We start from the raw sequence: 48,632 nt of genomic DNA, 5'->3' as shown, positions 1-48,632 counted from the left end.
AGATTCCTTAGAAAGGAGGTGATCCAGCCGCACCTTCCGATACGGCTACCTTGTTACGACTTCACCCCAATCATCTGTCCCACCTTCGGCGGCTGGCTCCAAAAGGTTACCCCACCGACTTCGGGTGTTACAAACTCTCGTGGTGTGACGGGCGGTGTGTACAAGGCCCGGGAACGTATTCACCGCGGCATGCTGATCCGCGATTACTAGCGATTCCGGCTTCATGCAGGCGAGTTGCAGCCTGCAATCCGAACTGAGAATGGTTTTATGGGATTGGCTCGACCTCGCGGTTTTGCTGCCCTTTGTACCATCCATTGTAGCACGTGTGTAGCCCAGGTCATAAGGGGCATGATGATTTGACGTCATCCCCACCTTCCTCCGGTTTGTCACCGGCAGTCACCTTAGAGTGCCCAACTGAATGCTGGCAACTAAGGTCAAGGGTTGCGCTCGTTGCGGGACTTAACCCAACATCTCACGACACGAGCTGACGACAACCATGCACCACCTGTCACTCTGTCCCCCGAAGGGGAACGCCCTATCTCTAGGGGTGGCAGAGGATGTCAAGACCTGGTAAGGTTCTTCGCGTTGCTTCGAATTAAACCACATGCTCCACCGCTTGTGCGGGCCCCCGTCAATTCCTTTGAGTTTCAGCCTTGCGGCCGTACTCCCCAGGCGGAGTGCTTAATGCGTTAGCTGCAGCACTAAAGGGCGGAAACCCTCTAACACTTAGCACTCATCGTTTACGGCGTGGACTACCAGGGTATCTAATCCTGTTCGCTCCCCACGCTTTCGCGCCTCAGCGTCAGTTACAGACCAAAGAGCCGCCTTCGCCACTGGTGTTCCTCCACATCTCTACGCATTTCACCGCTACACGTGGAATTCCGCTCTTCTCTTCTGCACTCAAGTTTCCCAGTTTCCAATGACCGCTCACGGTTGAGCCGCGAGATTTCACATCAGACTTAAGAAACCGCCTGCGCGCGCTTTACGCCCAATAATTCCGGACAACGCTTGCCACCTACGTATTACCGCGGCTGCTGGCACGTAGTTAGCCGTGGCTTTCTGGTCAGGTACCGTCAAGGTACCGTTAGTTAGACGGTACTTGTTCTTCCCTGATAACAGAGTTTTACGATCCGAAAACCTTCTTCACTCACGCGGCGTTGCTCCGTCAGACTTTCGTCCATTGCGGAAGATTCCCTACTGCTGCCTCCCGTAGGAGTCTGGGCCGTGTCTCAGTCCCAGTGTGGCCGATCACCCTCTCAGGTCGGCTACGCATCGTCGCCTTGGTGAGCCGTTACCTCACCAACTAGCTAATGCGCCGCGGGCCCATCTGTAAGTGACAGCAGAACCGTCTTTCAACCTCTCCTCATGCGAGAAAAGAAGTTATCCGGTATTAGCTCCGGTTTCCCGAAGTTATCCCAGTCTTACAGGCAGGTTGCCCACGTGTTACTCACCCGTCCGCCGCTAACCTTTGGGAGTAAGCTCCCTCAGGTCCGCTCGACTTGCATGTATTAGGCACGCCGCCAGCGTTCGTCCTGAGCCAGGATCAAACTCTCATAAAAGTAGTTTGTTAGCTCATTGCTGGCAATGGTATAAAACCATTGTTTAAAATAAATAATTTAACGTTCGTTTCGTTCAGTTTTCAAAGATCAAACTCTCATTAGCTTTTTAAGCAACTTTTATATATTAACATCTTTATTTATTCATGTCAATATATTCTCGAAATATTTTTTTGTGCTCACAAGCACATTTACTAATATAACAACTTTCGACAAAGTATGCAAGAGTTTTTTTAGATATTTTTTAAATACATTAAATGCTAAATTAATCTAACTAATAATCGCATCAATATAAGTAGATCTATTTTTCTCCAGATCGATAATTTCACCGGTATCTAAGATCTTTACTAAAGGTCTTAACAAGGCATCTTGTTTTATAAAAATAATTTTTCCATACTGCCCATCAGAAAGTTTAACCGTGGTTCCAACTGGAAGAGAGGCAATTGCCGAGATTAAAATCTTTAAAATGGAGATATCTAATTTACCGAATTGGTCTTCCTCCATCACCTGTAATGTCTTAAAAGGTGACTGCATGCTTTTATACGGTCGTTCTGCTGTCATCGCATGATAAATGTCTGCAATGGCAACTATTTGCGAGTGCATGTGCACCCGATTTCCTACTTCTCCAAGCGGATATCCAGAACCATCTAATCGTTCATGATGCTGTAAGATGGCCAACTTTGTTTCCGATTTTAATAATGAAATATTTTTTATCATTTGATAACCATAAATTGGATGTTTCTTCATCTCATTCCAAGCTTGCTCGTTTAGGGATCTTTCATTCATAAACATAGATTCGTTTATTTTTGCCATACCACAATCTGCAAGGCAGCCTGCTAAAGCAATTTGTAAACATTGACCATTGTCAAAGCCTAATCCCTTCGCTACGAAGCTTGCAATCAAAGCAACAGCAATAGGATGATGATAAAAATACTCTTCCTTTTTTGAATAGCGATGAATGCGGCGCATCCAGTCTTTATTTTCCTGAGCTTTTTCAAAAAGTGGAATTAACAACGATCTTATATTGGAAATATTAATTCCTACTCCCGATTGCCAAGATAGAAATTCTTTTTTATACTGTTCAACTGCTTGTCCATAGTAGTCCAGAAAAGTACCAGAAGAGGAAATCTCTTTAGGAGAACTTCCTGAATCTTCAATTCCTGATTCTCTAAATAACTCGCCATTCGCAAGTTTATTTTCTATTTCAACTTCTTTTATAAGAAATAATTTTAATACTCCTAAATGATTTTCTTCTAATATCGTCTCGGCAGGTATGATAGGATTATTTGTTTTTCCCATTACATCCTTCTGTAAAATACATCCTGCAGTTAATCCATCTACTTTTACTTTCATAATCACACCTCCGGTAAAGCTGGTTTTCCTACTTATATTGTACCAAATTTTTGCTAAAGTGTGGCAATTTTTAGGCAAATACAAGACTTTTGATATACCTCAGCAAAATTAAAAAAATCCCATAAGGATTGATATCCAATATTTCTTTCCATACTCTCACCGTCCTATTTTCGATTGAGCCGTAACAAAGTTCTTTGCGGAAATTACTTTTTGGAACCATTCCATTCTCTACTTAAATCAATAAAGGATTTCTACAATGTTTTCGAATTCATGAATGTAACCTATCACCAGCATCATAAGATGAAATAGCATGCCCTAAAGTGGCTGGGGGTGAAAGTATCATGAGCATCATCGGGAAAAGTGTTTACCGGAAAGAGTCCTTAGATAAGGTAACCGGAAAAGCTAAATATACGAATGATTTTGAATCAAAAGAAATGCTATATGGGAAACTTGTGACAAGTCCATACGGTCATGCAAAAATTATACAAATAGATGACACGAAAACCCGCGCAATGAGAGGAATCCGCGCGATTATAACGGGTGGAAATTTCCCGCTCACTGGTGAAGAACTTCGTGACCGGCCGCCAATTGCCTACGATCGGGTACGTTATTTCGGGGAAGTGGTCGCGATTGTTGTAGCGGACACCATGCAATTAGCAGAAATGGGGGCAAATAATCTTGATATTACATACGAACCTCTACCAGTCGTGAATTCTCCAAGTGAAGCACTTCAGCCGGATGCTCCATTAATTCATGAAAATCTAGGAGAGTATAAAAAAACTGCTGGGGTATCTCCTGAACCTGGTACGAATATCGCTTCGAAAATAAAAATTCGTAAAGGAGATATTGAACAAGGATGGTTAGAAAGTAGCGTAACGGTGGAGGCAGCTTTTTCATTTCATCCATCCGACCATGCAGCTATGGAAACCCGCTGTTCATTTGCCCAAATTCATGAGGATGGGAGGGTAGAAATAACGTCCTCTTCACAGGCTCCCTTTATGATTAAAAAGCTAATCTCATTATATTTTGACATACCTACAGGGAATGTTGTCGTAAATACTCCTTTAGTCGGCGGAGCTTACGGCGGAAAGGCATCCACTCAATTAGAAATCCTAGCTTATATCGCAACGAAGGCCGTAGACGGCAAACTCGTTAAGATTGTAAATACGCGGGAAGATGATATGGTCACTTCTCCAGGACATATCGGGCTTACGGCAAAGGTCAAACTCGGGTGTACAAAAGAGGGATTTTTAAAGGTTGCTGAACTCATTTATTTATGGGATAGCGGTGCTTATTCGGATAAAGGGATTGATTTAGCGAGAGCTGGTGCAGTCGATTGCACAGGGCCGTATCATGTTGAGAATATTTATTGTGATTCATATTGTATGTATACGAATCATCCTTACCCAGCCCCTTTTAGAGGCTTCAGTCACTCAGAAGTTCATTTTGCTTTCGAAAGAACGATGGATATTTTAGCAAAAGAGTTGAACATTGACCCACTACAATTACGATATATCAATGCGATTAAACCAGGAGATACGTCACCTACCCAAGTTAAACTAAATTACAGTAATATCGGCAACTTACAAGAATGTCTTTCCAAGCTAAGAGAATTAATGGATTGGGATAACGGACAGATGATCACAGTCGATCAGCATAAAATAAGGGCTAAAGGGATTAGTTGTATTTGGAAAAACTCTACGATCGATTCTAATGCAAGTTCAGGTGTAATTTTAACTTTCAATCCTGATGGAAGTATCAATTTAATAACCGGTGTTGTAGAAATTGGAACTGGGACAAAGACAGTTTTGGCCCAGATTTTAGCTGAAAGAATGAAAATGCCGATTGAACAAATCTATGTTCAAATGCCAGTGAACACCCAAAGTACGCCGGAACATTGGAAAACAGTCGCAAGCAGGGGAACCTTTATGGCAGGAAGGGCTGTGTTAAAAGCCGCGGACGATATTATTTGTCAATTAAAAGAAAGGGCTGCTTGTGTTTTACGTGCACCAATCGAAGATCTGGAAGTGGGATTTGAAAAAGTATATATAAGAGATGATCCCTCGATCAATATTGCTGTTAAAGATATTGCTTACGGCTTTGTATTTCCAAATGGCAATGCGATTGGCGGACAAATCATCGGAAGCGGAACATATACTCTTAGGCATATTACATCCGTGAATAAAGAAACTGGTGCAGGAAGACCTGGGCCTGAATGGACGGTTGGAGCTCAAGGAGTAGAGATAGAAATTGACACGAGAACCTATCGTTATCAATTACTTAAAGCTTTTTCGGTCATTGATATCGGGAAAGTTTTAAATGAAGCAGGGGCTAGAGGACAAGTAATGGGAGCCATGAGCATGGGTTTGTCTTTCGCGGGAAGGGAAACATTTATCTTTGATGAATACGCCAGGGTTCTAAATCCCCAGTTAAGAACATATCGCCCGCTTCGTTATGGTGAACATCCAAAATACATCGTAGAGTTTGTAGAAACCCCTCAAATAGATGCTGCATATGGGGCGAGGGGAGTTGGGGAACATGGTCTTATCGGGATGCCAGCAGCACTTGGTAATGCTTTATCAGCAGGACTACAAATAAATCTCAATCATTTGCCTCTCATTCCCGAATTACTCTGGAGAACGAAAGTGGGGAATAAGTAATATGTTGCCTGCATATGTGAAGTATTATAAGCCAACAGGTATTTCCGAGGCAGTACAATTGTTTTCGGAATTAAAAATTGCCGATAAACAACCTATGTACTATTCGGGTGGGACAGAGATTTTAACACTTGGCAGATTAAACATAGATACGCCCCGCTCCATCATTGATATTAAAGGGATTCCGGAATGTGCATTGTTGGAAAAAACAACCGAATTTTTTATCATTGGTGCTTCCATTCCTCTGACAGCAATCGAGGAAGATGACTCTTTCCCATTATTAACGAATGTTTCTAGTGAAATTGCCGATCGAACGGCTAGAAATAAGATTACCATTGGCGGGAATATTTGCGGGAAAATTTTTTATCAAGAAGCGGTCTTGCCTTTTCTTTTGGCAGAAAGTTATATCCTCATTGCTAGTTTACAAGGTATAAAACAAGTGCCAATTAGCGCGATTTTTAATAATGGCTTACGGTTGGAGGAAGGTCAGCTGCTCGTAAATATACGAACGGAGTCTCGCTTTTTAAATCTCCCTTTTATTTCAAAAAAAATAAGAAAACAATGGGAAACCGGTTATCCCCTCATAACCGCCGCAGCTATGAAAGTGAATGGTCTTCTTCGGATGGCGTTCAGCGGGATTTGCCCATTCCCGTTTCGCTCGTTCGAAATGGAAAAAGAAATCAATAATGCTGCTCTACCATTTGAGAGCAGAATTGAAAATGCTCTGCAAATATTACCTGAACCCATCCTTGATGACATAGAAGGTTCAAGAGAGTATCGACTGTTTGTTTTAAGAAACTTATTGATGGATTTTTTGTTGGAATTGGAGGGGGTATAATGGCTAAAAATGGCTTCAAAACATTTGAGGTGGAACTTGAAGTAAACGAGGAAATGGTGGATGTTGAGGTACAGGCTGGCGAAACCCTTCTACATCTCCTTCGAAATAAGCTTTCTTTAACCGGGGCAAAGCCTGGATGCCTAAATGGTGATTGCGGAGCTTGTACCGTCATGATTGACAATCTCCCTTTTAAATCGTGTATTATGCTGGCTATTGAGGCGCCAGGTCATAAAATCACAACGATTGAAGGTTTGCGTGATACTCCAATACAACAAGCCTTTATCCGGCATTTCGCTTTTCAATGTGGCTATTGCACACCTGGCTTCATCATCAATTGTCATTCCTTACTTCTAAACCATTCAAATCCCACAGCGGAAATGATTAAAAGCTGGCTCGCATCCAACATATGCAGATGTACAAGTTATCAAGAAATAGAAGAAGCAATCTGGTCTACGATTAATAGGGGCAAGTGAATTTGATTATATAAAAAAGAGCGCCTAAATAGGCGCTCACTTAATTAAGTTCATCCGCAATAGTTTCGTCAGATTCCGTAGTTTCCTCTTCTTCTTTCTCAACTTTTGCTACTGTGGCAACAAATTCATCTTCACCGAGGGTAATGAGTTTGACACCCTGAGTATTTCGACCGATCACGGAAATATCCTTTACATCCATACGAATCAAAATTCCACCGGCTGTAATGAGCATGACATCCTCATCGCCTCTTATTGTTTCTACAGCGACTACTGTACCTGTTCTATCGGTTACTTTACAAGTAATCAGACCTTTACCGCCACGGCTTTGAAGGCGATATTCTGAAGCAGGAGTTCTTTTTCCGTAACCATTTTTCGTTACGACGAGAACATCATGGTCTTCTTCAAGAATTTCCATTCCGACCGCTTCATCGTCATCGGAAAGTGTAATTCCTTTTACTCCAGTCGCCGATCTCCCCATAGAACGGACGTCTGTTTCAACGAAATGAATCAATAGCCCGCTCTTCGTTCCCATTACAATATTTTTATTTCCATCTGTTAATTTAACGGAAATAAGTTCATCGTTGTCTCGAAGGCCTAAAGCAATCAAGCCATTATTTCGAATGTTGGCGAATGCGGAAAGTGGTGTTCGCTTTACAACTCCTTGCTTCGTCGCAAAGAACAAATACCAATCGTCATGGAACTCTTCTACGCAAATGACCGTATTAATCGATTCGTCTTTTTCAATTCCGAGCAGATTAATAATCGGAAGCCCTTTTGCTGTCCTGCTATATTCTGGAATTTCATATCCTTTGGCGCGATATACCTTTCCTTTGTTCGTGAAAAATAGGATTGTATCGTGCGTGGATGTCGTGATCAAATGTTTAACAAAATCATCGTCGTTTGTCCCCATTCCTTGTACGCCACGGCCGCCACGGCGCTGACTGCGATATGTGGAAATTGGCAAACGTTTTATATATCCGTTATGTGTCAACGTGACGACGACGTTTTCTCTCGGAATCAAATCTTCGTCATCGATATTTTCAATGCCGCCCGCTACGATTTCAGTACGTCTTCCATCGCCAAAGCGCTCTTTTATTTCAAGTAATTCTTCTCTAATAATTTCAAGAACTTTTTCTTCATCTGCTAAAATAGCTTTTAATTCAGCTATCAATTTAACTAGACCTTGATATTCTTCCTCAATTTTTTCACGTTCTAATCCTGTTAGACGCTGCAAGCGCATATCAAGAATTGCTTGCGCTTGTTTTTCAGTAAGGTTAAATTGCTCCATTAACCCTGTTCTAGCAATATCAGTATTCGCCGATCCTCTAATTAAACTAATAATCGCATCGATATGATCAAGTGCAATTCTTAACCCTTCTAAAATATGGGCACGTGCTTCCGCTTTTCGTAGTTCAAATTCGGTTCTGCGTCGAATGATTTCTTTTTGATGTTCAAGATAATAGTATAGACATTGTTTTAACGTCAATACTTTTGGCTGTCCATCAACGAGCGCAAGCATATTGATACCGAAAGTAGTTTGCATCGCTGTCATCTTGTATAAATTATTTAAAATGACATTCGCGTTCGCATCTCTACGGACCTCCATAACGACGCGCATTCCATTCCGATCCGATTCATCTCTTAAATCGGTAATACCTTCAATTTTTTTCTCACGGACGAGCTCAGCAATTCGTTCAATCAGTTTTGCTTTATTCACTTGATATGGGAGCTCATGAACGAGGATGGTTTCTCTTCCATTTGCCTTCGTTTCAATCTCCACTTTTGCTCTTAATGTAATCGAACCACGACCAGTTTCATAAGCTCTTCTAATCCCGCTTCTTCCCAGAATAATTCCTGCAGTAGGGAAATCTGGTCCTTGAATATGCTCCATTAACTCTTGAGTAGTGAGCTCTGGGTCACGACTTAAAACAAGAATCGCATCAATAACCTCATCAAGAGAATGCGGAGGAATATTCGTCGCCATTCCAACCGCGATACCCGAGGAACCGTTTACTAATAGATTCGGAAAACGTGAAGGTAAAACAACCGGTTCTTTTTCAGAGCCATCATAATTATCTTTATAATCAATCGTATCTTTATTTAAGTCCCGCACGAGCTCCATAGAGATTTTAGACATTCTTGCTTCCGTATAACGCATCGCCGCTGCGGAATCACCATCAACTGACCCGAAGTTTCCGTGACCATCAACGAGCATATTACGGTAGCTAAAATCCTGCGCCATCCGAACCATTGTTTCATAAACGGCAGAGTCACCATGTGGATGGTATTTACCGATGACTTCCCCAACAATTCTCGCCGACTTTTTATAGGCTTTATCACTTGTCATACCGAGATCATTCATCGCATATAATATTCGACGATGCACGGGCTTCAAACCATCTCGTACGTCCGGCAATGCACGGGAAACGATGACACTCATCGCATAATCAAGAAAAGAAGATCGCATTTCCTGACTTAAATTAATTCCTTTTATATTTGAATTAGGTACATCTGCCATAATTGGCAACCTCCATTTCATTTAGAAAAGCGCAAGCACCTTGGTAATCGATTTATGAACTTTAATGCACAAGACTTGCGATATAGGACACACCTTACGCAAACGAAAAAGCAGAGAAGTTCACTAGTCGATAGGCGCTGAAGCAAAAGCGCCTTTCTATCAACGTTCGAAGAAACTTTTATATATCCAGATTCTTAACATACAACGCATTTTCTTCAATAAACACCCTGCGCGGTTCTACTTTTTCACCCATTAGCATATCAAATGTTTGGTCTGCTTCAATCGCATCTTCAAGGCTCACTTGAAGTAATGTTCGGTTCTCAGGATCCATCGTTGTTTCCCACAGTTGCTCTGGATTCATTTCCCCTAAACCTTTATAACGTTGGATGCCTGGCTTTGGAACTTGAGGCAATTCTGCTAATAAATCATCCAATTCTTTATCTGAATACACATAATGATCTTTTCTGTTTTGAGAAATTTTATATAGAGGTGGCTGTGCAATATACACAAAACCAGCTTCCACTAATGGCCTCATAAAACGGTAAAAGAACGTTAATAGCAATGTACGGATATGAGCTCCATCCACATCGGCATCAGTCATGATCACCATTTTATGATAACGTGCTTTTGCGATATCAAAATCTTCTCCAATACCTGTTCCAAGAGCTGTGATAATCGTTCTTATCTCATTATTAGATAGGATTTTATCAAGACGCGCTTTTTCAACATTCAGGATTTTACCTCTTAAAGGCAAAATCGCTTGGAAATGCCGATCACGTCCTTGCTTAGCGGAACCACCAGCGGAATCACCCTCAACGACAAATAATTCGCTAATTTGTGGATCTCGAGAGGAACAATCGGCCAACTTTCCAGGTAAACTTGAGATTTCAAGTGCACTTTTTCTACGAGTTAATTCACGAGCTTTCTTTGCTGCCATTCGAGCCCGAGCCGCCATTAAACCTTTATCGACAATTTTACGGGCAAGCACTGGATTCTCCAGCAATGTCTTTTCAAAATACTCGGAGAATAAAGAGTCAGTGATCGTGCGAGCTTCAGAATTTCCAAGTTTTGTTTTTGTTTGCCCTTCAAATTGTGGATCTGGGTGTTTAATGGAAACAATGGCAGTCAATCCTTCTCGTACATCTTCACCAGAAAGATTACTGTCATTATCTTTAAAAATATTGCTTCTTCGCGCGTAATCGTTAATGACCCTTGTTAACGCGGTTTTAAATCCTGCTTCATGTGTACCGCCTTCATACGTATGAATATTATTGGCGAAAGAGTACAAATTACTAGCATAGCCATCGTTATATTGAAGGGCGACCTCTACTTCAATCCCATCTCGTTCACCTTCAATATAGACTGGTTCCTCATGCAGAACTTCTTTCGATTGATTCAAATGCTCAACATATGACTTAATTCCGCCCTCATAATGAAACTCGCTAATTTTTGCTTGTTCTCCGCGTTTATCTTCAATCGTGAGTTTGAGACCTTTATTTAAAAAGGCAAGCTCGCGAATACGTGTTGCAAGCGTATCAAAATCATACTCAGTCGTTTCAGTGAAAATTTCTGGGTCCGGTTTAAAATGAATAATCGTTCCTGTATAATCCGTTTCACCAATAACTTTTAAATCAAAGCATGGAACACCACGCTCATATTTTTGGTAGTGAATTTGTCCGTTTAAATGGACATATACTTCCAATTCGGTCGAAAGGGCGTTTACAACTGAAGCACCAACGCCATGGAGCCCGCCCGATACTTTATATCCGCCGCCACCGAATTTCCCACCAGCGTGAAGGACAGTCAAAATAACTTCAACCGCAGGCCGTCCCATTTTTTCCTGTATCCCAACTGGAATTCCGCGCCCATTATCCTTAACCGTAATACTGTTATCTTTTTCAATTGCGATATTGATTTCATCACAATATCCCGCTAGCGCTTCATCGATACTATTATCGACTATTTCCCATACAAGGTGGTGAAGTCCTTTTGAGCTGGTTGAGCCAATATACATTCCAGGCCGTTTTCGAACTGCTTCCAAGCCTTCAAGCACCTGTATTTGATTTTCATCATATGATTGTCCTTGAATATCTTTTTGATCCATTGTCATAAAACTCACCCGCTCTTTCAATCATCTATTTCTACATCGCTTCCCGATTTCAATAAACGTTTTTTTAATGTTCCCGGAGCAATCGGAGATAAGTAAACATGAGGCTTCGTAATGATCATCGATTTAAAGTTTCCATTCGCTAAATGAACAACAGCATCTTGATGTTCTGATAAATACTGTTTAATATCCTCCGAAGAATGGACCGTATCTTTTTCAAGGATAGCAATGATTTCGCTTGAGCGAACCATCACATCTTCCCCTACGTGGATATACATCCCTTCACCTCATTTCACTCTTTCCATCACTCCACTTTTCACATGGAAGGTCGTAGCTTCTCTAAGTGTTTGATGGTCAATTCCATCGACCGTTGTTGTCGTGACAAACGTTTGGATTTTACCTTTAATCGTATTTAATAAATGCGACTGTCGATAATCATCAAGTTCAGATAAGACATCGTCCAGCAGTAAAATTGGATATTCATTAATTTCTGAATATATTAAATCTATTTCAGCCAATTTAACGGATAATGCGGTTGTTCGCTGCTGTCCTTGTGAACCGAACGTTTGCACATCCCTGCCATTGACAAAAAATATAATTTCATCACGATGCGGGCCAATCAAACTTACCCCGCGATCAATTTCCCTTTGCTTGAGTGAATATAATTTTTCTTCAAACATTGTTACCATTTTGGACCAATCCGTGTCTTCCGATACCTCAATCGACGGCTTATATTGAATTGAAAGTGTCTCTAAGCCTCGTGAAATTCCGGAATGAATCGGTTTCGCCCATTCTTCCAACATTTGGATAAATTCAAATCTCTTCTTAATGACTCTTACAGCTACTTCGATATATTGTTCCGTAAGAACTTCAAGAAAAGTAAAGTCATTTTGTTTCTTGATTTGCAGCTGTTTTAAATAATTATTTCTCTGCTGCAATATTTTTTGGAATTGGCTCATATCGTACAAATACACAGGCGATACTTGGCCGATTTCCATATCAATAAAACGACGCCTTACTTGAGGGCTCCCTTTTACAAGATGGAGATCTTCAGGCGCAAACATGACGACATTCATATTTCCTACATATTGGCTTAATTTTTGCTGCTCAATATGATTGAATTTTGCTTTTTTACCCTTTTTTGAAATAATGAGCTCCAATGGTACGGATCCATTTATTTTTTGCAGTCTACCCTTTATTTTAGCATATTCTGAGTCCCAGCGGATTAAATCTTTATCATTGGACGTTCTATGCGATTTGGCCATCCCTAAAACAAAAATCGATTCCATCACATTTGTTTTCCCTTGAGCATTTTCGCCTAATATGACGTTTACATTGTTTTCAAAGGATACATTCAACTCATGATAGTTTCGATAATCTTTCAACTCCAGCTCTTCAATATACATGAAGTCAACATCCTTTAGCGGACAATAACAAAGGTGCCGATTCCTTTTATGTCAATTTTATCATTGACCATAAGTTTTCGGCCTCTCCTTTGATCCTGTTCACCATTAATAAACACCTCGTGTTCGCTTAGAAACCACTTCGCCATTCCTCCAGATGAAATGACGTCAGCAAGTTTTAAAAACTGACCAAGTGTAATCGTATCCGTGTCTATTTTAATTTTATTATCCACGTTCTCACTCTTTTCATGAAAAAGTTCCTTTCTTTATTTTACTAAAGATTGAGGTTCATTACAAAAAAATGCGGAAATCCATGAAAACAATGAGAATAATTTAAAAATCCCGCCTTTTTCTTGGGCAGGATTTCTTAAACTTTACCGTTGATTTTTGCTTCTGGCACTCGCTTTCCGCGAGCATCGAAAAGCGGAAGGCTTGATCAAAAGAAGGAAGGCTAAGGGCGCAACGTCCTGTTGCAACGCCTTCCTGACCCGCATCCTGCGGGCCTCCGACAAGCAAATGTTCTGAGGCAAAAAAGTCGCTCTTTGACTTTTATTGACTCAGGTTATTTGACCTCGAGCCCCCTGTGGGGTCTCCATTACCCCGTATTCCCGTAGGAGTCTTCGCGCCTTCCGCTGCAATCAACTCTGTGGCATTAAGTTATTGGGTATTTTTTAGATTAACTTTTTCTTAATTAAAAAGTTCTCACTGGTAAAATCAGCTGCAAAATCGAATCGTCATCAACGGAGCGAATGATAAATGGTCTCATGGCTCCGGTAAAATGGATGACAACTTCTGTGCCTTCTAGGGCTCTTAGGGCATCCATCATGTATTTCGCACTGAAGGATATTTTTAATTCTTCTCCGCTCATTGATTCGCTTTGGATTTGTTCTACTACATTTCCGATTTCAGGAGTTGTCGAAGAAATTTCAATTGCTTTTTCATCTAAAGTGACTAGTTTTACAACATTATTTCTTTCTCCTCTGGCTAACAGTGAAGCACGGTCGATTGCATGAAGAAAATCTTTTGCCTGCAGTACGAGTTCTGTTTTGCTGTCTGTCGGAATAAGTCTAGATGTATCAGGGTAATTACCTTCTAAACGACGCGAGAAGAATAATAGATTTTTTGATTTAAACAGAAATTGACTTTCAGTCATGACGATTTCAACTGGAGTATTGGAGTCATCCAAAATTTTGCTTAACTCAATTAAACTTTTTCCTGGTATAACCGCGTTATATGTTTCACTTGGATCGATTTCAATTGGAGCTGTGCGCATTGCTAGCCTATGACTATCGGTAGCCGTGCAAGTTAGTTTCCCATTTTCAATATGCCAGTTTACACCTGTCAAGATTGGGCGTGTTTCTGAGGTGGACACTGCAAAAACAGTTTGGCGAATGATTGATTTCAATAAATCAGTCGGAATCGAAAAAACTTTATCCTCAGATATTTGTGGCAGATGCGGGTATTCATCTGGATCCAATCCGTTCAGATTAAACTCCGCTTTTCCTGATCTAATAATTGTTTGAAGATGGTTTTGCACTTCAAATTCAACAAAATCCATTGGCAGCTTCCGAACAATTTCACCAAAAAACTTAGCGTTTAATACGATGCCGCCCGTTTCTTTGATTTCAACAATTTCATCTCCATCTTCCTCTTTTGGGATAAAAGATTCGATAGAAATATCGGAATCACTACCTGTTAGTGTAATTCCTTCGTTCGAAGCGACAATTTTAATACCTGTTAATATCGGAATCGTTGTTCTGGATGATACGGCCTTCATTACATCTTGAACACTATCAATAAGGCGATTTCGCTGAATAACAAATTTCATGCTTATTCCCCCATTTTTCAAATTTAAACTTTACTGCATATATTATTATTTTTTATAAAAAAAATCGTAGTAATAGTAATAGTGCTTGTGAATATGTGGATAACTCTGTGTATGACTTGAAATTACAAACTATCCACATGTGGACATGCTGTGCATGAGTATGTGCAACTTATACACAAAATCCCCATTAGAAATTTTTAAGAGAATCACGAATGTCTTCTATTGTGCTTTTCAAGTCTTGATCAGTTTCCAATAGCTTCGATATTTTCTCATGAGCGTGAATGACCGTTGTATGATCACGCCCACCAAATTCTTCGCCTATTTTCGGAAGTGAGAAATCCGTCATTTCTCGTGATAGAAACATTGCGATCTGACGAGGGAATGCAATCGATTTTGTTCGCTTTTTAGCTTTAAAGTCATCCAGCTTTACGTTGTATTCAGCGCCAACCGCTTTTTGGATATCGAGGATGGTAACAACTTTCGGTTTTGAACTTGGAATGATATTTTTTAATGCTTCTGCAGCTAGATCTGCATTAATATCTTTATTAATGAGGGAGGAATAAGCTACAACTCTGATAAGAGCGCCCTCTAGTTCTCTAATATTCGAATCTATTTGATTAGCAATATAAAGCATGACTTCATTCGGAATATCCAGTCCATCCGCTTTCGCCTTTTTACGTAAAATGGCGATGCGTGTTTCTAAGTCTGGAGGTGTAATGTCAGTTATAAGTCCCCATTCAAATCGTGATCTCAAACGGTCTTCAAGTGTGGGAATTTCTTTTGGAGGACGATCACTTGCTATAATGATTTGCTTACTTTCTTGATGAAGAGTATTAAAAGTATGGAAAAATTCCTCTTGTGTTGATTCTTTTCCCGCTAAAAATTGAATATCATCAATAAGCAATACATCGACACTACGGTACTTATTTCGAAACTCCTCCGCTTTATTATCACGAATCGAATTGATGAATTCATTCGTGAATTTTTCAGATGATAGATAAACAACTTTTGCTGCAGGATTATGTTCAAGTACGTAATGACCAATTGCATGCATTAAATGAGTTTTTCCCATTCCCACTCCACCATAAATAAAGAGAGGATTGTAGGCATTTGCAGGTGCTTCTGCTACTGCGAGAGATGCAGCATGTGCGAAGCGGTTACCGGATCCGATAACGAACGTATCAAACGTATTTTTTGCATTTAGCATGTTTTGATATTCTGCCGGTTCTTCTCTCTTTTTGGGCGGTTCGCTTACAACGTCCTTTTTTTCCTCTTCTTGATCAGGAGGAATGATAAATTTAACATTTAATTCTTCACCGATAATCTCGTATAAAACTCCAGATATCAACTGAGAATATTGTCCTTCAAGCCAGTCTCTTGCAAATTCGTTAGGAGCACTTATCGTAATCGTATCTCCTTTTATCGCAAAAGCTTCCGTTGATTTGAGCCAAGTATCAAAACTAGGCTTACTGACCTTTTGTTTAATATTCATCAGGACTTGGGCCCAAAGATCAGCTATGTTATCCAATATTTAACCTCCTTTACAATTAATCGCAGCTGTACTATAACTGTTTTTCGTTTTCCTACATGAATTTTATAAATATACAAATCTATGAATGTGGAAAACTATATAATAAGGTAGAAAAGCAGATTTCGACATCATCCACCGATTGTGGACAAGTTTATCCAAACCCACTGAATAATTTATCCACATGATATTCACAATCTGTGGATAATGATTTGGGGAATAAATATTATTCATAATGAAAACACAATAATCATATCAAATAAAAGCATGATTAGCAATGCATTACAGAAATTATCCACAACACTAATAAGCTATGGAAAAAAATTACCCACAGGTCCTTAATTTGTGAAAAACTTGTCGATATATGCTGTGGATAAAAAAATAACGGAAAAAGTTATTCACAGTGGAAAAGTTCTAGTAGAATCTGAGCAGGGGATAAGTTTGATATAATAAAACCACTTGACATCGTCTTTTCGTCTCTCTATAATTATCTAGTATGTCTAATATTGAAATTTTTTCTTACCCTCGGGGAGGTGTCATACATGAAAAGAACATTTCAACCAAATAAACGTAAAAGAAGCAAAGTACACGGATTCCGTGCGCGCATGAGTACAAAAAATGGCCGCAGAGTATTGGCTGCACGTCGTCGCAAAGGAAGAAAAGTGTTATCAGCGTAGACCACTGAAACGTCTCAGTGGTCTTTTTTTTAGTGAGAATACAAGTGAAAGCGCCTGTACGTCGATGAAGAAAAGGTCTTCGACTGAGATAAACACGATGAGGTTAGACTAGCTTTAGGCGTCTTAAGCTATAAGCAAATGCCGAGATCTAAAAAAAGAATCCATAATGCGGGTGAAAGTATGAAGAAAGCGTTTAGGATCAAAAAAAATAACGATTTTCAAGATGTTTTTAAAAAGGGAAAATCCGTTGCGAACAGGCAATTTGTTATATATATATTGAAAAAAGAGGATCAAGAACATTTTAGAATTGGGTTGTCGGTCAGTAAAAAAATTGGAAATGCCGTAAAACGGAATCAAATTAAACGGTACATACGCCAAGTGTTTCATGAATTACAAGAACAATTGGATGATGGGAAAGATTACGTAATCATTGCTAGAAAACCTACAGCAGAAATGGATTTTCATGAAGTGAAAAGTAGTCTCGAACACGTTCTAAAGCTTGGTAAATGTTTAAAAAAAGCCAACCATTAAAAAATGTGCTGCCGCTCTAGCTATCCATGTAATGTTTTTTTGAAAATATAAGCTGAAATATACGTTTAAAGCAAACTATCTTAGCAAAAAAATGTTAAAATAGCCGAAAGACCGATTCGTTAATGTGATTTTGAGAAAGCAGGGAGGATAACGAGCTTGAAGAAAAGAATATTATTGTTATCGGCATTGATTTTGCTCGTGTTGGTAACAGCTGGCTGTTCAACAATTGATAATCCAAACTATATAACAGCAGAAAGTACAGGTTTTTGGAGTAAATATATTGTATATCCACTCTCCTGGTTAATGACGGAAGTCGCCCATTTGTTTGGAAATAGCTATGGGTTGTCCATTATCATTGTAACGATCTTAATTCGTTTAGCTATTTTGCCGCTTATGATTAAGCAAACCAAAAACTCAAAAGCGATGCAGGCAATCCAGCCGGAAATGCAAAAATTAAAAGAGAAATATAGCTCCAAAGATGCAAAAACACAGCAACAGCTTCAACAGGAAACGATGCAGCTCTTCCAAAAGCATAATGTCAATCCGTTGGCAGGTTGTTTTCCACTGTTAGTTCAAATGCCGATCTTGATAGGTTTTTATCAAGCGATTATTAGAACCGAAGGAATCGCAAAAGCGGGAGATTTTCTCTGGTTTGATTTAGGTGCACCGGATCCATATTATATTTTGCCGATTGTCGCAGGTCTGACAACTTTCCTACAGCAAAAAATTATGATGTCAGGGATGGAAAACGCAAATCCGCAAATGACGATGATGCTTTACTTAATGCCGGCAATGATTTTAATTTTTGCAATTAACTTCCCAGCAGCATTAGCGCTTTATTGGGTAGTTGGTAATATTTTTATGATTGTACAAACCTATTTTATCAAACCACCAGTCATGCAAAATGTAAAAGCAAAAGAAGGAGCGGGGGGAGCTAAAAAGTGAGAGAAATCACTGCTACAGGACAAACGGTCGAAGAAGCAGTAGAATCAGCACTTGCTCAACTTAAAACAACGAGAGAACATGCGGACATCACTATAGTAGATGAGGGGAAAAAGGGGCTGCTTGGACTGTTTGGCGCTAGGCCAGCTGTCGTGAAGGTGACGGTCAAGCCTGACGCTATTGAAACGGCAAAGGAATTTTTGCAATCGGTTTTGTCAAATATGGATATCGTATCGGAAATTGAAGTAGTAAAAGAAGATGAAAGAAACGTCATTTTCAATATTTCTGGAGAAAAGATGGGGCTTCTGATCGGAAAAAGAGGACAAACCATCAACTCATTGCAATATTTAACGCAGCTTGCTGCAAACCGCAATTCCAAGCATTATATTACGGTTATTTTAAACCCAGAAAATTATCGTGAGCGTCGCAAAGAAACACTAATCCAACTGGCAGGACGACTTGCATCAAAAGCACAGCACCTCAAAAAGCCAGTTTCTCTTGAACCGATGCCAAATTACGAAAGAAAAATTATTCATACTGCACTATCAGATAATAATAAAGTCCAAACTGTTTCAGAAGGCGAAGAACCAAATCGCTACGTAGTGATACAACCGATAGGAAGATAAATTAATAGTTGATAATAAGGCATTCCGAATCATTCAATTCGGGATGTTTTTTTGTCTAGGAAATTATAGATTGGAACCCTGTGGATAATTTTCAAGAAAGTAGTTCCCGTCTAGCTCTAGCGCCTATCGCCTAGCAAACTTTCGGTTTCTTCCTACGATAAGTCAACATCGATTCGCCTTTTAGGCTCATCGTGTTTCCTTTATCTCGTAAGAACCCTAAAAAGTTTGTACGTCGCTGAACAGGCGCTTGAGCATTTGTACTTTATGAAAAAAATTTCATTTTCAATTCAGAGTGATTTCATATTTGTTGTCTATTATCGATTTTGTAGAAAAAAAAACTATGAGGAGTGAGGAATTTGAATAAGAAAATTTTAGTCCCAGCTTTAGCTTTAACTATTATCGGAAGTGGAGCAGTTGGATCCATACTAATTAAAACTGCGTCAGCGTCTACTTCAGCAAATGCCACTCAAATCACAGAGGAGCAAAGTAAAGAAATTGCCCTAAAAGAAATCAACGGCAAAGTAACAGACGTGGAAGTAGAAAAAGAACATGGCACCTTAACGTATGATATTGAAGTAACAGATACGAATGGTGTAAAGCATGATGTTGTCATTGATGCAAATTCGGGTAAAGTCTTAAAAACCGAAACAGATAATGAAAAAGATGATAACGATGGTGAAGTGAGTGATGACGATGAACAAGCTCAATTGCAAAAAGAAGCTAAAATAACGAAAGAAGAAAGTTCATCTATTGCTCAAACAGAAGTAAAAGGTGAAGTAACCGACGTGCAGCTTGAAGATGAAGATGGAGTCATCGTTTATGGGGTTGAAATTAAAGATCAACAAGGGCAAAAAAATGATGTAAAAATCGATGCGAAGACTGGAAAAGTATTAAAAGTAGAAAAAGCGGATAACGAAACAAACGACGATGACAATGACGGGGAACAGAACGACGACTAATTTTTGTGAAAAATGGTGTAATTACACTTAAATAAGAATCCCATCTAGTAGATGGGATTCTTATAATTAAATTGACTTGTTTTTGATAGTTGTTTTGATTGCCACTGAAATCATATGTTAAAAAGGCAACTTACCAATGGTTAGGTTATACTATTTTTGAAATCCTTTAAAGAGGGTGCCATAGCTTTGAAAAAAATATTAATAATCGAAGATGAAGAAAGTTTGGCAGAATTTATCGAATTGGAATTGGAGCATGAAGGCTATGAAGTGCTGACTGCTTATGATGGGCGAAGCGGACTTGAAATCGCATTAGAAAAAGATATCGATGTCATATTGCTAGATTTAATGTTGCCTCGCTTAAATGGAATAGAAGTATGTAGGAGGCTAAAAAGTAGTAAAGAAACGCCTATTATCATGCTCACGGCAAGGGATAGCGTGATGGACCGGGTATTGGGTTTAGATAGTGGGGCGGATGATTACTTGCCAAAGCCATTTGCCATAGAAGAATTGCTAGCACGAATCCGGGTTATTTTACGGCGTGAAGAAAAAATGTTAATGGATTCTTCTACTATTACCTTAACCTTTAAAGATTTGGAATTGGATCAGTATTCCAGGACGTTAAAAAAAGATGGTCACATGATCGAACTGACTAAAAAGGAATATGAACTCCTATTAATGTTCATGAAAAACATTAATCGCGTTTTGACGAGAGACATGTTATTGGACAAAATTTGGGGTTATGACACGATGGTTGAAACGAATGTAGTCGATGTTTATGTTAGACATCTTCGCAATAAAATAGATATACATGATAAAGAAAGCTATATCCAGACATTACGGGGTACAGGGTATGTGATGAGAGAATGAATCAATCCATACGAAAATTAACTGAAATTAGTATAAAGTGGAAACTGACTTTATGGTCTGCATGTCTAATGATTTTGTTATTTTTTTCTTTTAATGTCATTCAATATTTTTTTATCCACCACTGGCTAATAAATCAGGAAAAAGAAGCCATCCAAACAAAAATGGATGAAGTATTGGCTTATTTAAATGCAGCCAATCACGCTCAAAATAACTTTGATTTAGAAGGAGCAAAAGATTTCCTAGATAAGATTAATCAAGAATCGCAAATGATTCGGATTATAAATCAAAATGAACAGGTGTTATTCACAACGTCCGAAGACTTCCCTGAAGATAATATTATTCCGAAAAATGTGAAGCATGCTGAATTAATAGAATTAAAAAGCGATGATGAACCATTACTTCTACTAAGGAGCCCTTTTAAAAACAGCGATTTTTCAGGGAGCATTGAAATAGGTCACAGTATAGAAAAATCGGATGAATTGATGAAATACTTCTTAATCGTGATGATTACAGGAGGAATTGGAGCAATTGGGTTAAGTTTATTAGGTGGAAGGCTGCTTAGCCATCAATTGCTCAAGCCAGTCAATAATATGGTTGATACCATGAGAAAAATCAAGCGGAACGGTTTGCAGGAGAGAGTTCCGATTGGAGCCCATCATGATGAAATAACGGACTTAGGCATGATGTTCAATGATTTGATGGATGATGTAGAGCGTTCTTTCAATCAGCAAAAACAATTTATCGAAGATGCGTCGCATGAATTAAAAACCCCGCTTACGATTATTCATGGCCATCTATCGTTGATTAAGCGCTGGGGAAAAGAAGATCCGAAAGTATTAGAAAGATCAATCGGGTTGAGTTTAAGAGAAGTGGATAGACTAATTAATCTAGTTGCTGAACTCCTTGAACTTTCAAAAGCTGAAGAACATCCTGCAGATACAATCCTACATGAAGCCATTAATCCGAATGAAGTGATAGATAGGGTTTTAGAAAACTTTAAATTAATTCATAGTGATTTTGATATTAGAACATACCAGCATGCAGATGAACATATCCTCATTGAAATGCCGAGCCGTTATGTAGAACAAATTCTTCTCATCGTATTGGATAATGCTGTGAAATTTTCTTATAAGGATAAATTAATTGAGGTAAAAACAGCTGTTGAAAATCAATTTTTCTTGATTGAAATTAAAGATTACGGTATTGGGATTCCGAAGCAAGATCTCCCGTTTGTCCTAAATCGTTTTTACCGGGTAGATAAAGCACGCACCCGTAAGAGCGGAGGAAGTGGATTAGGACTTTCCATTGCAAAACGTTTAGTCGAGAATTTCGGTGGAAAAGTGTACTTGGAAAGTTCTGAAGAAAAATGGACAAAAGTAACCATCAAACTACTCATAAAAACATGATCTGAAGATACAGCTAGAAGGCGGTGAAAAAATGGAAACAATGCTATCCTATGTAGACCAATACGGATATATCGTCCTTTTCATCGCCTTGATGCTTGAATTGATTGCGCTGCCCATACCGGGAGAAATTTTGATGAGTTATGCAGGTTATCTTGTGTTTCAAGGTCATATGAATTGGGTTCTTTGTATTTTGGCAGCGGCTCTTGGAAGTAGTGTTGGCATGACGATTGCTTATGGAATAGGGTACAAACTAGGACACCCTTTTATCGAAAAACATGGACATCGATTTCATATGGGTCCCGATCGTTTAAATCGCATATCACAATGGTTTACTAATCATGGAAATAAGATGTTGATTTTTGGCTTTTTTATTCCCGGCGTCAGACATATAACCGGTTATTTCTCAGGTGTTACAAGACTCCCTATCAAAGTCTATATGATTTATGCTTATACAGGTGCCTTTGTCTGGACTGCTATTTTTATTTCGATTGGAAAATTATTAGGGCCGCAATGGGATCAATTCCATACCTCAATTAAAAAGTACTTGATAATAGGCGTGTTATTAGCTGCAGTGATTTTCATTATGATTTATGTATATCGAAAAAATAAGCAAAAGATTAAATCTTGGCTGATATACTTTATAAAAAATATGATGGAAAAAAGAAAAAGAAAGGCGAAACTTTTCATCGTCTTTTCTATGTTTGTTACACTTGCTTTGATCAGTTTGATGATGGGGTTAATACAAGATTTTCTTGGTAATGAATTTGCTGATTTTAATGAAATTACCATCCTTCTTATCGATTCTATTTTTGAAGGAAAATGGATTTCTGCAGTGAGTGCTTTTGAATTGGCAATTTCAAATCCCACTCTCATATGCATTGCCTCACTAACCTTCCTTTGGATTGTATGGAGGGGCAGGGAGAGATTGTATGAGATCGTATTTCTATTTATCGCAGGAATAGGCGGAGAAGTGTATGAAGAAGGATTAAGGGCACTTTTCCAGAAAATCGCGCCAAAAATGTCATCTTCATTTCCAGGAGAACAGACTTTACTAGCCACTGTCATCTATGGTTTTTGTTTATACCTGTTCGTCCTTCATTTACGCAATCACTGGATCCGTATAGGAGCAATGGTTGTAGTAGTAATAATCTTATTCTTTTCTGGCAGTGCACAAATTTATATTGAAAATGAATGGCCGAGTGATGTGGCGGCAGGATATGTGTTCGGAGGAGTATGGCTTGGTCTCAATATTTTACTACTTGAGATTTTACGCCTTTCTAAATTTTTGAAAGACAATAGCTAGATTTCATGACCTACTAAATGCTATTATAAAAAACATCTCGCAACAATATTTTTAAAATATAGGAGAAAAAATATGAATCTTGATTATCGTTTGTTTGAACTCATTAATCAATTTGCTGGAAAAAATGATATTCTTGACCAAATTGTTATATTGTTTTCTAAATTTGGTCCAAATTTGTTTGGACTTGTATTTGTTTGGCTATGGTTTTCCAAATCAGGGGAAAAATTTGAAAATCGAAAAATCGTATTATTTGCCTTTACAATAACCATTTTTGTCTTAGGAATCGATAAACTAATAGAAATGATGTATTTCCGTCCGCGGCCATTTGTAGATCACGCCGTAACCCTGCTATCAACTACATCAGATTCGGATCCCTCATTCCCAAGCAACCACTCAGCTGGTGCATTTGGGTTGGCATTCGCTATGTTTTGGAGAAAGAGGAAGATTGGTAGCATCTTAATCATACTGTCTTTCGCTATGGCACTATCTAGAATTTATATCGGTGTCCATTACCCACTTGATGTAATGGCAGGTGCATGTATCGCTATTATTGTCTCAGCCTTTGTCTATTCACAAAGAAGATTGATAGAACCTTTATTTAATCGTATCATCCATCTATTCAGTAGAACTAAAACAATATCATAACGCTAAAAGCCGATTCTTCTCGATCGGCTTTTTATTTTTTGCCCTAATTTGAAACTTTTTATCAGTCTCATACGTCGCAAATAATGACGAGTTAATTATGTGTTTTTTACTAATGTTATAGTGGTAGAATGAGGGTAAATAAAATAAGCGGAAGTGGCATAAATGAAAAGCAGATTTATTACAATACATACATCAAAAGAAAACAATGAGATTTTTATTTATAGTGCAGCCGTTTTTTCACTATGGATTAAAATGTGTGCCTTATACATATGGGTGTTTCATATTAATATCCAGTCGATTGGACAGGGGATTGTGTTGGCTTCAACATCCCTTGCATCTTGCGCTTTTTTTCTCAGCATCGGTTTTCTTTTTCGGAAATCTGCCAGAACAAAGGCCTTTTTTGTCATTGATTTATTGCTCACAGGCATCTTGTTCGGAAATGTCCTTTATTACCGATTTTATATTGATTTCATTACTGTGCCGGTGTTGCTCCAATTTCAAAATGTAGGTGGATTAAGTCAAAGCACCGTTGAACTAATAAAATACTATGATGTTTGGATGTTCCTAGACTTACTTTTACTTATTTTTTTTATGAGAAAAAAGTATTCAGTCGAGATCAATCTTCCCTTAAAGAAAAATTTCAAGAAGCGGCACTTCTTAATTTTAGTGACAGTTCCTTTACTTTTTAGTATGGTGCTAAATTCGGATTTTTGGAATAAATCGTATGATAAAGAACTCATCGTTAAATCTCTTGGTCTATATTATTACCACGTGTTTGATATATTTCAATATTCAAAATCATCCGTCAATAGCGTTTTAGCGGATGAAAGTGAAGTTGCTGAAATTACTCATTTCTTTGAAAAAAAACATAAAAAAACCACACCTTCTGATTTTCACGGAATCGCTAATGGAAAAAACGTTATCGTCATTTTCCTTGAGTCCACACAAGCATTTGTCATAGATAAAAAAATAAAGGATCAGGAAGTAACTCCGTTTTTAAATAAATTGAAAGAGGAAAGCTTATATTTTCCTAACTTTTATCACCAAACCGCACAAGGAAAAACATCTGATGCCGAGTTTATACTGGATAATAGCTTATATCCACTTTCAGGCGGATCTGTATTCGTTAGAAAACCGAAAAATGAATTCTTGGCGACACCCGAAATACTAAAGAAATATGAGTATTATTCTGCTTCTTTTCACGGAAACGACTCACAATTTTGGAACCGATTGACGATGTATGATTCATTAGGATATGACCGATTTTTCTCAAAGGAAGATTACGATGTAAATGAAGAAAACTCGATTAACTATGGCTTAAAGGATATTCCATTTTTTGAACAGTCGATGCCGTATTTAAAGTCGCTGCCACAGCCTTTTTATGCGAAATTTTTAACTTTGACGAACCATTTTCCGTTTCTATTGAACCCAGAAGATCAATTCATACCTGAACTTGAAACGGAACAAGGGGTCGTGAACAGATATTTTACGACTGTTCGGTATGAAGATGAAGCCATTAAATCATTCTTTGATCAAATTAAAGACACGGATTTATATGAAAACTCCATTTTTGTCTTATTTGGGGACCATTACGGAATTTCCAAAAGCTATAATGATGCATTAAGCGAAGTGCTTGGACATGAAATTACAGTTAAAGACCAAGTTGAATTGCAAAAAGTGCCTTTATTCATCCATATTCCTGGAATGAAAGGTGAAGTAATTGATACAGTTGGCGGGCAAATTGATTTAAGAGCGACGATTTTTGATTTATTAGGAGTAGACGAAAAAGATCAAGCCTTTTCCTTTGGAACGAGTTTGTTATCGAACAAAAAGAATCGTCTAGTCGTGTTTAGGGACGGTACATTTACGACAGATCATTATATTTACACTGAAGGGGCCTGTTATGGCAAAGAATCGGGCAAAAAAGTAAAACGAAATAAATGCTCACCCTATTTTATACAAGTTCAAAACGAACTAAATTTTTCTGACAAAATTATATATGGAGATTTATTTAGGTTTTTTAAAAAATAGATATGGGGAGCTGGCATAATGAAATTTGGATGCTGTTTAGGCATTGATCAAGCAAAAATGGTTCATGATGCAGGATTTGATTTTATTGAATGTACTGTTGTGTCCCTTATGCCAGAAAAAAGTGACCGCGAATTTGCAGAGATCATTAAAAAATTTCAGGACAGTCCACTTCCAGTTGAGGCCTGCAATGTCTTTCTACCAGGAGATATGAAAATTGTAGGTGAGGCCGTTGATCATAATCGAATTAAACATTATGTTGAAATAGCTTTACAAAGAGTGCATCAAATCGGAGCAGAAATAATTGTATTTGGGAGCGGAAGTGCGCGCTCCATTCCAGAAGGTTTTTCCAGTGAACGAGCAGAAGAACAAATTCTGCAATTTTTAAGCTTAGCTGCAGACCATGCAGAACTTCTAGGAATTACGATAGTCATTGAGCCTTTAAACAAAAAAGAAAGCAATATCCTTAATAGTGTGATTGAGGCTGAAGAATTTGCGAAGAAGGTTAACAGGCCATCTATAAAAATATTAGCCGATTTTTACCATATGGATAAGGAAAAAGAATCACTTGAAAATATAGTAGAGGCGAAAGAATATATTAAACATATCCATGTAGCCGATACAGGTCGATTAGCACCAGGAACAGGTCACTATCCATACAATCGCTTCGCTGAAAGCTTAAAACAGGCTAATTACAGCGGGCGAATTTCAATAGAATGCCAATGGAATGATATACGGAATGAACTGTTGCATTCAAGAGAATTTATAAAAGAAATATTTGAAACGAAAAAAGTATAATACGTAAAATCCGAATCGAGAAAATGATTCGGATTTTTTATTGAAGTTTATAAGGACTCTTGCAATCAGCGGAAATGAACAAATATGTTCACCTTGAATAATCACGAAATATTGTTATTCACATGTGGATAAGTTAAAATATAGAGTGCGACTATTTTAGTTGTGGATAATTTTCCGAGGAAAAATAACTTTTCCACAATCGAAAATTTTGTTATTCTATTATTTTGGGGATAAACTCTTTTTCGCGTAAAAGCGATCAATATATATAAAGTCAAAAATGGAAAGAGGTGATTATGATGGAATTTGATACGATTGCGGCAATATCGACTCCGATGGGTGAGGGAGCAATTGCCATTGTACGACTAAGCGGGGATGAAGCGGTGGCCATTGCCGACCAACTATTCCGAAGTCCGAGCGGAAAAAAATTAAAAGAGGTAGAAACGCATACGATTCATTATGGAAGAATAGTCGATCCGAAATCCGAAGAAATTGCTGAGGAAGTAATGGTCAGTTTGATGAGGGCACCGCGAACGTTTACGAGAGAAGATGTTGTGGAAATCAATTGTCACGGAGGCATTGTTTCTGTAAACCGAGTGCTTCAGCTTGCTTTAAATGCAGGAGCTAGACTAGCGGAGCCTGGTGAATTCACGAAACGGGCGTTTTTGAACGGACGTATCGATTTATCACAGGCGGAAGCGGTAATGGACTTAATTCGAGCGAAAACAGACCGCGCGATGAATGTAGCATTAGGACAGATGGAAGGGCGTCTATCCAAATTAATAGGAAAACTTCGTCAAGAAATCCTTGAAGTTGTTGCACATGTAGAGGTAAATATCGATTACCCAGAATATGATGATGTGGAAGAAATGACGCATCGAATTCTCGTTGAAAAAGCAACCTATATAAAAGAGGAGCTTGAGAAACTGCTACAAACTGCTCAGCAAGGGAAAATCTTGCGTGATGGATTATCGACCGTCATCATTGGCCGTCCGAACGTTGGAAAATCGTCGCTATTAAATAGTCTTGTTCAAGAAAATAAAGCAATTGTGACTGATATTCCGGGAACTACGAGGGATGTCATTGAAGAATATGTTAATGTCCGCGGAGTTCCATTGCGTTTGGTTGATACAGCAGGGATAAGAGAAACAGAGGATATCGTTGAAAGAATCGGAGTAGAACGATCCCGAGAGGTACTGAAAAAAGCGGATTTAATTTTACTCGTCTTAAACTCAGCTGATGAATTCACTGAAGAGGATAAACAATTATTTGCTGCTACAGAAGGAATGGACGTCATCGTCATCGTCAATAAAACGGATTTACCGAGAAAAATTGATATGGACGAAGTACGTAAAATCGCTCAACATCATCAAATCGTAACGACCTCTCTCCTTGAGGAAGAAGGCATTGATGATTTGGAACGTGCGATTGCCGATATGTTTTTTAAAGGTCAGATTGAAGCGGGTGACATGACGTATGTATCAAATAGCCGTCATATCGCTCTTTTGAATCAAGCACTGCAATCAATCAATGAAGTACTGAATGGAATTGATTTTGGAACGCCGATCGATATTATTCAAATTGATCTAACCCGTACGTGGGAATTATTAGGGGAAATCATCGGAGATACGGTACAAGAAAGTTTAATCAATCAATTATTTTCACAGTTTTGTCTAGGTAAATAAATATTTTGAATTAAAAAGGATGGTGAAACAAAATGCAAACAACAACATATAAAGCTGGTAAATACGATGTGATCGTCATTGGTGCAGGACATGCAGGCTGTGAAGCGGGACTGGCAGCTGCAAGAATGGGCGCCAAAACGTTGATGTTGACACTAAATCTAGATATGGTCGCGTTCATGCCATGTAACCCATCGATTGGTGGCCCTGCAAAAGGGGTTGTCGTAAGAGAAATTGATGCACTTGGCGGAGAAATGGCCAAAAATATCGATAAAACATATATTCAAATGAGAATGTTGAACACTGGAAAAGGCCCTGCCGTTCAAGCATTGCGTGCACAAGCTGACAAATTCCAATATCAACATGAAATGAAAAATACTTTGGAAAACGAACCAAACTTAACGCTTCTACAAGGTATGGTCGATGAATTAATTGTAGAAGATGGAGAATGTAAAGGTGTTATTACCCATACAGGTGCCATATTCCGTGGAAAAGCCGTCATTATTACGACAGGAACATTCCTTCGTGGTGAAATTATTTTAGGGGAATTAAAATATTCCAGCGGTCCTAATAATCAACAACCATCTATTAAGCTTTCTGAGCATCTTGAAGAACTAGGATTTGAGATGGAACGGTTTAAAACAGGTACTCCACCTCGTATTAACGGAAATACAATTGATTACAGCAAAACTGAAATTCAACCGGGTGACGAAGAACCGCGAGCTTTCAGTTATGAAACAACGAAGTTTATTACGGATCAGCTTCCATGCTGGCTCACGTATACAAACTTGCGCACTCATCAGCTCATCGATGAAAACTTACATCGTGCGCCAATGTTTTCCGGTATGGTAAAAGGAACAGGAGCTCGTTATTGCCCTTCTATTGAAGATAAAGTTGTCCGCTTTAATGATAAGCCAAGACATCAAATCTTCCTTGAACCAGAAGGACGAAATACGAATGAAGTATATGTGCAAGGACTTTCAACGAGTTTGCCAGAAGAAGTTCAGCACCAAATCATCGCGACAGTCCCTGGTTTGGAAAATGCAAAAATGATGCGTCCTGGATATGCGATTGAATATGATGCTATCATTCCAACTCAACTTTGGCCGACACTTGAAACGAAAAAAATAAAGAATTTGTATACAGCTGGACAAATTAACGGTACGTCCGGCTATGAAGAAGCGTCTGCACAAGGAATCATGGCGGGAATTAATGCTGCTAGAAAAATTTTAGGTAAAGAGGAAGTCATTTTAAGCCGCTCTGACGGTTATATCGGCGTTCTCATTGATGATCTCGTGACGAAAGGAACGAATGAACCATATCGCCTTCTTACTTCCCGTGCAGAATATCGTCTTCTATTGCGTCACGATAATGCAGATTTGCGTTTAACAGAAATCGGCCATGAAATCGGGCTTATTTCAGATGAAAGATATGAGAAGTATTTAAATAAAAAAGCGGCGATAGAGGCTGAAATTAACAGACTTCGCTCTGTTATTTTAAAGCCAAATGAAAAAACACAAGAAATGATCATCAATTCAGGCGGAAGTCCATTGAAGGACGGTATCCGAGCATCTGATCTATTAAAGCGTCCAGAAATGTCATATGCTCAAATCATTGAATTGACACCTCCTGAACAAGAGTTGCCAAAAGAAGTCATTGAGCAAGTTGAAATCCAAATCAAATATGAAGGCTATATTGAAAAATCACTTCAGCAAGTTGAAAAACTGAAAAAACTAGAAGACAAAAAAATCCCAGAAAACATCGACTATGACGCGATTAATGGAATTGCGACCGAAGCTCGTCAAAAGCTTAATAAAGTCCGTCCATTGTCGATTGCTCAAGCATCTCGTATTTCAGGAGTAAACCCTGCGGATATTTCTATCTTACTTGTATATATAGAGCATGGAAAAATTGCTAAAGTTTCAGGTGAATAGAAGAAAGGCCATCATAGCGCCAGCATTGCTAGACAGAAGTCTTTGATCAAGAAACTCTCCAACCTAGAAGTCGTTTTTTAACTTCCTGGTTGGAGCTTATTTTACATATAGCGCCTGTTTGTAAGGCGTACAAACAAGAATAGGAATGAACGAAAATGAACATTGAACAATTTACAAACATGCTAGGAGAAAAAGGAATCCAATTAAATTCCAATCAGCTTAGTATGTTTGAGCGCTATTACGAGCTGCTTGTTGAATGGAATGAAAAAATGAATTTGACCGCCATTACGGATAAAGAAGAAGTATATTTAAAACACTTCTTTGATTCCGTAACTGCTACTTTTTATATCGATTTTACAAAGCCGGTAAAAATGTGCGACGTTGGGGCTGGAGCAGGCTTTCCTAGTATTCCGATAAAAATTTGTTTTCCAGAGATCGACCTCTCTATCGTAGATTCATTAAACAAACGCATAACTTTTCTTGAACATTTATCAAGTGAATTAGGCTTAAAAAATACACATTTTTATCATGATCGCGCTGAAACATTTGCTCGTAAGCCTGAATTTCGAGAGCAATTTGATATTGTCACTGCAAGGGCAGTAGCCAGGATGTCTGTTCTCAGCGAATTATGCCTTCCGCTTGTGAAAGAAGGAGGACAATTTGTCGCGATGAAAGCGGCCAATGCCGAGGAAGAATTAAAAGCGGCAGATCGTGCTTTAAAACAATTAGGAGGCAAGCTTTCCACTGTTCATTCTTTTACATTGCCGATTGAGGAAAGCAACCGCAATATTATTGTTATTTCTAAAAACAAAAAAACGCCGAATAAATATCCTAGAAAACCCGGAACTCCAAATAAACTTCCACTGGAATAGGACATCTGTTTGGCAGGAATTTGCAAATAAAAATAGAATGATGATAGGAAGTCATATATAATATATATAATATTGTGTTTTCCTAATGGGAGTTTCTATTAAGGTGGTGTCGAAGGATGAAGCATCCTTTCTCTCGATTATTTGGCTTGGGTGAGAAGGAATTACCAATAGAAAAAGAGATGGTGGATGAGCGGGATGAAATAAAGAAAATTCCAGTGTCTCATATTATTCCAAATCGATTCCAACCAAGAACGATATTTGATGAAACGAAAATTGAAGAATTGGCTAGAACGATTCATACACATGGAATCATCCAACCAATTGTAGTAAGGGAATCGGATGAAAACCAATACGAAATTATAGCTGGGGAACGCAGGTTCCGGGCAATCCAGCTTCTCGGATGGGATGAAGTTCCTGCCATTATCAAAAATTTAAGCGATACAGAAACAGCTTCCATAGCGTTAATTGAAAATCTTCAAAGAGAAGAACTAACGCCGATTGAAGAAGCAATGGCTTATGGAAAACTGTTGGAAATGCATAATTTAACCCAGGAAGCGTTGGCACAGCGTCTAGGAAAAGGCCAATCAACGGTTGCCAATAAACTCCGACTATTAAAATTGCCGGAAGAAATCCAAGAGGCAATATTGCAAAAGAAAATTACAGAACGACATGCTAGAGCTCTGATTCCTTTAAAAGATCCTGAAAAGCAAATTCAAGTAATGAATCTTATTATTGAAAAGGGCTTAAATGTCAAACAGGCCGAGGAACAAGTCGTAAAACTTCTTACCGTTGTGGAAAAACCGAAGAGCAAACGCCGAGCAATCAGCAAAGATATGAGAATTGCAGTCAATACAATCCGTCAATCTCTTTCTATGGTGTCTGATAGTGGCATTACACTAGATTCGGAAGAAGAAGAGTTTGAAGAATACTACCAATTTACGATTAAAATACCGAAGAAAAAATCATAATAGAAATAGAGGAGTTAATTTTATGGAAGCATACTAAAATCGCTCCTCTTTTTGTTTTAGTTTTTAAGTGGCTAAGGCTTTTATTCTCATTTTTCCATCGGGAGAAAGTAACCATTCAATATAAGGTTTTTGCTCAATTATTTGTTTATTTAGCTCATGAGCGGGATTTGCTACAAAAGAGGAAGTGCATAAAAAGAATAAACTTGCACGAGCTATTGCAAGTGGCAAGAGTTCAACTTCTTTAATAGATAATGAGCCATATCCTCTCAAAAAATGCCTCCCTAATTCTTCCGTATTTTCTTCATTCCTAATAGCCCATAGAAAATATGCCATATCATGAATGCATTCGCCTTTTTGCATAAAATCAAAATCGAGGATATATTTTATTTCATCATTTCTATTAAATAAAACGTTCCATGGATGCCAATCTCCATGAATAACCGATTTTGTTAAATATCTATCATTTCCTATCCATTGTTCCATTACTTTAAAGTAAAGTCTTTCAACTTCTTTTACATCAGTTTCTTTATGTAGTTCTTTTTGATTTTCTTTTAATCGTTGTAAACCTTCTTTTAATACGTCATTTGATGGATAGTTTGACCAAAAGGGGAGAGGAATCTCTTTTGCATCCATTAGTGCGTCGTGAAATCTTTTAAGTAACTTTCCCATATTGTAAACTTGCTCGATTGAGAAGTTAAATGAGTATCCTTGAACAAAATATGTTAACTGAACAAATCGATTATGTAGCTTTGAAAAATAATAGCCTTCTTTCGTGTATAATGGAATTAAAACGGGAATTTCGTGTTCCAATAATTTTTCCAATTTAACTTTTTCCGCATTTAGATGATTTTTACTGCTTAATCCTGAATGGATCCGAATGACATATTGCCCTGAAGTAGTAGTTATTTTCAGGTTTACATTAAATAGGCCACCTAATTCTTCATCAATATTAACTAAATCTCCAATTGCATACAGTTCACATAGTTGCTCTACTTCAAAATGTTTGGGTACATATCGAGCCATTGGATTTTTCAGATAATCCATTTTCTATTGCCTCCCTAATAGTTATTTAAATTTCTTGAAGAAGGCATAAAATACCTGCAAAAATCGTTACTCTTTTCATAAAATACGTTTTTTTCAACGGCAAACTTCTCCAACATCTTGATATTTACTTTGAAAACAGCAACAATAAGAATGAATCAACATTTTTTTTCTATTTTAATAAACTTTTTTTATTTGAAAGAGTAATTCATGACGAATATTTGATAAAATAGAATACATGATTGCTATTTTAGAAATATTAGGGTAGGTGACATCGTTGGGAAAGATTATTTCCATAGCCAACCAAAAAGGGGGCGTCGGGAAAACGACCACCTCTGTCAATCTGGGGGCATGTTTAGCATATATCGGAAAAAAAGTATTGCTAATCGATATTGATCCCCAAGGAAACGCTACTAGTGGCGCCGGGATTGATAAAGGAGATGTCCACCAATGTATTTACGATATACTCGTAGATGACGTGGATATAAAGGACGTAATTATGCAAACAGGTGTAGATAATATGTTTGCAGTTCCTGCTACGATACAGTTAGCAGGGGCGGAAATAGAATTAGTTCCAACCATTTCAAGAGAAGTTCGTTTAAAAAGAGCCTTAGATCAAGTAAAAGATGATTTTGACTATATATTAATCGACTGCCCGCCATCACTTGGCTTACTTACAATTAACGCATTGACTGCTTCAGACTCAGTTTTAATACCGGTCCAATGCGAATATTATGCACTCGAAGGGTTAAGCCAATTGTTAAATACAGTTCGATTAGTCCAAAAACATTTAAATCACGAATTAATGATCGAGGGTGTCTTGTTAACAATGTTGGATGCAAGAACAAATCTAGGCATTCAAGTCATTCAAGAAGTAAAAAAATATTTTCAAAATAAAGTATATCAAACGATCATACCTAGGAATATTCGACTTAGTGAAGCTCCGAGTCATGGGGAACCGATCATTGTATATGATTCAAAATCTCGGGGGGCTGAAGTATATTTAGATCTTGCAAAGGAAGTGGCTGAAAATGGCTAAACAAGGTCTCGGGAAAAAAGGGATTGCTTTATTTGCAAATATGGAAATAAATAATGATGAAGCGGTACGGGAAATTGATTTAAAAGAAATCAAACCAAATCCATACCAACCTAGACGAGTATTTTCTGAAGAAGCTATTCAGGAATTAAAAGAATCTATACTTCAACACGGTATCTTACAACCAATCATCGTTAGAAAAAACATTAAAGGTTATGAAATTGTTGTAGGGGAGCGCAGATACCGCGCCTCAAAAGCAGCGAAATTAAGCACAATCCCTGCTGTGATACGTGAATTGACCGATCAGCAAATGATGGAATTAGCCGTATTGGAAAACCTTCAACGCGAAGACTTGACTCCAATAGAAGAGGCGACTGCCTACCATACACTGATGGAAAAACTTAATATCACTCAAGAAGAATTATCCAAAAGACTAGGGAAAAGCAGACCGCATATTGCGAACCATGTTAGATTACTGACTCTTCCCAAAAACATTCAACAATATATAACAGACGGCAAATTATCTATGGGTCATGGGCGAACGCTTTTAGGACTTAAGCAAAAAGAAAAAATACAAGCTGTTGCTGAACGGACTGTAAAAGAAGGCTTAAACGTTAGACAACTTGAACATCTAGTTCAGCAGATAAATGAAAATGTTCCACGTGAAACAAAAAAGAAAAAGCCTAAAAAAGATATATTCATTATGGAAAGAGAAAATAATTTAAGAGAAAAATTTGGAACTACCGTTACGATAAAACAATCGAAGAAAAAAGGGAAGATCGAAATAGAATTTTTAACCCAAGAAGACTTGGAAAGAATTCTTGAAATACTTGATCAAACTGAATAAAGGTAGTGCCCTTTATAGGGCACTTATTTTTTTAGCTAATAAAAAAGTATATGTTTGTTAAAGTCTTATGTTTAAATTTAGGCTTGTGTTGTTCAGCTCCAGCGCCTATCGACTAGCAAACTTCCTGACCTTCTCCCTACGATAGGTCAACATCGACTCGCCTAATAGGCTCATCGTGTTTCCTTTATCTCAGTCGAAGGGCAAAGAAGGAACGTCGACTAAAAAACGCCACGTCCTGTGGCGACGTCGACCACATCCTGTGGGCCTGTACGTCGATGAGCAAGGCGCTTGCGCATTTCTTATAAAAAAGGTGAAATTATGGTGCTATTAGGTACGTTAGTTAATGGAATTTGTATAATTGTAGGATCTTTAATAGGTAGGTTTTTAAGCAGAATTCCTGAGAAAATGAAATCAACTGTCATGCATGGTATAAGTTTGGTCGTCATGGTTTTAGGTCTGCAAATGGGTTTCAAAAGTGGAAATTTCTTGATTGTTATTTTGAGTATTGTCATTGGGGCGGTACTTGGTGAATGGTGGCAGCTTGATGATAAACTAAATTCATTAGGCTTATGGATAGAAAGAAAGCTGGGTTCATCAAATAAAGGAAATATTTCTCAAGGGTTTGTTACGGCGACATTAATATTCGTAATTGGCGCTATGGCGATCATTGGAGCCTTGGATAGCGGGATAAGAGGAGACCATCAAGTTCTTTATACAAAAGCGGTAATCGACGGGTTTACAGCATTGATTTTAACAACAACACTTGGAATCGGTGTGATTCTTTCTTTTATTCCAGTTGTACTTTACCAAGGTCTAATCGCGTTATTTGCAACTCAAATAGACAGGCTTGTCCCAACTGAATTGATGGACATGTTTATCAATGAAATAACCGCTACAGGCGGCATCATGATTTTTGCAATTGGCCTGAACTTATCTGGAATCATTAAAATCAGAGTGGCAAATTTATTACCAGGTATTTTAGTTGCTGCATTGATAGTAAGTAGTATCTTTATTTATAATCAATACATCATATAAAAAAGAGGCAATTGCCTCTTTTTTTAAAATCAAATAAAGAAATTCTTAACTTTTATATAAGTCCGTATTTTTAAGTAAAGACCATTAGTGTCTAGCTGCAGGCGCCTTCCGCTTTTCTCATATCATTTCTGTATTCATATCCCATTCTAATTGCAGGCTTGCTTCTTTATTCGTATAGATTGTATCAGCATCCATAATCCCAGCTGCCATTTGTTTTGCCATTTTCATTACGAGATTAAGCCGAGTGTTCTGTAAAACAAAAAACTCCATATGTCCACTAACGTTTACAATACCGGTTATATGCATGTCTCCAACTGCAGGCAATTCCTTCTTCACTCCTGCACCAGGTTTTACAGGTCCTGACCCGACTTTTATCATGCCTATGTTTTTTAGTCTTCCAAGACACGCATCAATGCCAATAATAAAGGGGCGGAAATGCTTTTGACGAATCATTTCCATTTTTTCATTCAAATTTACGGCATGAACGGGATCCTCTAACGTTCCATATAAGTGGAAGCTTTCTAATCCTGTTTCTTTAAGAAAAGTGCCAACAAGTGGTCCAAGCGAATCTCCAGTCGATCGATCCGTTCCAATACATACAATGACAATTTCTCTTTTAAATCCGAAGGGGAGTAGATCGATAATACCGCTAGAAATTTTCTTTAAAGATGTTGGATCGTCAAATTTAATACTAACATCAAATATATCAAGAGGATTAAACAGCGGTTGTGATTTCATCTATTATCGCTCCTTTCCTTCGAATGAAAAGAATTCACATCGCCTTCCGCTTTTCTTTTCTTTACCCATTATACGGAGGAATTTTCATTTCTATACATAAGAAATTGTAAAATCCAATAACTGCCTATGAAAATCAACATTTTATTGGTAAAATGATTTTAGAAAAAGTGAATCGTGGAGAATATGATGGAATCTTCAGGAGGAATGAACTTTGGAAAAAAAAGAATTTAATCTTAATGACATAGTAGAAATGAAAAAACAGCACCCATGTGGGACAAACCGTTGGAAGATCATTCGCATGGGGATGGATATTCGCATTAAATGTGAAGGCTGTGGCCACAGTGTTATGTTGCCGCGGAGAGAGTTTGCAAGAAAAATAAAAAAAATATTAGAGAAGCATGAGGAATAACTCTCATGCTTTTTAAATGTAATATTATCTGAAAATTTTAGGATTCAGCGCAATATTTATCGTTAAAGGTAAAGTTAAGTTGTTTTTTCTTAATATAATCACTATAATTGTGAAGGAGAAAAAACGTGTTAATAAAGGAAATAACCCGGAAGAGGAGTGACCAAAATGGCTCTTACAGCAGGAATTGTAGGGTTGCCCAATGTAGGTAAATCTACATTATTTAATGCAATTACTAAAGCGGGGGCAGAAGCTGCCAACTATCCGTTTTGTACAATAGATCCGAATGTTGGAATCGTAGAAGTGCCTGATCATAGACTTCAAAAATTAACTGAACTAGTACAGCCTAAAAAAACCGTTCCTACTGCTTTTGAATTTACTGATATTGCAGGGATTGTAAAAGGAGCTAGTAAAGGTGAAGGACTTGGGAATAAGTTTCTATCCCATATCCGTCAGGTAGATGCTATAGTGCATGTTGTTCGCTGTTTTGCAAGCGATGATATAACTCACGTATCGGGAAAAGTCGATCCGATTGATGATATTGAAACAATCAATTTGGAGCTAGTCCTTGCCGACTTAGAATCGGTTGATAAGCGCATTGGCCGTGTAGAAAAAATGGCAAGACAAAAAGACAAAGATGCGATGTTTGAGTATGAAGTATTGGCAAAGTTGAAGGAAACGTTCGAAGCAGATCAACCAGCACGATCGATTGAATTTACAGAAGAACAAATGAAAATCGTAAAAGGTTTGCATTTACTAACAAGTAAGCAAGTTTTATATGCAGCAAATGTTGGAGACGAGGATGTAGCAGATCCATCCGGCAATGAATATGTAAAAAGAGTTCTTGAATATGCAGAAAAAGAAAATTCCCAAGTCATCGTTGTGTGCGCAAAAATTGAAGAAGAAGTTGCCGAACTAGATGACGATGAAAAAGCCATGTTTTTAGAAGAGCTAGGGATTGAAGAGTCAGGACTCGATCAATTGATTCGTGCTACGTATAACCTCTTGGGGTTAGCCACTTATTTTACAGCTGGCGTCCAAGAAGTTCGTGCATGGACATTTAAAAAAGGAATGAAGGCTCCGCAATGTGCAGGAATTATCCATACTGATTTTGAAAAAGGATTTATTCGTGCCGAAACCGTTTCTTATGATGACTTACTCACAGCAGGGTCGATGACAGCAGCCCGTGAAGCCGGAAAGGTTAGACTTGAAGGAAAAGAATATCTTGTGAAAGATGGAGACGTCATCCATTTTCGATTTAATGTATAAGGCACCTTAAGGGTGTCTTTTTTTGTAATAATATAACAATCAATGTTTTCGGGTTATAAAATTTCCTCTTTCTTCAAATAATAGGACTGAATCATTAGCATACAAAAAATTTGCTATTGATTTGCACTTTTGAAGAAAGGGGAGTACTTCGTGAAAACATTGCGACGTATTGCATTAGCCTTAGTTGTTATTGGTGCAATAAACTGGGGCTTAGTTGGTTTATTTCGATATGATTTAGTCGGAAGCATTTTTGGTGGAACTGATTCCGGTTTTGCAAGGTTTATTTTTACGTTAGTAGGAATAAGCGGTATCATCTGTCTTGGATTGCTATTTAATTCCAAGACGGCCGATGTAGGTTCGAGTGAAGGGAATAGAGGAACAAACAACAATACGAGGTATGCAACAGAGTTTGCAGAAGAGCCAGATCTTGAACGGTTGTACAATCCTTCAAGAGATGCGTATGAAAGTGAAGACGAAGAAGAAGAGTTTAAATAAGAAAAGCGGATGCGACTTGATTATCGACAGGCAAATTTCAGAAACTTCCATTTAGATAAAGAAACTCGATTCCGCTTATAAGTGGAATGGATGTTGAATTATTGTAGAGAAAAGAAATTTGCTAGTCGTAGGTGCGATAGCTATACAAAAAGGGTGAAGACTCTTGTTAGTTGATAGCTGCATACGCTGATAGCAATAGTATGAGATCCGTTTTACACAAACCCGGCGAGGAATTTCCTTTGCCGGGTTTTGTGTGTTGGTGAAAAAGTGGATCAAGACATTGCGCAATCAAGCTTTGTATGGTATACTTACACATTGTGAGTAATGAAAATTGCTCCTTGCCCTTTATAAAGGGCCGCATAGACCATAAGGAGGTGACTGAACGATGAGAAAGTACGAAATTATGTACATTATCCGCCCAAACGTTGAAGAGGAAGCGAAAGCAGCTGTTGTTGAGCGTTTTAACAACATCCTAACTTCACAAGGTGCAGAAATCATCGAATCAAAAGATTGGGGTAAGCGTCGTCTTGCATACGAAATTGAGGATTTCCGTGACGGTTTCTACCGTTTAATCCATACGAATGCAGAGCCTGAAGCTGTTCAGGAATTCGACCGTCTTGCTAAAATCAGTGACGATATCATCCGTCATATCGTTGTTAAAGATGAAAGATAAAAATTAATTGTTCCACGTGAAACATTTTATAAAGAAGTAAACGGGAAGAGGTTGATTCTGATGATGAACCGAGTTGTATTAGTGGGGCGTTTAACAAAAGATCCGGATTTGCGCTATACTCCAAATGGAGTGCCAGTCGCAACTTTTACATTGGCTGTTAACCGTACTTTTACGAATCAACAGGGGGAGCGGGAAGCCGACTTCATTAACTGTGTGATTTGGAGAAAGCCCGCGGAAAATGTTGCTAATTACTTGAAAAAAGGAAGTTTAGCTGGTGTTGATGGCCGCATCCAGACTCGCAACTACGATGGGCAGGATGGTAAACGTGTATATGTGACCGAAGTGCTTGCAGATTCTGTTCAATTCCTTGAACCTAGAAATTCTTCTTCACAAGGTCGTGGTGACTTTGCTGGCAACCAATATGGTGGCGACCAAAATGACCAATACCAACCGTACGGGCAAAATCAGAATCAGCGCAGTAACCAAAACTTTACCCGAGCAAACGAAGATCCATTCTCGAATGATGGACAACCAATTGACATTTCGGATGACGATCTTCCATTCTAAAAATGATAGGAGGTTATTGTTATGGCAGGTGGACGCAGAGGCGGACGCAAACGTCGTAAAGTGTGTTACTTTACAGCGAACGGAATTACACACATTGACTATAAAGACGTCGAGCTACTTAAAAAGTTCATTTCTGAACGTGGGAAAATTCTTCCACGCCGTGTAACTGGAACAAGTGCGAAGTATCAACGTAAGTTGACAGCAGCAATTAAGCGTGCTCGTCAAATGGCTTTACTTCCATTCGTTGCAGGCGAATAATGGGTCTGATCATAGACTTTATGAAATAAAGGCTATCCAAAGCTTGACACATACTTTTACAAAAGTGTGTGTCAGGAATGGGGGCCTTTTTTCTTTTAGGGTTTCAGTTATAATGGTAACAGTAAAGTTGAATGATACACCATTCACCGTTAAAATAGAAGAATACAGTTTTTTAAAATGGAGCGTGAACAAAATATGTGTTCACAAGACGAGGTGGGAGAGTGAACAATACAAAAACGCTGACAGAAGGGGCATTATTGTTAGCCCTATATACAATAATGCTGCTATTAGCGATCTTTATTCCTTTTTCAACAATTGTAATATACTTGTTTTTTATTTTGCCCTTCCTTCTGTATAGCGCAAAATATTCAGTGAAGCATTCCATTATCTTCATCATTGCAGCGATGATGATATCTTTTATAATTGGATCTTATCTAGCCCTTCCTATTGCATTTTTGTTTGGAACAACGGGTTTAATGATGGGATATGGCATTAGAGCGAAAGAAAGCAAACAAATTATTTACATATCATCCAGCATCGTATTTATAGCAAATATCATATTGATCTTTATTGTGACGGCAATGTTTTTAAACATTAATTTTATGGAAGAACTTAAAAATATGTTTCAAACGTCCATCGATCAATATACAGACACTTTGAACATGATGGGGATGTCACCGCCGGTAGAATTTCAAGAGCAATTAAACGATATGGTCAACTTAATGATATCTATGCTGCCTACATTATTGATTGGTACAGCTTTTATCAGTGTCATCATCATTATGGCTGTAAATTTCCCGATCATTAAAAGATTAGGAATAGACGTTCCAAAGTTTCAGCCATTTCGTCGATTGAAATTCCCAAAAAATATTCTTTGGCTATATTTATTGGTGCTCATCATTTCACTAATATTTAAGATTGAAACAGATTCTTATTTGCATATGGCGGTTGTCAATGCTGGTCTTATCTTACAGACACTTTTAGTACTGCAAGGATTATCTTTTGTTTTTTTCTATTGTCATATGAAAAAGTGGTCCATCGCTATTCCAATTTTAGCTGTAGTATTAACGTTTTTTCTTCCTTTCTTCCTTTCAATTGTACGGGTCTTAGGTATAATTGATATAGGCTTTGATTTAAGAGAACGAATAAATAATAATAAGTAGTATTTGAAAAATTAATTCCTAATTGAGTCAGATTAAGTTGTCTAGCTAAAGCGCCTGTCGACCTTTTTGTGTAAGTGAACATTGGCTTGTATCTTGCCATGAGTCCTTTATCGCAACAAACTAAGGTGCATAAGCTTTTCTGATAAAGGAGCTGAGTGAATGCCTTCATATTTAAAGGGTGGTAAATCACGTTACCCGTTATATGGCATTGTAGTGATTTCGACTATCCTACTAGTCTTAACGGCATTTCAATATTTTTGGGTAGCGTTGATTGGCATTTTACTGCTCTTTGCATTATTTTATGCAGCTGTCCGAGGAGAAAAAGATACGGTCAAGGACACGGAGGAGTATATTTCGACCCTTTCATATAGAGTAAAAAAAGTCGGTGAAGAGGCTTTAATGGAAATGCCGATTGGAATTATGCTTATAAATGATGATTTTATCGTTGAATGGTCAAATCCATATATGGCAGCTTGTTTTCAGGAAAATACTCTCGTTGGTAAGTCACTCTATGAAATAGGGGAACAAATTATTCCATTAATCAAGCAAGAATTAGAGAGCGAAATCGTAACGATTGACGATAGAAAGTTTCGTGTCGAGCTTAAGTTGGAAGAGAAATTACTATACTTTTTCGATGTAACTAACCAAATGGAGACAGTTGAAAGATATGAATCGGAACGAAATGTCATTGCCATTATCTTTCTGGATAATTATGATGATGCTACTCAAGGGATGGACGATCAGACGAAAAGTGGATTAAACAGCACAGTTACATCGCTTTTGAATAATTGGGCTATTGAGCATGGTATTTTTCTAAAAAGAACATCTTCGGATCGGTTTGTCATATTGCTAAATGAAAAAATATACCATGACTTGGAAAATGATAAATTTTCAATATTAGATGTAGTTAGGGAAGAAACAGCGAAGCAAAATGTCCCTCTTACTTTAAGTATCGGTGTGGGAATAGGGGATATGCCTCTGCCAGACCTAGGTGTCCAAGCACAATCTAGCCTTGATTTAGCGTTAGGGCGGGGTGGTGACCAAGTCGCAATTAAATTGCCTAATGGAAAATTAAAGTTCTTTGGTGGAAAAACAAATCCAATGGAAAAGAGAACGAGGGTGCGTGCACGAGTCATTTCCCACGCTTTGAAGGAATTAATAGTAGAAAGTGATAAAGTAATTGTCATGGGGCATAAATATCCGGATATGGATGCGATCGGAGCCTCTATTGGAATTCGGAAAGCCGCAGAATTGAATAATCGAGAAGGTTTTATTGTTATCGATGCTTCAGAGATTGATACAGGAGTGAAGCGCCTTATCGAAGAAACAAGTTCCTATCCTGATCTTCATTCCCGTTTTATTACTCCGGATGAAGCGATGGAACTGGTTACAGACCGCACGCTACTCGTTGTTGTCGACACACATAAACCTGCTCTAGTGATTGAAGATAAACTGTTGAATAAAACAGAACGAATCGTTGTGATTGACCATCATCGTCGTAGCGAAGATTTTATTAAAAAACCGCTTTTAGTCTATATGGAACCATATGCATCATCGACTGCTGAATTAGTGACAGAACTCCTTGAGTACCAGCCAAAAGGGGATAAGGCGAGCCCAATCAACACGATAGAAGCAACAGCGTTATTGTCTGGTATTATAGTCGATACGAAAAGTTTTACGCTCCGGACAGGATCCCGTACTTTTGATGCAGCTTCCTATTTAAGGGCCCAAGGTGCAGATACGATATTAGTTCAAAAGTTTTTAAAAGAAGATATGGATACGTATATAAAACGATCAAAATTAATTGAAACGGCTGAGTTCTATTCTAAAGGGATTGCGATAGCGAGTGGAACGGATGATGAAGTTTATGATCCAGTCGTCATCGCCCAAGCAGCTGATACTTTACTCACGATGGATGGAGTTTCCGCCTCGTTTGTCATTTCAAAACGGGGACCAGATGAAGTTGGCATTAGCGCTCGATCTTTAGGAGAAATCAATGTGCAAATCATAATGGAGGCACTCGGCGGCGGAGGACACTTATCGAATGCAGCAGTGCAACTCCATGATATCAATATCGTTGAAGTCGAGTTAAAATTGAAACAAGCAATAGATGATTATTTGGAAGGGAGCCAAGAATCATGAAGGTTATTTTCTTGAAAGACGTTAAAGGTAAAGGAAAAAAAGGGGAAGTTAAAAATGTAGCAGATGGTTATGCTCATAACTTTCTAATTAAACAAGGTTTGGCAATAGAGGCAACATCCGGGAATATGAAAAATTTAGATAACCAAAAGAAAAAAGAAGAGCAGCAAGCGAGTGAAGAATTAGCGGAAGCTAAGAAATTAAAGGAAATGCTTGAAAAACTAACAGTTGAATTAAAAGCAAAATCAGGTGAAGGTGGACGTCTATTTGGATCGATTACGAGCAAACAAATTGCTGATGAATTAAAAAAGTCACACAATATTAAAATTGATAAACGAAAAATTGGTTTAGAAGACGCGATTCGTACACTAGGCGTAACGAAAGTTCCTGTGAAGCTCCATAATGAAGTCGTTGCAACTGTAGATGTCCATGTAAAAGAAGAAAACTAAAATTACCATACTTTCAATAGATGTTTCATGATAGAATAGAAATAGACAAAAAATGTGATGCGGTTTTGACCGGTCACATTTTTTATATCATTGTGATTGATTCGTGGAAGGTGAGTACTATGAATGCTGATTTTTCAGATCGAACGCCACCGCAAAATATTGAAGCTGAGCAAGCTGTAATCGGGGCGATTTTTTTAGAGCCCACTTCATTAATACTAGCGTCGGAAATCTTGCTTCCAGAGGATTTTTACCGAAGTTCCCACCAAAAGATATTCGACGTTATGCTGAAACTAAGTGAAACGGGAAAGGCGATAGATTTAATCACTGTTACAGAGGAACTGGCTGCTTCAAAAATGTTGGAGGATGTAGGCGGGGTCTCCTATTTGAGTGAGATTGCTGTTTCCGTTCCAACTGCAGCGAATATCGGTTACTATGCTCGTATCGTCGAAGAAAAGTCATTATTGCGCAGATTAATTCGAACCGCTACGAATATAGTAACAGATGGATATAGCCGCGAAGATGAAGTAGAAGCTGTTCTGGATGAAGCGGAAAAGCATATTATGGAAGTCGCACAGAAGAAAAATTCCAGTGCCTTCAAAAATATTAAAGATGTACTCGTTCAAACCTATGATAATATCGAACTTCTTCATAATAGAAAAGGAGACGTAACTGGAATTCCTACTGGTTTTGCTGATCTTGATCGCATGACTGCGGGATTCCAGCGCAATGATTTGATTATTGTGGCAGCACGTCCATCAGTTGGTAAAACCGCTTTTGCCCTCAACATTGCTCAAAACGTTGGTACGAAAACGGGCGAGAATGTCGCTATTTTTAGTCTCGAAATGGGAGCAGAACAGCTCGTCATGAGGATGCTCTGTGCCGAAGGGAATATAAATGCCCAAAATTTACGGACAGGTGCTTTAACAGATGAAGATTGGCGCAAGCTTACGATGGCAATGGGGAGTTTATCAAACTCTGGAATTTACATCGACGATACTCCTGGGGTTCGTATTAGTGAGATCCGTTCAAAATGTCGTCGCTTGAAACAAGAACACGGACTTGGAATGATTTTAATTGATTATTTGCAGCTCATTCAGGGGAGTGGTCGTTCTAGTGAAAACCGTCAGCAAGAAGTATCTGAGATATCTAGGTCACTAAAAGCACTTGCCCGTGAACTGCAGGTCCCGGTTATCGCACTTTCTCAGCTCTCACGTGGGGTGGAGCAACGCCAAGATAAGCGGCCAATGATGTCAGACATAAGGGAATCGGGAAGTATCGAGCAGGACGCCGACATCGTTGCCTTTTTATACCGCGACGATTACTACGACCATGAATCCGAAAACAAAAACATCATTGAAATTATTATCGCTAAGCAACGTAACGGCCCAGTTGGAACAGTCCAGCTTGCCTTCGTAAAAGAATACAACAAATTCGTCAACCTAGAACGCAGGTTTGACGATTCAGCCGTTCCTTCGGGAGCATAGATAGGGTGAACACCTCTTTTAAAATGAACTAAATAGCCGAAAAGCAGTCTATATTCATGTATGAAATAGACTGCTTTTTTATTTAGCATTTTATTTTCTATATAAGTAAAGTAAACAGGAATTTTATTAAATGGAAAGAAGGATTTAAAAAAGACATATTCGAATATTAATATATAACATATTAGGAGTGTATATTGTATGGATATGGAACAACGAAGGAAATGGAATGAAAACCACAAAAAATTAAAAGAAATCATATTAAAGACTGAGGAACATTCCCAAATAGTTCAATTATTTTTATTTCAGCATTCTTTGCTGCACTCCTCCTCTATCGGTCAAAAGGTTCAGGTAACATTGGAAGATGAAGTAATGAAAAACTTGGATCAAACAACATTTAGACAATACCCAGTACCAAATCCTGATACAAAAAATTCAATTGCCTGGCATTTATGGCATATTGCTCGGATTGAAGATATGACGATGAATATTTTAGTGAATGATGATCAACAAGTTCTTTATACTGCAAATTGGCTTGAAAAAATGAATATTGCTTTTGCTCATTCTGGTAATGATATGCCTGAAGGGGACATTGCTGAATTGAGCTCAAGAATTGATATGGATTCTTTATTAGCATATAGAGCAGCTGTCGGCAGGCAAACACAAAAAGTCATTTCCTCATTGATACCTGGACAATTTAAGACAAAGGTTGAACAAAAAAGAATAAAACGATTATTTGATGAAAATGCAGTTATGCAACATTCTAAATGGTTAGCAGAATACTGGAGCAAAAAAACGATTGCAGGTATAATTTTGATGCCTGCGACTAGACATATTTTTTTACACTTAAATAAATGTATTCGTATAAAAGATAAGCTTAATAAGCAATCAATGAAACTAATAATAGATAAAAAAATGGTCGCTCTCGATTAAAGATAAGGATTGATCTTTAAGCAATCGGTGACCTAGGGAATTAATAACCATCGTCCAGCTATAATAAAATTAAAAAGCTGAACGGAATATTCCGTTCAGCCATTGATATTTTTACGTAATCATGGTATTCTAAGTTTTGTTTGTATTCTTCATTTCTAAGTTTAAACATATTTACCCAATAATAATTTTATCAATAAATAAACATGTTGTCAAGCATTTTTATTTAAAAAAGGAGAGGTTGATGCGAATGAGTAAGGAGTGGGAAAAAGAGCAGCAGAAAGTGGAGTTCGTTCAAGATGTAATTAATCAAAAGGTCAATCATATTCAAGAAAATATGGGTGGTCTAAAAGGTGGGATCATCGATTTACGGAAAACGTTCTGGGATGATGTTACGGTTAATCTTGATGAACCGGACGATGTGATTGAAACTTTTACAAGCATAAAACAACAGGCTGAACTGCTTGCTGAAAGAGAAAGAACCCATGGACATTCCTATCGAGTACTTAAACAAATGCAAAGACTCAAAGACTCTCCTTTTTTTGGCCGTATTGATTTTCTCGAAGATGGTGAGAATTCTGTTGAATCAATATATATAGGAATTGCGTCCTTAATGGATGTGAACAATGAAGAATTCCTCATCTATGATTGGCGCGCTCCTATTTCGAGCTTATATTATGATTTTTCACCGGGGCGGGCTATTTATAATACTCCATCTGGCATGATAGAAGGTACGATGGAATTAAAACGACAATACATTATAAAAAATGGCGTTTTAAAAGGTATGTTCGATACGGGGGTTACGATTGGAGATAGCCTTCTCCAAGAGGTGCTTGGCGGCAATGCGAATACGCAGATGAAAAGTATTGTTGCAACAATTCAGCGTGAACAGAATCATATTATCCGAAATGAAAAGAGTAAAATATTGATCGTTCAAGGTGTTGCAGGCAGTGGAAAAACATCAGCTGCTTTGCAAAGGGTTGCTTATTTACTTTATCGCTACCGTAATACGCTTTCGTCTGATAATATTATGCTTTTTTCACCGAACCCGCTATTCAATAGCTATGTTGCAACAGTATTGCCGGAACTCGGTGAGGAAAATATGGAACAGACTACGTATCAGCAATATTTAAAAACAAGGCTCGGCGGTCAATATCATGTGGAAGATTCTTTTCTTCAAATGGAGTATACGCTCACCGCTATGGATGAGACAGGATATGAAACGAAAATGAAATCGATCCGTTATAAGGCGGGATTAGATTTTAAAACTCAGATTGATCACTATGTTGAGAACCTATCAAAGAATGGTTTAATTTTTAAAACGATATCGTTCCGCGGTCGAACCGTTGTTTCGGCTCAAGAAATGTATGAATACTTTTATTCGCTTGATCCGTCTATTTCCATACCAAATCGATTAAAGCTCACAACTGAGTGGCTTTTAAAGGAAATTGCTAAACAAGAGAAGCTGGAAAGAACGAAAGAATGGGTGTTAAATGAAGCGGAGTTATTGGATAAAACCGACTATTTAGAAGCATTCCAGCATATGCAAAAAGATAAACGAGAAGACGAAGAAACGTTTGACGACGCAGATCGAGAGTTTCAAATTTTA

43 protein-coding genes and 1 rRNA gene (1 of these 44 running past the window's edge) are annotated in these 48,632 nt (G+C 38.1%); 33 read left to right on the top strand and 11 right to left on the bottom strand.

Features of this window, described 5'->3' with window-relative positions:
* Nucleotides 1-11: 11 nt before the first annotated feature.
* Together KHA97_RS16095 and KHA97_RS16090 are read right to left on the bottom strand one after the other, a co-directional pair.
* Nucleotides 12-1,559: ribosomal RNA gene (locus KHA97_RS16095) — 16S ribosomal RNA — on the bottom strand.
* 267 nt (nt 1,560-1,826) lie between these two features.
* Nucleotides 1,827-2,909 carry an HD-GYP domain-containing protein gene (locus tag KHA97_RS16090; protein ID WP_213125707.1) on the bottom strand — a complete coding sequence of 361 codons (1,083 nt, stop codon included), beginning with the start codon at nt 2,907-2,909 and terminating at the stop codon, nt 1,827-1,829.
* Between the two features lie 341 nt (nt 2,910-3,250).
* Here KHA97_RS16090 and KHA97_RS16085 point away from each other — a divergent pair, with 341 nt between their 5' ends.
* The 3 genes from KHA97_RS16085 to KHA97_RS16075 are packed head-to-tail and all read left to right on the top strand — an operon-like array spanning nt 3,251 to nt 6,877.
* Complete coding sequence (locus tag KHA97_RS16085) at nt 3,251-5,569, top strand: xanthine dehydrogenase family protein molybdopterin-binding subunit (RefSeq protein WP_213125706.1); 2,319 nt, start codon at nt 3,251-3,253, stop codon at nt 5,567-5,569.
* Nucleotide 5,570: 1 nt separating this feature from the next.
* Nucleotides 5,571-6,404, top strand: a complete 834-nt coding sequence (locus KHA97_RS16080) for an FAD binding domain-containing protein (RefSeq protein WP_213125705.1) — start codon at nt 5,571-5,573, stop codon at nt 6,402-6,404.
* Nucleotides 6,404-6,877: a (2Fe-2S)-binding protein gene (locus tag KHA97_RS16075; RefSeq protein WP_213125704.1), complete on the top strand. Its 474-nt coding sequence runs from the start codon at nt 6,404-6,406 to the stop codon at nt 6,875-6,877. Before KHA97_RS16080 ends, KHA97_RS16075 begins: the two co-directional genes overlap by 1 nt.
* A gap of 40 nt (nt 6,878-6,917) precedes the next feature.
* On the opposite strand, the gene gyrA is transcribed toward KHA97_RS16075, so the two are convergent.
* The 7 genes from gyrA to dnaA form a co-directional block, all read right to left on the bottom strand.
* Nucleotides 6,918-9,395, bottom strand: a complete 2,478-nt coding sequence (gene gyrA, locus KHA97_RS16070) for a DNA gyrase subunit A (protein ID WP_213125703.1) — start codon at nt 9,393-9,395, stop codon at nt 6,918-6,920.
* A 178-nt stretch (nt 9,396-9,573) separates the two neighbouring features.
* Nucleotides 9,574-11,499 (bottom strand): DNA topoisomerase (ATP-hydrolyzing) subunit B, encoded by a 1,926-nt coding sequence (gene gyrB, locus KHA97_RS16065; RefSeq protein WP_213125821.1) that lies wholly within the window; start codon nt 11,497-11,499, stop codon nt 9,574-9,576.
* Nucleotides 11,500-11,522: 23 nt separating this feature from the next.
* On the bottom strand, nt 11,523-11,780 hold the full coding sequence (remB, locus tag KHA97_RS16060) for an extracellular matrix regulator RemB (RefSeq protein WP_213125702.1): 258 nt from the start codon (nt 11,778-11,780) through the stop codon (nt 11,523-11,525).
* A 9-nt stretch (nt 11,781-11,789) separates the two neighbouring features.
* Entirely contained in the window at nt 11,790-12,908 is a 1,119-nt protein-coding gene (gene recF / locus KHA97_RS16055; RefSeq protein WP_213125701.1) for a DNA replication/repair protein RecF, read from the bottom strand.
* Nucleotides 12,909-12,922: 14 nt separating this feature from the next.
* A complete protein-coding gene (gene yaaA / locus KHA97_RS16050) occupies nt 12,923-13,138 on the bottom strand; it encodes a S4 domain-containing protein YaaA (RefSeq protein WP_213125700.1) in 216 nt (71 codons plus the stop codon).
* 458 nt (nt 13,139-13,596) lie between these two features.
* On the bottom strand, nt 13,597-14,733 hold the full coding sequence (gene dnaN, locus KHA97_RS16045; protein ID WP_213125699.1) for a DNA polymerase III subunit beta: 1,137 nt from the start codon (nt 14,731-14,733) through the stop codon (nt 13,597-13,599).
* A gap of 187 nt (nt 14,734-14,920) precedes the next feature.
* Nucleotides 14,921-16,261: a chromosomal replication initiator protein DnaA gene (gene dnaA / locus KHA97_RS16040; protein ID WP_213125698.1), complete on the bottom strand. Its 1,341-nt coding sequence runs from the start codon at nt 16,259-16,261 to the stop codon at nt 14,921-14,923.
* 542 nt (nt 16,262-16,803) lie between these two features.
* Here dnaA and rpmH point away from each other — a divergent pair.
* The 15 genes from rpmH (at nt 16,804) to noc (ending at nt 32,496) form a co-directional block, all read left to right on the top strand.
* On the top strand, nt 16,804-16,938 hold the full coding sequence (rpmH, locus tag KHA97_RS16035) for a 50S ribosomal protein L34 (protein ID WP_188389883.1): 135 nt from the start codon (nt 16,804-16,806) through the stop codon (nt 16,936-16,938).
* A gap of 180 nt (nt 16,939-17,118) precedes the next feature.
* The gene (gene rnpA / locus KHA97_RS16030; protein ID WP_213125697.1) at nt 17,119-17,469 is read left to right on the top strand and encodes a ribonuclease P protein component; all 351 of its coding nucleotides are present in this window, start codon (nt 17,119-17,121) and stop codon (nt 17,467-17,469) included.
* Nucleotides 17,470-17,625: 156 nt separating this feature from the next.
* Nucleotides 17,626-18,414, top strand: coding sequence for a YidC family membrane integrase SpoIIIJ (gene spoIIIJ, locus KHA97_RS16025; RefSeq protein ID WP_213125696.1), 789 nt, complete (start codon nt 17,626-17,628; stop codon nt 18,412-18,414).
* Nucleotides 18,411-19,037, top strand: a complete 627-nt coding sequence (gene jag, locus KHA97_RS16020; protein ID WP_213125695.1) for an RNA-binding cell elongation regulator Jag/EloR — start codon at nt 18,411-18,413, stop codon at nt 19,035-19,037. The genes spoIIIJ and jag overlap by 4 nt, the downstream gene beginning before the upstream one ends.
* Before the next feature lie 356 nt (nt 19,038-19,393).
* Complete coding sequence (locus tag KHA97_RS16015) at nt 19,394-19,996, top strand: PepSY domain-containing protein (protein ID WP_213125694.1); 603 nt, start codon at nt 19,394-19,396, stop codon at nt 19,994-19,996.
* Nucleotides 19,997-20,182: 186 nt separating this feature from the next.
* On the top strand, nt 20,183-20,863 hold the full coding sequence (locus KHA97_RS16010; RefSeq protein WP_213125693.1) for a response regulator transcription factor: 681 nt from the start codon (nt 20,183-20,185) through the stop codon (nt 20,861-20,863).
* Entirely contained in the window at nt 20,860-22,269 is a 1,410-nt protein-coding gene (locus KHA97_RS16005) for a HAMP domain-containing sensor histidine kinase (protein ID WP_213125692.1), read from the top strand. Before KHA97_RS16010 ends, KHA97_RS16005 begins: the two co-directional genes overlap by 4 nt.
* 31 nt (nt 22,270-22,300) lie before the next feature.
* Nucleotides 22,301-23,572: a VTT domain-containing protein gene (locus KHA97_RS16000; RefSeq protein WP_213125691.1), complete on the top strand. Its 1,272-nt coding sequence runs from the start codon at nt 22,301-22,303 to the stop codon at nt 23,570-23,572.
* Nucleotides 23,573-23,644: 72 nt separating this feature from the next.
* On the top strand, nt 23,645-24,217 hold the full coding sequence (locus KHA97_RS15995; RefSeq protein WP_213125690.1) for a phosphatase PAP2 family protein: 573 nt from the start codon (nt 23,645-23,647) through the stop codon (nt 24,215-24,217).
* A gap of 162 nt (nt 24,218-24,379) precedes the next feature.
* On the top strand, nt 24,380-26,248 hold the full coding sequence (locus tag KHA97_RS15990) for an LTA synthase family protein (protein ID WP_213125689.1): 1,869 nt from the start codon (nt 24,380-24,382) through the stop codon (nt 26,246-26,248).
* Nucleotides 26,249-26,266: 18 nt separating this feature from the next.
* Nucleotides 26,267-27,043, top strand: coding sequence for a sugar phosphate isomerase/epimerase family protein (locus KHA97_RS15985; RefSeq protein ID WP_213125688.1), 777 nt, complete (start codon nt 26,267-26,269; stop codon nt 27,041-27,043).
* A gap of 296 nt (nt 27,044-27,339) precedes the next feature.
* Nucleotides 27,340-28,725: a tRNA uridine-5-carboxymethylaminomethyl(34) synthesis GTPase MnmE gene (gene mnmE / locus KHA97_RS15980; protein ID WP_213125820.1), complete on the top strand. Its 1,386-nt coding sequence runs from the start codon at nt 27,340-27,342 to the stop codon at nt 28,723-28,725.
* A gap of 32 nt (nt 28,726-28,757) precedes the next feature.
* Nucleotides 28,758-30,656: a tRNA uridine-5-carboxymethylaminomethyl(34) synthesis enzyme MnmG gene (gene mnmG, locus KHA97_RS15975; protein ID WP_213125687.1), complete on the top strand. Its 1,899-nt coding sequence runs from the start codon at nt 28,758-28,760 to the stop codon at nt 30,654-30,656.
* Nucleotides 30,657-30,811: 155 nt separating this feature from the next.
* On the top strand, nt 30,812-31,528 hold the full coding sequence (rsmG, locus tag KHA97_RS15970) for a 16S rRNA (guanine(527)-N(7))-methyltransferase RsmG (RefSeq protein ID WP_213125686.1): 717 nt from the start codon (nt 30,812-30,814) through the stop codon (nt 31,526-31,528).
* 116 nt (nt 31,529-31,644) lie between these two features.
* A complete protein-coding gene (gene noc, locus KHA97_RS15965; protein WP_213125685.1) occupies nt 31,645-32,496 on the top strand; it encodes a nucleoid occlusion protein in 852 nt (283 codons plus the stop codon).
* A gap of 63 nt (nt 32,497-32,559) precedes the next feature.
* Here noc and KHA97_RS15960 read toward each other — a convergent pair whose 3' ends face one another.
* Entirely contained in the window at nt 32,560-33,540 is a 981-nt protein-coding gene (locus tag KHA97_RS15960; RefSeq protein WP_213125684.1) for a phosphotransferase, read from the bottom strand.
* A gap of 274 nt (nt 33,541-33,814) precedes the next feature.
* On the opposite strand from KHA97_RS15960, the gene KHA97_RS15955 reads away from it, so the two are divergent.
* The 3 genes from KHA97_RS15955 (at nt 33,815) to KHA97_RS15945 (ending at nt 36,455) form a co-directional block, all read left to right on the top strand.
* The gene (locus tag KHA97_RS15955) at nt 33,815-34,576 is read left to right on the top strand and encodes a ParA family protein (protein WP_213125683.1); all 762 of its coding nucleotides are present in this window, start codon (nt 33,815-33,817) and stop codon (nt 34,574-34,576) included.
* A complete protein-coding gene (locus tag KHA97_RS15950; RefSeq protein WP_213125682.1) occupies nt 34,569-35,420 on the top strand; it encodes a ParB/RepB/Spo0J family partition protein in 852 nt (283 codons plus the stop codon). Before KHA97_RS15955 ends, KHA97_RS15950 begins: the two co-directional genes overlap by 8 nt.
* 318 nt (nt 35,421-35,738) lie before the next feature.
* The gene (locus KHA97_RS15945; RefSeq protein WP_213125819.1) at nt 35,739-36,455 is read left to right on the top strand and encodes a DUF554 domain-containing protein; all 717 of its coding nucleotides are present in this window, start codon (nt 35,739-35,741) and stop codon (nt 36,453-36,455) included.
* 117 nt (nt 36,456-36,572) lie between these two features.
* Here KHA97_RS15945 and yyaC read toward each other — a convergent pair whose 3' ends face one another.
* The gene (yyaC, locus tag KHA97_RS15940; protein ID WP_213125681.1) at nt 36,573-37,193 is read right to left on the bottom strand and encodes a spore protease YyaC; all 621 of its coding nucleotides are present in this window, start codon (nt 37,191-37,193) and stop codon (nt 36,573-36,575) included.
* 211 nt (nt 37,194-37,404) lie between these two features.
* Between yyaC and KHA97_RS15935 the strand changes: the two genes are divergently transcribed.
* The 12 genes from KHA97_RS15935 to helD all read left to right on the top strand — a co-directional run.
* Entirely contained in the window at nt 37,405-37,602 is a 198-nt protein-coding gene (locus KHA97_RS15935) for a DUF951 domain-containing protein (RefSeq protein ID WP_213125680.1), read from the top strand.
* Between the two features lie 165 nt (nt 37,603-37,767).
* The gene (gene ychF / locus KHA97_RS15930) at nt 37,768-38,868 is read left to right on the top strand and encodes a redox-regulated ATPase YchF (RefSeq protein WP_213125679.1); all 1,101 of its coding nucleotides are present in this window, start codon (nt 37,768-37,770) and stop codon (nt 38,866-38,868) included.
* A 150-nt stretch (nt 38,869-39,018) separates the two neighbouring features.
* Nucleotides 39,019-39,363, top strand: a complete 345-nt coding sequence (locus KHA97_RS15925) for a DUF378 domain-containing protein (protein WP_213125678.1) — start codon at nt 39,019-39,021, stop codon at nt 39,361-39,363.
* A 385-nt stretch (nt 39,364-39,748) separates the two neighbouring features.
* Nucleotides 39,749-40,036: a 30S ribosomal protein S6 gene (rpsF, locus tag KHA97_RS15920; RefSeq protein WP_213125677.1), complete on the top strand. Its 288-nt coding sequence runs from the start codon at nt 39,749-39,751 to the stop codon at nt 40,034-40,036.
* Nucleotides 40,037-40,096: 60 nt separating this feature from the next.
* Nucleotides 40,097-40,603 (top strand): single-stranded DNA-binding protein, encoded by a 507-nt coding sequence (ssb, locus tag KHA97_RS15915; protein WP_213125676.1) that lies wholly within the window; start codon nt 40,097-40,099, stop codon nt 40,601-40,603.
* 21 nt (nt 40,604-40,624) lie between these two features.
* Entirely contained in the window at nt 40,625-40,861 is a 237-nt protein-coding gene (rpsR, locus tag KHA97_RS15910; RefSeq protein WP_213125675.1) for a 30S ribosomal protein S18, read from the top strand.
* A gap of 221 nt (nt 40,862-41,082) precedes the next feature.
* Complete coding sequence (locus KHA97_RS15905; RefSeq protein ID WP_213125674.1) at nt 41,083-42,024, top strand: YybS family protein; 942 nt, start codon at nt 41,083-41,085, stop codon at nt 42,022-42,024.
* A 159-nt stretch (nt 42,025-42,183) separates the two neighbouring features.
* Nucleotides 42,184-44,166, top strand: a complete 1,983-nt coding sequence (locus tag KHA97_RS15900) for a DHH family phosphoesterase (RefSeq protein ID WP_213125673.1) — start codon at nt 42,184-42,186, stop codon at nt 44,164-44,166.
* Entirely contained in the window at nt 44,163-44,612 is a 450-nt protein-coding gene (gene rplI / locus KHA97_RS15895) for a 50S ribosomal protein L9 (RefSeq protein ID WP_213125672.1), read from the top strand. Before KHA97_RS15900 ends, rplI begins: the two co-directional genes overlap by 4 nt.
* 119 nt (nt 44,613-44,731) lie before the next feature.
* A complete protein-coding gene (dnaB, locus tag KHA97_RS15890; RefSeq protein ID WP_213125671.1) occupies nt 44,732-46,096 on the top strand; it encodes a replicative DNA helicase in 1,365 nt (454 codons plus the stop codon).
* A 198-nt stretch (nt 46,097-46,294) separates the two neighbouring features.
* Complete coding sequence (locus KHA97_RS15885; RefSeq protein ID WP_213125670.1) at nt 46,295-47,026, top strand: DinB family protein; 732 nt, start codon at nt 46,295-46,297, stop codon at nt 47,024-47,026.
* Nucleotides 47,027-47,273: 247 nt separating this feature from the next.
* Nucleotides 47,274-48,632, top strand: partial view of an RNA polymerase recycling motor HelD gene (gene helD, locus KHA97_RS15880; RefSeq protein WP_325167464.1) — the 5' portion only. 951 nt of this gene lie beyond the right edge of the window; the window shows 1,359 of its 2,310 coding nt (coding positions 1-1,359); the start codon lies at nt 47,274-47,276; its stop codon lies beyond the right edge, outside the window.

This window comes from Lederbergia citri, assembly GCF_018343625.1.
Lineage (GTDB): Bacteria > Bacillota > Bacilli > Bacillales > Bacillaceae_C > Lederbergia > Lederbergia citri.
Note: the sequence above shows the minus strand (reverse complement) of the source record. Positions and strands in the feature narration are given on the sequence as shown.

Bases quoted from the DNA above. Each gene is read 5' to 3' on its own strand.
- KHA97_RS16090 (WP_213125707.1), bottom strand. From the start codon at position 2,909: ATGAAAGTAAAAGTAGATGGATTAACTGCAGGATGTATTTTACAGAAG.
- KHA97_RS16085 (WP_213125706.1), top strand. From the start codon at position 3,251: ATGAGCATCATCGGGAAAAGTGTTTACCGGAAAGAGTCCTTAGATAAG.
- KHA97_RS16080 (WP_213125705.1), top strand. From the start codon at position 5,571: ATGTTGCCTGCATATGTGAAGTATTATAAGCCAACAGGTATTTCCGAG.
- KHA97_RS16075 (WP_213125704.1), top strand. From the start codon at position 6,404: ATGGCTAAAAATGGCTTCAAAACATTTGAGGTGGAACTTGAAGTAAAC.
- gyrA (WP_213125703.1), bottom strand. From the start codon at position 9,395: ATGGCAGATGTACCTAATTCAAATATAAAAGGAATTAATTTAAGTCAG.
- gyrB (WP_213125821.1), bottom strand. From the start codon at position 11,499: ATGGATCAAAAAGATATTCAAGGACAATCATATGATGAAAATCAAATA.
- remB (WP_213125702.1), bottom strand. From the start codon at position 11,780: ATGTATATCCACGTAGGGGAAGATGTGATGGTTCGCTCAAGCGAAATC.
- recF (WP_213125701.1), bottom strand. From the start codon at position 12,908: ATGTATATTGAAGAGCTGGAGTTGAAAGATTATCGAAACTATCATGAG.
- dnaN (WP_213125699.1), bottom strand. From the start codon at position 14,733: ATGAAATTTGTTATTCAGCGAAATCGCCTTATTGATAGTGTTCAAGAT.
- rpmH (WP_188389883.1), top strand. From the start codon at position 16,804: ATGAAAAGAACATTTCAACCAAATAAACGTAAAAGAAGCAAAGTACAC.
- rnpA (WP_213125697.1), top strand. From the start codon at position 17,119: ATGAAGAAAGCGTTTAGGATCAAAAAAAATAACGATTTTCAAGATGTT.
- KHA97_RS16005 (WP_213125692.1), top strand. From the start codon at position 20,860: ATGAATCAATCCATACGAAAATTAACTGAAATTAGTATAAAGTGGAAA.
- KHA97_RS16000 (WP_213125691.1), top strand. From the start codon at position 22,301: ATGGAAACAATGCTATCCTATGTAGACCAATACGGATATATCGTCCTT.
- KHA97_RS15995 (WP_213125690.1), top strand. From the start codon at position 23,645: ATGAATCTTGATTATCGTTTGTTTGAACTCATTAATCAATTTGCTGGA.
- KHA97_RS15990 (WP_213125689.1), top strand. From the start codon at position 24,380: ATGAAAAGCAGATTTATTACAATACATACATCAAAAGAAAACAATGAG.
- KHA97_RS15985 (WP_213125688.1), top strand. From the start codon at position 26,267: ATGAAATTTGGATGCTGTTTAGGCATTGATCAAGCAAAAATGGTTCAT.
- mnmE (WP_213125820.1), top strand. From the start codon at position 27,340: ATGGAATTTGATACGATTGCGGCAATATCGACTCCGATGGGTGAGGGA.
- mnmG (WP_213125687.1), top strand. From the start codon at position 28,758: ATGCAAACAACAACATATAAAGCTGGTAAATACGATGTGATCGTCATT.
- rsmG (WP_213125686.1), top strand. From the start codon at position 30,812: ATGAACATTGAACAATTTACAAACATGCTAGGAGAAAAAGGAATCCAA.
- noc (WP_213125685.1), top strand. From the start codon at position 31,645: ATGAAGCATCCTTTCTCTCGATTATTTGGCTTGGGTGAGAAGGAATTA.
- KHA97_RS15960 (WP_213125684.1), bottom strand. From the start codon at position 33,540: ATGGATTATCTGAAAAATCCAATGGCTCGATATGTACCCAAACATTTT.
- KHA97_RS15950 (WP_213125682.1), top strand. From the start codon at position 34,569: ATGGCTAAACAAGGTCTCGGGAAAAAAGGGATTGCTTTATTTGCAAAT.
- KHA97_RS15945 (WP_213125819.1), top strand. From the start codon at position 35,739: ATGGTGCTATTAGGTACGTTAGTTAATGGAATTTGTATAATTGTAGGA.
- yyaC (WP_213125681.1), bottom strand. From the start codon at position 37,193: ATGAAATCACAACCGCTGTTTAATCCTCTTGATATATTTGATGTTAGT.
- ychF (WP_213125679.1), top strand. From the start codon at position 37,768: ATGGCTCTTACAGCAGGAATTGTAGGGTTGCCCAATGTAGGTAAATCT.
- rpsF (WP_213125677.1), top strand. From the start codon at position 39,749: ATGAGAAAGTACGAAATTATGTACATTATCCGCCCAAACGTTGAAGAG.
- ssb (WP_213125676.1), top strand. From the start codon at position 40,097: ATGATGAACCGAGTTGTATTAGTGGGGCGTTTAACAAAAGATCCGGAT.
- rpsR (WP_213125675.1), top strand. From the start codon at position 40,625: ATGGCAGGTGGACGCAGAGGCGGACGCAAACGTCGTAAAGTGTGTTAC.
- KHA97_RS15900 (WP_213125673.1), top strand. From the start codon at position 42,184: ATGCCTTCATATTTAAAGGGTGGTAAATCACGTTACCCGTTATATGGC.
- rplI (WP_213125672.1), top strand. From the start codon at position 44,163: ATGAAGGTTATTTTCTTGAAAGACGTTAAAGGTAAAGGAAAAAAAGGG.
- dnaB (WP_213125671.1), top strand. From the start codon at position 44,732: ATGAATGCTGATTTTTCAGATCGAACGCCACCGCAAAATATTGAAGCT.
- KHA97_RS15885 (WP_213125670.1), top strand. From the start codon at position 46,295: ATGGATATGGAACAACGAAGGAAATGGAATGAAAACCACAAAAAATTA.